Source organism: Lysobacter sp. Soil_C_15 (genome assembly GCF_057657315.1).
In genome coordinates, this window is the sequence record NZ_JBDGIR010000007.1 from 227257 (window position 1) to 284927 (window position 57671).

45 protein-coding genes and 1 pseudogene (1 of these 46 running past the window's edge) are annotated in these 57671 nt (G+C 70.7%); 13 read left to right on the forward strand and 33 right to left on the reverse strand.

Going from position 1 to position 57671, the window contains the following annotated elements:
* The first annotated feature begins 287 nt into the window (after positions 1-287).
* Positions 288-908 carry a HutD/Ves family protein gene (locus AC3A57_RS17260; RefSeq protein WP_487580048.1) on the forward strand — a complete coding sequence of 207 codons (621 nt, stop codon included), beginning with the start codon at positions 288-290 and terminating at the stop codon, positions 906-908.
* A 14-nt stretch (positions 909-922) separates the two neighbouring features.
* Here AC3A57_RS17260 and AC3A57_RS17265 read toward each other — a convergent pair whose 3' ends face one another.
* The 15 genes from AC3A57_RS17265 to AC3A57_RS17335 all read right to left on the reverse strand — a co-directional run bounded on the left by AC3A57_RS17265 (position 923) and on the right by AC3A57_RS17335 (position 16828).
* On the reverse strand, positions 923-2566 hold the full coding sequence (locus AC3A57_RS17265; RefSeq protein ID WP_487580049.1) for a sulfite reductase subunit alpha: 1644 nt from the start codon (positions 2564-2566) through the stop codon (positions 923-925).
* A complete protein-coding gene (locus AC3A57_RS17270; protein ID WP_487580096.1) occupies positions 2563-3477 on the reverse strand; it encodes an FAD:protein FMN transferase in 915 nt (304 codons plus the stop codon). The genes AC3A57_RS17265 and AC3A57_RS17270 overlap by 4 nt, the downstream gene beginning before the upstream one ends.
* A gap of 147 nt (positions 3478-3624) precedes the next feature.
* Positions 3625-4434 carry a DUF4198 domain-containing protein gene (locus tag AC3A57_RS17275; protein ID WP_487580050.1) on the reverse strand — a complete coding sequence of 270 codons (810 nt, stop codon included), beginning with the start codon at positions 4432-4434 and terminating at the stop codon, positions 3625-3627.
* Between the two features lie 105 nt (positions 4435-4539).
* The gene (locus tag AC3A57_RS17280) at positions 4540-5055 is read right to left on the reverse strand and encodes a DUF2271 domain-containing protein (protein ID WP_221669486.1); all 516 of its coding nucleotides are present in this window, start codon (positions 5053-5055) and stop codon (positions 4540-4542) included.
* A gap of 34 nt (positions 5056-5089) precedes the next feature.
* Complete coding sequence (locus AC3A57_RS17285; RefSeq protein WP_363800954.1) at positions 5090-5722, reverse strand: PepSY-associated TM helix domain-containing protein; 633 nt, start codon at positions 5720-5722, stop codon at positions 5090-5092.
* A gap of 71 nt (positions 5723-5793) precedes the next feature.
* The gene (locus AC3A57_RS17290) at positions 5794-6480 is read right to left on the reverse strand and encodes a Fe2+-dependent dioxygenase (RefSeq protein ID WP_487580051.1); all 687 of its coding nucleotides are present in this window, start codon (positions 6478-6480) and stop codon (positions 5794-5796) included.
* 136 nt (positions 6481-6616) lie between these two features.
* Complete coding sequence (locus tag AC3A57_RS17295; RefSeq protein ID WP_487580052.1) at positions 6617-8914, reverse strand: TonB-dependent receptor; 2298 nt, start codon at positions 8912-8914, stop codon at positions 6617-6619.
* A 677-nt stretch (positions 8915-9591) separates the two neighbouring features.
* The gene (locus tag AC3A57_RS17300; protein ID WP_221669483.1) at positions 9592-9915 is read right to left on the reverse strand and encodes a Rieske (2Fe-2S) protein; all 324 of its coding nucleotides are present in this window, start codon (positions 9913-9915) and stop codon (positions 9592-9594) included.
* Between the two features lie 190 nt (positions 9916-10105).
* A complete protein-coding gene (locus AC3A57_RS17305) occupies positions 10106-10654 on the reverse strand; it encodes a GNAT family N-acetyltransferase (protein WP_487580053.1) in 549 nt (182 codons plus the stop codon).
* Positions 10651-11886 (reverse strand): cysteine desulfurase, encoded by a 1236-nt coding sequence (locus AC3A57_RS17310; protein WP_487580054.1) that lies wholly within the window; start codon positions 11884-11886, stop codon positions 10651-10653. Before AC3A57_RS17310 ends, AC3A57_RS17305 begins: the two co-directional genes overlap by 4 nt.
* 110 nt (positions 11887-11996) lie before the next feature.
* Positions 11997-13331 carry a Fe-S cluster assembly protein SufD gene (gene sufD, locus AC3A57_RS17315; protein WP_487580055.1) on the reverse strand — a complete coding sequence of 445 codons (1335 nt, stop codon included), beginning with the start codon at positions 13329-13331 and terminating at the stop codon, positions 11997-11999.
* Positions 13328-14092 carry a Fe-S cluster assembly ATPase SufC gene (sufC, locus tag AC3A57_RS17320; protein ID WP_487580056.1) on the reverse strand — a complete coding sequence of 255 codons (765 nt, stop codon included), beginning with the start codon at positions 14090-14092 and terminating at the stop codon, positions 13328-13330. Before sufC ends, sufD begins: the two co-directional genes overlap by 4 nt.
* A 67-nt stretch (positions 14093-14159) precedes the next feature.
* Positions 14160-14852 (reverse strand): hypothetical protein, encoded by a 693-nt coding sequence (locus AC3A57_RS17325; RefSeq protein WP_487580057.1) that lies wholly within the window; start codon positions 14850-14852, stop codon positions 14160-14162.
* Positions 14849-16339 (reverse strand): Fe-S cluster assembly protein SufB, encoded by a 1491-nt coding sequence (gene sufB / locus AC3A57_RS17330; protein ID WP_487580058.1) that lies wholly within the window; start codon positions 16337-16339, stop codon positions 14849-14851. Before sufB ends, AC3A57_RS17325 begins: the two co-directional genes overlap by 4 nt.
* Positions 16340-16354: 15 nt before the next feature.
* On the reverse strand, positions 16355-16828 hold the full coding sequence (locus AC3A57_RS17335; RefSeq protein ID WP_221669476.1) for an SUF system Fe-S cluster assembly regulator: 474 nt from the start codon (positions 16826-16828) through the stop codon (positions 16355-16357).
* 217 nt (positions 16829-17045) lie between these two features.
* On the opposite strand from AC3A57_RS17335, the pseudogene AC3A57_RS17340 reads away from it, so the two are divergent.
* The 4 genes and pseudogenes from AC3A57_RS17340 to AC3A57_RS17355 all read left to right on the forward strand — a co-directional run.
* A pseudogene (locus AC3A57_RS17340) lies at positions 17046-17510 on the forward strand (SET domain-containing protein); the annotation flags it as partial.
* An 807-nt stretch (positions 17511-18317) separates the two neighbouring features.
* Complete coding sequence (locus AC3A57_RS17345; protein ID WP_487580059.1) at positions 18318-19118, forward strand: 3-hydroxybutyrate dehydrogenase; 801 nt, start codon at positions 18318-18320, stop codon at positions 19116-19118.
* A 521-nt stretch (positions 19119-19639) separates the two neighbouring features.
* Positions 19640-20809 (forward strand): DUF3734 domain-containing protein, encoded by a 1170-nt coding sequence (locus tag AC3A57_RS17350; RefSeq protein WP_487580060.1) that lies wholly within the window; start codon positions 19640-19642, stop codon positions 20807-20809.
* 189 nt (positions 20810-20998) lie between these two features.
* Positions 20999-23254: a DUF5916 domain-containing protein gene (locus AC3A57_RS17355; RefSeq protein ID WP_487580061.1), complete on the forward strand. Its 2256-nt coding sequence runs from the start codon at positions 20999-21001 to the stop codon at positions 23252-23254.
* 50 nt (positions 23255-23304) lie between these two features.
* On the opposite strand, the gene AC3A57_RS17360 is transcribed toward AC3A57_RS17355, so the two are convergent.
* The 14 genes from AC3A57_RS17360 to fusA all read right to left on the reverse strand — a co-directional run bounded on the left by AC3A57_RS17360 (position 23305) and on the right by fusA (position 37436).
* Positions 23305-23727 carry a DUF4288 domain-containing protein gene (locus AC3A57_RS17360; RefSeq protein WP_487580062.1) on the reverse strand — a complete coding sequence of 141 codons (423 nt, stop codon included), beginning with the start codon at positions 23725-23727 and terminating at the stop codon, positions 23305-23307.
* An 828-nt stretch (positions 23728-24555) separates the two neighbouring features.
* On the reverse strand, positions 24556-26610 hold the full coding sequence (locus tag AC3A57_RS17365; protein WP_487580063.1) for a TonB-dependent receptor family protein: 2055 nt from the start codon (positions 26608-26610) through the stop codon (positions 24556-24558).
* A gap of 115 nt (positions 26611-26725) precedes the next feature.
* Positions 26726-27694 (reverse strand): DMT family transporter, encoded by a 969-nt coding sequence (locus AC3A57_RS17370; RefSeq protein ID WP_487580064.1) that lies wholly within the window; start codon positions 27692-27694, stop codon positions 26726-26728.
* A 65-nt stretch (positions 27695-27759) separates the two neighbouring features.
* Positions 27760-28599, reverse strand: coding sequence for an AraC family transcriptional regulator (locus tag AC3A57_RS17375; protein ID WP_487580065.1), 840 nt, complete (start codon positions 28597-28599; stop codon positions 27760-27762).
* Between the two features lie 43 nt (positions 28600-28642).
* Positions 28643-29104, reverse strand: a complete 462-nt coding sequence (locus AC3A57_RS17380) for a putative toxin-antitoxin system toxin component, PIN family (protein ID WP_487580066.1) — start codon at positions 29102-29104, stop codon at positions 28643-28645.
* A 22-nt stretch (positions 29105-29126) separates the two neighbouring features.
* Positions 29127-29882, reverse strand: coding sequence for a hypothetical protein (locus AC3A57_RS17385; protein ID WP_487580067.1), 756 nt, complete (start codon positions 29880-29882; stop codon positions 29127-29129).
* Complete coding sequence (locus AC3A57_RS17390) at positions 29882-30592, reverse strand: hypothetical protein (RefSeq protein WP_487580068.1); 711 nt, start codon at positions 30590-30592, stop codon at positions 29882-29884. The genes AC3A57_RS17385 and AC3A57_RS17390 overlap by 1 nt, the downstream gene beginning before the upstream one ends.
* 137 nt (positions 30593-30729) lie before the next feature.
* Positions 30730-31284, reverse strand: coding sequence for a hypothetical protein (locus AC3A57_RS17395; RefSeq protein ID WP_487580069.1), 555 nt, complete (start codon positions 31282-31284; stop codon positions 30730-30732).
* Between the two features lie 211 nt (positions 31285-31495).
* Entirely contained in the window at positions 31496-32221 is a 726-nt protein-coding gene (locus AC3A57_RS17400) for a tellurite resistance TerB family protein (RefSeq protein ID WP_487580070.1), read from the reverse strand.
* Between the two features lie 118 nt (positions 32222-32339).
* Entirely contained in the window at positions 32340-32969 is a 630-nt protein-coding gene (locus tag AC3A57_RS17405) for a LysE family translocator (protein ID WP_487580071.1), read from the reverse strand.
* A gap of 95 nt (positions 32970-33064) precedes the next feature.
* Positions 33065-33445 (reverse strand): thioredoxin family protein, encoded by a 381-nt coding sequence (locus AC3A57_RS17410; protein ID WP_487580072.1) that lies wholly within the window; start codon positions 33443-33445, stop codon positions 33065-33067.
* A gap of 49 nt (positions 33446-33494) precedes the next feature.
* Positions 33495-34727, reverse strand: a complete 1233-nt coding sequence (locus AC3A57_RS17415; RefSeq protein ID WP_487580073.1) for a mechanosensitive ion channel family protein — start codon at positions 34725-34727, stop codon at positions 33495-33497.
* Entirely contained in the window at positions 34724-35143 is a 420-nt protein-coding gene (locus AC3A57_RS17420) for a DUF4087 domain-containing protein (protein WP_487580074.1), read from the reverse strand. The genes AC3A57_RS17415 and AC3A57_RS17420 overlap by 4 nt, the downstream gene beginning before the upstream one ends.
* A 229-nt stretch (positions 35144-35372) precedes the next feature.
* Positions 35373-37436 carry an elongation factor G gene (fusA, locus tag AC3A57_RS17425; protein ID WP_487580075.1) on the reverse strand — a complete coding sequence of 688 codons (2064 nt, stop codon included), beginning with the start codon at positions 37434-37436 and terminating at the stop codon, positions 35373-35375.
* A 346-nt stretch (positions 37437-37782) separates the two neighbouring features.
* On the opposite strand from fusA, the gene AC3A57_RS17430 reads away from it, so the two are divergent.
* The 3 genes from AC3A57_RS17430 (at position 37783) to AC3A57_RS17440 (ending at position 39718) form a co-directional block, all read left to right on the forward strand.
* Positions 37783-38214, forward strand: coding sequence for an OsmC family protein (locus AC3A57_RS17430; protein WP_487580076.1), 432 nt, complete (start codon positions 37783-37785; stop codon positions 38212-38214).
* A gap of 40 nt (positions 38215-38254) precedes the next feature.
* Complete coding sequence (locus AC3A57_RS17435) at positions 38255-38956, forward strand: alpha/beta fold hydrolase (protein ID WP_487580077.1); 702 nt, start codon at positions 38255-38257, stop codon at positions 38954-38956.
* A gap of 102 nt (positions 38957-39058) precedes the next feature.
* On the forward strand, positions 39059-39718 hold the full coding sequence (locus AC3A57_RS17440) for a glycine zipper 2TM domain-containing protein (RefSeq protein ID WP_221669455.1): 660 nt from the start codon (positions 39059-39061) through the stop codon (positions 39716-39718).
* A 195-nt stretch (positions 39719-39913) separates the two neighbouring features.
* Here AC3A57_RS17440 and AC3A57_RS17445 read toward each other — a convergent pair whose 3' ends face one another.
* On the reverse strand, positions 39914-40795 hold the full coding sequence (locus tag AC3A57_RS17445) for a PhzF family phenazine biosynthesis protein (protein WP_487580078.1): 882 nt from the start codon (positions 40793-40795) through the stop codon (positions 39914-39916).
* Between the two features lie 321 nt (positions 40796-41116).
* Between AC3A57_RS17445 and AC3A57_RS17450 the strand changes: the two genes are divergently transcribed.
* The 4 genes from AC3A57_RS17450 (at position 41117) to AC3A57_RS17465 (ending at position 47484) form a co-directional block, all read left to right on the forward strand.
* On the forward strand, positions 41117-43729 hold the full coding sequence (locus tag AC3A57_RS17450) for a bifunctional aspartate kinase/diaminopimelate decarboxylase (protein WP_487580079.1): 2613 nt from the start codon (positions 41117-41119) through the stop codon (positions 43727-43729).
* 57 nt (positions 43730-43786) lie between these two features.
* Positions 43787-45145 (forward strand): UDP-N-acetyl-alpha-D-muramoyl-L-alanyl-L-glutamate epimerase, encoded by a 1359-nt coding sequence (gene murL, locus AC3A57_RS17455; protein WP_487580080.1) that lies wholly within the window; start codon positions 43787-43789, stop codon positions 45143-45145.
* Positions 45126-46517, forward strand: coding sequence for a UDP-N-acetylmuramoyl-L-alanine--D-glutamate ligase (gene murD / locus AC3A57_RS17460; protein WP_487580081.1), 1392 nt, complete (start codon positions 45126-45128; stop codon positions 46515-46517). Before murL ends, murD begins: the two co-directional genes overlap by 20 nt.
* A 169-nt stretch (positions 46518-46686) precedes the next feature.
* Positions 46687-47484: a dienelactone hydrolase family protein gene (locus AC3A57_RS17465; RefSeq protein WP_487580082.1), complete on the forward strand. Its 798-nt coding sequence runs from the start codon at positions 46687-46689 to the stop codon at positions 47482-47484.
* Between the two features lie 621 nt (positions 47485-48105).
* Here AC3A57_RS17465 and AC3A57_RS17470 read toward each other — a convergent pair.
* On the reverse strand, positions 48106-49104 hold the full coding sequence (locus AC3A57_RS17470) for a polyprenyl synthetase family protein (RefSeq protein WP_487580083.1): 999 nt from the start codon (positions 49102-49104) through the stop codon (positions 48106-48108).
* Positions 49105-49412: 308 nt separating this feature from the next.
* Between AC3A57_RS17470 and ssb the strand changes: the two genes are divergently transcribed.
* Complete coding sequence (gene ssb / locus AC3A57_RS17475) at positions 49413-49985, forward strand: single-stranded DNA-binding protein (RefSeq protein WP_487580084.1); 573 nt, start codon at positions 49413-49415, stop codon at positions 49983-49985.
* 126 nt (positions 49986-50111) lie between these two features.
* On the opposite strand, the gene aqpZ is transcribed toward ssb, so the two are convergent.
* Positions 50112-50819 carry an aquaporin Z gene (gene aqpZ, locus AC3A57_RS17480; RefSeq protein ID WP_487580085.1) on the reverse strand — a complete coding sequence of 236 codons (708 nt, stop codon included), beginning with the start codon at positions 50817-50819 and terminating at the stop codon, positions 50112-50114.
* Between the two features lie 136 nt (positions 50820-50955).
* Positions 50956-57671, reverse strand: the 3' portion of a protein-coding gene (locus AC3A57_RS17485; RefSeq protein ID WP_487580086.1) for a carboxypeptidase regulatory-like domain-containing protein. 316 nt of this gene lie beyond the right edge of the window; the window shows 6716 of its 7032 coding nt (coding positions 317-7032); its start codon lies beyond the right edge, outside the window — the gene reads right to left on this strand; it ends in the stop codon at positions 50956-50958.

The following is a 57671-nucleotide window of genomic DNA, read 5'->3' on the forward strand; positions in this document are numbered from 1 at the left end:
CAGAACCTCGGATTGCCCTCGCCCCCTCGAAGCCGAATTCCCCAAGGGGGTAGGAGCGGCGCCAGCCGCGGCCCCGGAACGCGCAGAAAAAACCACCGCCACCGGGCGACCATCGAAGCCGGTCCTCGCCCGCACCGCGCCTCCAGACATCGCGCAGGTGCCCAGCGGTTCTGCTCCCGCCCGCCGTCGCACCGCTGCCCAGCCTCAGGCACCGACCGGCCGGCCCGCGCTTGGGCCGCGCCCGCCGCAGCGCCTAAACTGCGTCATCGTCCTCCGCCTGCGCACCCATGTCCGACAGCCTGTCCTGGTCCGTCCCCGCCAACGAATACCGGCGCGAGCGCTGGCGCAACCAGTTCGGCTGGACCCGCGAGATCGTGCGCATGCGCCGCGACGCCGCCGGGCTGGACCGTCCCTGCGAAGGCGAAGACTGGGACTGGCGCCTGTCGATCGCCGAGATCGAGCGCGACGCGCCGTTCTCCGCGTTTCCGGGCATCGATCGCGAACTGGTCCTGCTCAGCGGCAACGGCCTGCGCCTGCGCTTCGACGACGGCGAGAGCCACGAACTGCTGCCGCCGCACGACAAGTTGCGTTTCGCCGGCGAACGCACGGTACAGGGCGAGCTGCTCGACGGTCCGACCCACGACTTCAACCTGATGTGGCGCCGCGACCGGGTCCGCGCCGAGCTCTGGCACCGGCCGCTGGTCGGGCCGATGGTGTTGTTCGCCGAGCCGGGCCAGACCTGGGCCGTGCATCTGCTTGCCGGCCAGGCGCGCTTCGCCGACGACTCGTCGCTGCCGCCGCTGCAGATGGGCGACACCGCCTTCCTCGCCGCCGGCAGCGAACGCCTGCGCGGCGTGCTCGACGGCGGCGGCGAAGTGCTGCTGGTGCGGGTGGCCGCGCTCGACTGAGCGCGCGCGGCGGCTCAGTACACGTCGCGCCGATAGCGGCCCTGCGCCGCCAGGTCTTCCAGCGCCTCGACGCCGATCGCTTCGTGCAGCGCCGCCTCGACCGCCGGCGCCATGCCTTCCAGGCTGCCGCAGACGTAGATCGCCGCGCCGGCGGCGATCCATTCGCGCAACTGGGGCAATCGCTCGCGCAGCCGGTCCTGGACATACACCCGGGCCCCGTCGCGCGAGAACGCGTAGTCGGCGCGCTCGATCGCGCCGGCCGCCAGCCAGGCCTCGAGTTCGTCGCGGTAGTGCAGGTCGCAGGCGGCGTTGCGTTCGCCGAACAGCAGCCAGTTGCGGCGATGGCCGGCGGCGACGCGGGTCTTGAGCAGGGCGCGCAGTCCGGCCAGGCCGGTGCCGTTGCCGATCAGCACGATCGGCCGCGCGTCGTCCGGGGCGTGGAAGGAGGGATTGCTGCGGATGCGCAGGTCGATCTCGCCGCCGAGCGCGGCGTGTTCGGTCAGCCAACCGCTGCCGAGGCCGAGCCGGCCGTCGTCGCGGCGCATCTGCCGCACCAGCAATTGCAGCGAACCGTCCGCCGGCAGCGAGGCGATCGAGTACTCGCGATGCGGCAGCGGCTGCAGGGCGTCGGCGACCGCCTGTGCGCCCTGGCCGACGCAGCCGGCCGGATCGGGCAGGCGCGAGCCGGCCAGGACCTCGGCCAGCGGCGGCGAAGCCGCGCCGTGCCGCACCGCCTGCGCGCCGTCCAGCCCGGCCTGGGCCAGCCAGTGGGCGACGTCGGCGGCGGAGTTGCGCGGACCGATTTCGGCGATGTCGCCGGCGCGCCAGTCGGCGCCGCCGCCGTCGGCCGGGGTCAGGGCGATATGGAAGGCCGGCGCGCCGGCGCTGCCGGGGTTGGACACGCGGCGCTGTTGCAGGCGCCAGGCGGCGTAGGCCGGCGCGCTCCAGTCGGGCAGGTCGGTGCGGCCGGCGAGCAGGCCCAGGTGGTGCTGCCAATGGCGCAGAGCGCCGGCCTCGCCGTTGTCGACTTCGACCAGGTCGAACAGCGGCTGGGCGCCGGCATGGCGCAGCCAGTGATCGAGGCGATGGCCGAAGGCGCAGTACTCGCGGTACTCGCGGTCGCCGAGCGCGAGCACGCCGTAACCCAGGTGCGGCAGCGCCGCGGCCGCGCCCATGACCCGGCGCACGAAGGCGGCGGCGCTGTCGGGCGCGTCGCCTTCGCCGGTGGTGCTGACCACGAACAGGACGCGCCGGTACCGCGCCAGGCGCTCGACATCGAGGCTGCCGAGCACGGCCAAATCGGCGCGCAGCCCGGCCTCGCTCAACGCCGCATGGCTGCGCCGCGCCAGTTGTTCGGCGAAACCGGTCTGGCTGGCGAAGGCGATCAGCCAGTCGCCGGGCGCATCGGTGGAGGCCGCCGGCAAGGCTACGCGCCGCGCGCGTCGCGCACGCGACACCGCGACCGTCGCGACGAAGCCGGCATAGGCGGCGAGCAGGGCGGCGGCCAGCCACCAGCGGCCGCGCCCGGGCGAAATCCACTGCCAGGGTTCGGCCTGCCAACGCGCCAGCCCGTAGGCCAATGCGATCAGCGCGAGCAGGACCAGGGCGTTGCCGATCGTCCCCAACTCGAGACGGCGGCGCGGTGCGACGACGCTCATGCGGCGCGCTGCCGGGCGAGGAAGGCGGGCGTGCTGCGGGCGACGAAGCGTTCGCCTTCGCGCACTACGAACAACGCGGCCAGGTCGCGGCGATTGGCGTAGGCCAAGCCCGCGCGCGTGCCGAGCACGCCGAGCGCGGTGGCCAGGCCGTCGGCGTGCATGCACCGCGCATGCAGCACGGTGACCGAAGCCAATTCGCTATCGATCGGCGCACCGCTGCGTGGGTCCAGGGTGTGCGCGTAGCGGCGGCCGTCGGCGTCGAAGTAGCGCCGGTAGTCGCCCGAGGTGGCGATCGCATCGCCGTCGAGCGCGATCACCGCGGCGGCATCGCCGGCGCTGCCGCCGGGCTGTTCGATCGCCACCCGCCAGGCGCCGCCGTCGGGGCGGCGGCCGTGACCGCGCAGTTCGCCGCCGACTTCGACCAGGCAATGCTCGACGCCCTGCGCCAGCAGCCAGTCGGCGACGCGGTCGACGCCGTAGCCCTTGGCGATCGAGGACAGATCCAGATAAGCGCCGCCGGGTTGGCTCAGCTCGCGCGTGGCGGCGTCGTAGCCGAGCCGGCGCCAGTCGACCCGTGCGCGCGCGGCGGCCAGCGCATCGGCTGCGGGCGCCTGCGCGCGCGCGCCGGCGGGGCCGAAGCCCCACAGGTCGACCAGCGGGCCGACCGTGGGGTCGTACGCGCCGTCGCTGTCCGCGGCCAGGGCCAGGGCGGCCTGCAGGACCTCGCCGAACTCGGCCGGCAAAACGTGGCGGCTGCCGGCCTCGGCGCGGTTGTAGCGGCTGATGTCCGAGTCGCTTTCCCAGGTGCTCATCTGCGCGACCACCTGGTCGAGCCGGGCCTGGACGCCGCGTTCCAGCGCCGGCAGCGCCGATGCCGCGGCGACCAGCTTGACCGACCAGGTCGTGCCCATGGTCGCGCCGCTCAGGGTATGCAGCGCCGCGGCCGGGGCCGCGGCGAAACGCAGCCTCGCCGTCGCCGGCGCGCCGGCAGGCGCGTTCGCGATGCCGGCGACGGCACCCGACCAGCTCCAGCGCGGCGTCGACGAGGTCATCGGGGTTTACTGCGGCAGCACTTCGAACACGGCGACGTAGCTCAGCCGGCGCTGCTTGGCTTCGGCGAGCGTGGTCTTGGCGTCTTCGCTGGCGGTTTCCAGCCAGTACATGCCGGCCGCCGGCCATTTCACTTCGAACTTGCCGTCGGCGCCGGTGGTGAGGTGGATCTCGTTCTGCTGATCGCGGTAGCGGGTCGCGCCCGGCACGATCTCGACCTTCAGGCCAGAGGCCGGCTTGCCGTCGACCAGCAACTGGAAGCTCGCGCTTTCGCCGGCGAACAGATCGTTGGGGTGGGTCACCGGCACCAGCTCGATGCCCTTGCCGGTGGTCTTGAACGCGCCGGTGGTCGGCTGGCCGACGGTGGCGAAGGTCTCGACCCGGCCCAGGCTTTCCGAGGCGCTGACTTCGGTCGCGCCGGCCGGGATGCCGGCCTTGAACTCGCTGGCCTTGCCGCGCCAGCGCTTGGCTTCGCCGCCGAGCTTGTAGCTGGCGAACATGCCTTCGTTGTTCATCGCGATCTTGTAGGTGCCTTCCTGGCTCAGCTCGACGTCGAACACGCTGCGCAGCTTGCCGGTCGCGGGGTTCTGCGGCTGCACGGCGCTGCCGTCCGGCGCGGTGATCTGCAGCCGCTCCAGCGGCAGCGGCACGTGGTTGAAATAGAACAGGTCGTTGGACACCGCCGCGTCGACCGTGAGCCAGGCGCCCTTGGTCGAGAACACGGTCTGCGACGGTTGCAGCCAGGCCTTGTGCGCCTGCGCGGCGCCGGCGAAAGCGAACGTGGCGACGGCGGCTGCGGCGAGGAGTCTGAGTTTCATGGTTTTGGGTCCGGGAATGGGGAATGGGGAATCGTTAAAGCAGGAGCGGCGGGACGGGCGGAGACAGGGGGCGGAGTGGCTCGAACCATTCCCCATTCCCGGCTCTCAAGGCTTCACCGCTACCTTCACCTTGCCCAGTTCGGTCTTGCCCTGCGCGGACAGGTTCTGCGCCTTGCCGGGCCACTGGAAGGGAATGCTGACCATCTCGCGGCCGCCGACTTCGCGCGCGGCTTCGACCACCAGGATGTAGTTGCCCGGCGCGAGCGCGGCGAGCTGCTTGCCGTTGCCCTTGAACGAGAGCGCGTGCTGGCCGACCGGGCGGGTCGCGCCGCTGACGCCGTCGACCGGCATGCTCAGGCTGCGGCCGCTGCGCCGCCACCACTGGCGCATGTCCTTCAGCCACTTGGTGCCTTCGCCGTTCTTCATGTCGACGTCGTACCAGACCGCCAGATTGCTGGCGACGGTGTTGTCGGCCTTTTCGATCCAGGCCGCGACGTAGGGGCGGTGGTACTCGGCGGCGTTGATGCGCGGGATCTCGATGTTGAGTTCCAGGTCGGCCGCGAACGCCGGCATCGGCAGCGCCAGCGCCGGAATCAGGACTTTGAACGACGACAGCTTCATGGATCGGCTCCTAGCGGTGATACGGATTCGGATGTCAGTGCATGAACAGGACGACGATCAGCAGCGGCACGGCCAGGCCCAGCGCGACCAGCGGCCAGGTCTTGCCGCGCTGGCGCGCGTGCAACTGCAGCAGCCACAGCCCGGTCAGGGCGAACAGCAGGCAGGCCACCGCGAACAGGTCGATGAACCAGCGCCAGGCGGTGCCGGTGTTGCGGCCCTTGTGCAGATCGTTGAGCCAGGCGATCCAGCCGCGGTCGGTGCGTTCGTATTCGATCGCGCCGCTCTCGCGGTCGATGCTGAGCCAGGCGTCGCCGCCCGGACGCGGCAGCGAGACGTAGACGTCGGCATCGGACCACTCGCCCTTGCGTCCTTCGGTGCGCACGTCCAACGCATCGGCGAGCCAGTCGTTGACCGCGCCCGGCAACGGCGCGTCTTCGGCGCGCTCGGCTTTCAGGCTGCGCAGCAGGCTGGCCGGCAGGGTTTCCTTGAGATTGACCACCACCGGCTCGGATTCGATCTGCGCGGCGTGGTTGAGGGTGATGCCGGTGGCGGCGAACAGCAGCAACGCGATCAGGCTGACCGCGGCGCTGATCCAGTGCCAGCGGTGCAGGGTCTTGAGCCAATAGGAGCGACGATTGGGATCGATCGTGCCCGAAGTGGCCTTGATTGGGCCGGCTTTGATCGAGCCGGTCTCGATCGAGCCGGTCTTGAGCGCGCGGTCGTCGCTGCCGGCCGCACTCACGTCTGGCTCCAGCGTCGCAGCAGGTTGTGGTAGACGCCGGTCAGCTGGACCAGGGCCGGATGCTCGGGCACGTCGGCGCTCAGGCGCCGGATCGAGACGTCGAGTTCGAACATCAGCCGCCGCTGCGCATCTTCCGGCAACAGACTCTGGATCCAGAAGAACGAAGCCAGCCGCGCGCCGCGGGTCACCGGGGTGACCTTGTGCAGGCTGGTGCCGGGATAGAGCACCAGGTCGCCGGCCGCCAGCTTGACGCTGTGGCTGCCGTAGGTGTCTTCGATCACCAGTTCGCCGCCGTCGTATTCCTCCGGCGCGCTCAGGAACAAGGTCGCCGACAGGTCGGTGCGCACCGCGTCCATGCCGCCGCGGCTGCGGTCGTAGCGGATCGCGTTGTCGACGTGGAAGCCGAACGACTGGCCGCCGGCGTAGCGGTTGAACAGCGGCGGATACACCCGCTGCGGCAGCGCGGCGGAGAAGAAGGTCGGGTTCTTCGACAGCGCGTCGAGGATCAGCGCGCCGAGTTCGCGCGCGGCCGGATCGGTTTCGGGCAGCTGCGCGTTGTCCTTGGCCTTGGCCGACTGATGGCCGGCGGTGATGCGGCCGTCGGCCCAGCCGGCCTGGTCCAGGCGCGCCCGGCAATGGGCGACCTGTTCGGCGGTGAGCACCTTGGGAACGTGCAGCAGCATGGTTTTCCTCAATGCGCGCGCCCGGGAGGCCCCGGGCGGCGCGCTGGACCGTGGAGGCCCGATTAGAGCGTGAACCCGGCGGCGCGCGCCAGCCGGGCCGCCGCGCTACCGGCGCGGCCGGTAGCGGGCCCAGGGGTCAGAACGAGAAGTTCGCGCTCAGCACCACCTGGCGGCCGTCGCCCGGGGTCGCCCAACCGTTGTTGCGGATACGGGTGAAGTATTCCTCGTCGGTCAGGTTGTTGACGTTGAGCTGCAGCGAGGCCTGGCGGTTGATCTTGTAGTTGACCATCGCGCGGTGGGTCCAGTAGCTGCCGTAGGTGGTCAGCGGGCCGTTGAGGTTGGTCGCGCTGTGCTGGGTCAGCCAGATCTTGCCCTGGTAGGTCGCGCCGTAGCCGACCTGCCAGCGCGGGCTGAGGTCGTAGGTGGTCCACAGGCTGAAGGCGTGCTCCGGCACCTGGGTCAGGCGGTCGCCGCGGGTGTAGTCCAGACCCAGGTTGGCCTGGCGGTCGGACACGCCCTGCAGCACTTCGCTGTCGAGGAAGGCGTAGTTGGCGTACACCGCCCACTGGTCGGTCAGCAGGCCGGACAGGCCGAGCATCACGCCGTCGACGCGGGCGCGGCCGTCGAGCTGTTGCAGGCCGGTCAGGTTGGCCGGGTTGTCCAGGTCGGCGACCTTGTAGTTCTTGCGGTCGTTGCGGAACACCGAGCCGGTCAGCGCCAGGCGCCCGTCGAGGAAGTCCCACTTGGTGCCGATTTCGTAATTGACCGCGGTTTCCGGGTCGACCGAGCAGGTCTGCGCGGTGCACGAGCCGTTGACCGAGGCCTTGGACGGGGTCTTGGAGTTGCCGTAGGCGACGTAGATGCTGCCGTTCTCGACCGGCTTGTAGACCAGGCCGGCGCGGTAGGAGAACAGGTCGTCGTTGCTCTTGAACGGCACGCCGTAGCCGGTGACGGTGCCGATCGGCAGCGGCGGCAGCGGCTGGTTGGCTTGGGTCGGGGCCTGCACCACCACGGCGTTGGTGGTCTTGCCTTCGTTGCGCTCGTAGCGCGCGCCCAGGCTCAGCTGCCACTGTTCGTTGAACTTCAGCGTGTCGAACACGTAGATCGCGCGGTTGTCGAGCTCGCCTTCGGTGCGGCCGGTCAGGGTGCGGTTGAGCGGGCCGCGGTAGATGTGGTCCGGACGGGCGATGTCCATCTGCGGCAGGCCGGCGAGGAACGGGTTGCTGCCGTTGGGGTTGCGGAAGTCGCTGGTGACGTCGAGGTCGAATTCTTCGTGCAGCACCGAGAAGCCGGCGACCAAGTCGTGCTCGATCGCGCCGGTGTTGAACTGCACGGTCAGGTCGGTCTGGTTGTACAGCGAGGTGTTGCGGGTGTCGCGGCCGTAGCCGCGCGGGCCGCTCGGGCTGTAGTTGCCGGGGCGGGTGCTGCCGCAGGCGGCGCCGAGCGGAGTGCGGTTGTCGGCCAGGCACCAGGTGCCCTGCACGGCGTCGACCAGGGAGAACTGGTCGACCTGCTGCCAGCGGGTCAGGTTGCGGATCTTGAACGCGTCGCTGAAGTTGTGCTCGACGATCGAGGTCAGCGAGTCGAGATCGATGTCCTGCTTGTCGATGTTGCTGTAGCCGTAGTAGTTGCCGCGGTCGATGCCGGGCAGCACGTCGCCGTTGAAGAACGGCAGGCCGTACTGCGGGGTGTTCTGGTCTTCCTGATGGATGTAGTTCAGGGTCCAGGTGGTGTCGCTGCCGAGGCCGAAGGCGAGCGAGGCGGCCACGCCCCAGCGCTCGTTCTGTTCGACGTCGCGGCCCGGCACGTCGTTCTGGTGGGCCATCGCGTTCAGGCGCAGCGCGCTGCCTTCGCCGAGGACGAAGTTGCTGTCGGTGGTGACGCGCCCGTAGCTGTCGGTGCCGGCGGCGATCGAGGCCTTGTGGAACTCGTTGAGGCTGGCGCTCTTGGTCACCAGGTTGACCGTGCCGCCGACCGAGCCGGCGCCGGAGTAGACCGAGTTGGCGCCGTTGACGACTTCGACCGCTTCCAGGTTGAACGGATCGGTGCGGCTGTAGAGGCCGCTGTCGCGCACGCCGTCGACGGTGATGTCGTTGCTGGCGTCGAAGCCGCGCAGGTTGATCTTGTCGCCGAAGCCGCCGCCGCCTTCGCCGGCGCCGAAGGTGATGCCCGGCAGGGTGCTGAGGATGTCGGTCAGCGACAGCAGGTTCTGGCCGTCGATGGTGTTGCGGTCGATCACCGTGATCGTCTGCGGGGTGTCGCGCAGGTTCGCCGTGTACTTGCCGCTGCTGGCCTTCTCCACGCGATGGCCGTGGACGGCGACGCCGTCGAGATCCTTGGCCTGCGGTTCGGGCGCGGGGGCGGCCACGGCCGGAAGGGTGAAGGCGAGGGCGAGCGCAGCCGCGAGCGGCGACACGACGAACTTCGAAGTCATGGGAATCTCTGGGATTGCGGGTTGACGGCGCGGGGGCCGCGTCAGGGCGGGATCTTAATGAGATGAATTCTCATTTGCAACGAATTGTGAACAATTCGAGGGTCCTGTAACCGTTTCCGGTGTACGTCCGTGCGCGACTGGGCGGTTCGAGGGGCTCGGGTGGGGCAGGGACGCTCGCGACGGGCCGACTTCCGGGGTGGAGCGGCGCAAGCCGCGACCGCGCGGCCGCGGCCAAAGCAGTCGTAGGTGTCGGCGTCGCGAGCGCGATCGGCGGCCCCCTTTGACAAACGGGGCGAGCGCACGGCGCGAGAGCGAAGCGCGACGGATGTGGCGGCGCGGGGGATTTGCTTTGGCTTTGCGCAACGGCAACGGCAAATCCCCCTGGCCCCCCTTTTTTCAAGGGGGGAACAGCCAAGAAGGAGTCGAGGGTGCTGGGGCCGCGAGCGCGATAGGCGGCCCCTTTTGACAAAGGGAGCGAGCGCCCGGCGTGAGTGCGAAGTCCGACGGATGTGGCGGCGCGGGGGATTTGCTTTGGCTTTGCGCAACGGCAACGGCAAATCCCCCTGGCCCCCCTTTTCAAAGGGGGAGGCAGCCAAGGTGGAATATCGGCTGTCGGAACTGCCCGCGCGATCTGTGGCGCGGTCGCGAGAGGCGGCCGGAGGGCTGCGTCGGGGCGCTCAGTCGCGGTCGTCGCGAGTCCAGACCCCGCCGTCTTCGACCTTGACCGGGAATTTGGCTACCGGTTCGTAGGCCGGCGCGCACAGGGGGCGGCCGTCGCGGACGTCGAAGCGGGCGCCGTGCAGCACGCATTCGATGCTGGCTTGCTCGCCGTCGAAGGTGCCCGAAGACAGCTCGAAGTCCTCGTGCGAGCAGCGGTCTTCCAGCGCGTAGTAGTCGCCGTCGTAGTTGCAGACGAAGATCGGCGTGTCCCCGTCCCAGGCGACGGTGGATTCGCCGGGCAGCAGTTGCGAGGTGGCGCAGACGAATACCCAGTCGCCCATATGATGCTCTCTCCGTTTGGTTCGGTCGCTGATGATCTTCGGGACTCGGGACTCGGGACTCGCGGGAGGAACGCATGCCCCGAACGGCCACCGATGACGAGCCGCCAGTTGCAAACACCCGCCGCAGGCGATGCCAGCGCCGTTACGCTGTTGCGAGTCCCGAGTCCCGAGTCCCGAGTCCCGCCAAATCTCAGAACCGCTTCTCGAGCACTTCGAAGCTGAGGTCGTCGCGCTTGGGCAGGCCGAAACGCGCGTCGCCGTAAGGGAAGGGCTTGAATACGCCGGTGCGGACGTAACCGCGGCGCAGATAGAACTGGATCAGTTCCTCGCGCACATTGATCACGGTCATGCGGATCGACGGCAGCCGCCAATCCTCGCGCGCGATGCGTTCGGATTCTTCGATCATGCGCTTGCCGATGCCGCCGCCCTGCAGGGTCGGCTTGACCGAGAACATGCCGAAATAGCCGGCTCCGTCCTCGACCGCGACATGGGCGCAGGCCAGCAGTTCGACCTGGCCGTCCGCGTCGTCGCGCTCGCCGAGCAGGATCACGCTGTCGGGCTTGGCCAGGAAGGCGTGGATCTCGTCCGGACCGGTACGCCGGCCGTCGAGGAAGTCGGCCTCGGTGGTCCAGCCGACCCGGCTGGAGTCGCCGCGGTAGGCCGATTCGACCAGGGCGACGATGGCGTCGGTGTCGGCCACGGTGGCGTGGCGGAAGCGCAGGGAGTCGGGGTAAGTCATGCGAGCAGCTTGCGGACTTTGTGGAGGGCGGCGACGAAGGCGTCGATCTCGTCGCGGGTGTTGTAATAGGCGAGCGAGGCGCGGCAGGTCGCCGGCACGCCGAAGTGCTGCATCAGCGGATGCGCGCAGTGGTGGCCTGAGCGGATCGCCACGCCTTCCAGGTCGAGCAGGGTGGCCAGGTCGTGGGCGTGCGCGCCTTCGATCAGGAAGCTCACCACCGCCGCCTTCTCCGGCGCCTGGCCGAACACGCGCAGCCCCGGCACTTCGGCCAGGGCGGCGTTGAAGTGGGCCAGCAGTTCCTGTTCGCGCGCGTCGACCTCGGCCATGCCCAGCGCCGAGAGGTAATCCACCGCCGCGCCCAGGCCGACGAAGCCGGCGATGTTGGGGGTGCCGGCCTCGAACTTGCGCGGACCCTCGGCGAACACGGTGCCTTCGAATCGCACTTCCTTGATCATCTCGCCGCCGCCGACGAACGGCGGCATCGCGTCGAGATGTTCGCGCCGCGCCCACAGCGCGCCGGTGCCGGTCGGGCCGCTCATCTTGTGGCCGGTCACGGCGTAGAAGTCGCAGCCGATCGCGCTCACGTCGAGGGCGCGGTGCGGCGCCGCCTGCGAGCCGTCCACCAGCGTGACGATGCCGCGCTTGCGCGCCTCGCGGCAGATCTCGCGCACCGGGTTGACCGTGCCGAGCACATTGGAGACATGGGTCAGGGCGAGCAGCTTCACCTCGGGAGTGAGCAGACCGTAAAGCTGGGCCAGGTCGAGCTGGCCCAGTGGGTCGAGTTCGGCGACCTTGATCGTCGCGCCGGTACGCTGGGCGACCAACTGCCAGGGCACGATGTTGGCGTGGTGCTCCATCCGGGTCAGCACGATCGCGTCGCCCGGCTGCAGCCGCGGCAGGGCCCAGGAATAGGCGACCAGGTTGATCGCGAAAGTGGTGCCGCTGCACAGCACCAACTCGTCGGCGCGCACGTTGAGGAAGCGCGCCAGCTTGGCCCGCGCGCCTTCGTAGGCCTCGGTGGCCTCGGTGCCGAGCGCATGCACGGCGCGGCTGACGTTGGCGTTGTGGCGGCGGTAGAAGTCGTCCACCGCCTCGATCACCGCGGCCGGCTTCTGGCCGGTGTTGGCCGAGTCGAAATAGATCAGCGGCTTGCCGTGGACCTGGCGGGTCAGCACCGGGAAGTCGGCGCGGACGGCGGTCCAGTCGGGAGCGGCGGGGAGGGCGGCGGTCATTCGTGGTATTCCGGTGGTGCCAGAAACGGGTGGGGAGGAACGGGTCTAGGGAAAAGAGTGCCGGCGCCGAGGACTAGCCGTTACTCGTCCCTGTGCACTCGTTCCTCGGTTCAAACGATCTGCAAGCGCTCCAGCGCAAGGTTCAGCCGCACTTCCAGCATCGCGCGCACGTCCTGGTCTTCGATCACCGCCAGAGTCTCGCGGCAGAACGCGGCGGTCAGCAGGGCGCGGGCCTGTTCGGCCGGAACGCCGCGCGAACGCAGATAGAACAGGGAGTTGGCATCGATCTGGCCGACCGTGGCGCCGTGCGCGGCCTGGACTTCGTCGGCGTGGATCTCCAGCACCGGCTGGGTGTCGATCTCGGCGCCTTCGCTGAGCAGCAGGTTCTTGTTCGACAACGCGGCGTTGCTGCCGTCGGCGCCTTCGCGGATCAGGATCCCGCCGTGGAAGGCGGCGCGCGAGCGGCCGGCGCCGAGGCCGCGCCAGGTCAGCTCGCAGCGGCTGTCGCGGCCGGCGTGGTCGATCCCCAGGCGGGTGTCGAGGTGGCGGCGGCCGCTGGCGAGCAGCACGCCGTTGGCCAGCACCTGCGCGCCCTCGCCGTGCAGGGCGGCGTTGAGCTCGTGGCGCGACAGCGCCGCGCCGAGCTCGAGGTCGATCCGGCGGTACTGCGCCGAGCGCGCCAGCACCGCGTCGGTGCGGGCGATCGCGGTCGCACCGAGCGATTCGTCCTGGACCCGCGCGTGCACCAGGTTGGCCTCGGGGGCCAGGTGGACGTGGATCAGGGCGTTGGAGAAATGGCTGTGGCTGTCGACGGCGAGCTGGTGCTCGACCAGGGTCAGCGCCGCGCCTTCGCGCAGTTCGACCAGATGGCGCAGGTGCCAGGCCAGGTCCGGCCCGCCCTTGGCGCCGGAGTCGTGGTTCTCGCTCGGGCTGGCGACGCAGACCAGGTGCACCGAGCCCTGCGCCTGCACCCCAGCCTCCACCCGCAGCACCGCGCCGTCGTCGGCGAGGGCGGCGTTGAGGCGGGCGAACACTTCGTCGGCGCGCTCGTAGCGGCGGGCGAGGAAGTTGGCTTCGCGCACGTCGCCGCCGGCCAGCACCTGCGACAGTGGCTGCAGCGACACGCCGGCGGGCAGGCCGGCCAGGTCGGAGCGGGCGGCGTCGTAGCGGCCGTTGTGGAACACCGCGCGCGGCGCCGGGATGCCGGCGATGGCGGCGTCGAGCGCGGCGCCGTCGGCGGCCGGGGCGACGCTGGCGGCGGGCACGAAGCTGCGCCGCTCCAGCGCGCGCAGCGAAGTGTACTTCCAGGCCTCGGTGCGCGGGCCCGGCAGGCCGTCGCGCAGCGCTGCGTCGAGGGCGGCGCGGCGGGTCGCGCCTAGCCCGGCGGCGTCGCGCGCGGGCAGGGCGTCGAAGGCCGACGCGAAGGCGTCGAGCAGCGCGCTCACGCCGCGCTCTCCGGCGCCACGCGGTCCTTCAGCCAGGCGTAGCCGTGGGTTTCCAGTTCCAGCGCCAGTTCGGCGCCGCCGGTCTCGACGATGCGGCCGTCGGCCAGCACATGGACCACGTCGGGCTTGATGTAGTCGAGCAGGCGCTGGTAGTGGGTGATGACCAGGAACGCGCGCTCCGGCGAGCGCAGCGCGTTGACGCCGTCGGCGACCGCCTTGAGCGCGTCGATGTCCAGGCCGGAGTCGGTCTCGTCCAGGATCGCCAGCTTGGGTTCGAGCAGGGCCAGCTGGAAGATCTCGTTGCGCTTCTTCTCGCCGCCGCTGAAACCCTCGTTGACGCCGCGGTGCAGCAGCTCGTCCTTCAGGTGCAGCACGGCCAGCTTCTCGCGCACCAGCTTGAGGAACTGCATCGAGTCCAGCTCGGCCTCGCCGCGCGCCTTGCGCTGGGCGTTGAGCGCGGCGCGCAGGAAGTAGGTGTTGTTGACCCCGGGGATTTCGACCGGGTACTGGAAGGCCAGGAACACGCCGGCGGCGGCGCGCTCCTCCGGTTCCAGGGTCAGCAGGTCGCGGCCTTCGAATTCGACCGAGCCGGACACGACCTCATAGCCTTCGCGGCCGGCGAGCACGTTGCCCAGGGTCGACTTGCCGGCGCCGTTCGGGCCCATGATGGCGTGGACCTTGCCCGGCTTCAGCTCCAGGCTCAGGCCCTTGAGGATGTCCTTGCCGGCGACTTGGACGTGGAGGTCTTGGATCTTCAACATGAGAGGTTCCGGGAATCGGGGTGGCGCCTGCGGCGCCGGTATGGGGCGGTGACGGGCGGGGCCGCGCTCAGGTGCAGACGCCTTCGTAGGCCAGCTTGCGCTTGCCGCCGCCGGCGTCGACGTACTCGTAGCACTGCAGGTAGTCGGAATCTGCGAAGGCCTTCAAGCTCGGGCAATCGAGCAAGCGCGGTTCGGCCGCGACGGCGTTCTGCGCCGCGGCCAGGGCGCCGGCCGGGTCGGTCCACAGCACCTGTTCGGCGCCGTTGCCGTCGAGCACGCGCAGGCGCAGGCGTTCGCCGTCGATCGCGGTCACCTCGGCCTCGAACGGCTTGCTCCAGCGGCGCAGTTCCTTGCCGCCGTCGCCGAACTCGATCACGTCGTCGGCGAGCAGCAATCCGTCGTTCAGCGGCATCGCGCGCACCCGGGCGTACGGGGTCGCGCCGCAGGGGTGCTCGCTCCATTGCAGTACGCGCGGATCGCGGACGTTTTCGTGCTTGGGATCGATGGTGAACGGCAGCAGGTACTCGCCCGCGGCCAGGACGTGCTTGATCGAGCCCGGCGGCGCGATCGGCGCGATCGGCGCCTCGGCGGCCGCTCGCTCGTCGGCCGACGGCGCGGCCGCTTGCGCCGGCTTCGGCGGGGCCGAGGACTGGGCCGGCACCGGCTTCGCCGCGGGAGCGGCGGCTTCCGGCGCCGGGGCGCAGGCCGCCAGCGCCGCGGTCAGCAGGGCCGCCAGCGCGGTCAGGGCGGCGCGGCTCATCCGACCGACCCTTCCAGCGACACTTCCAGCAGCTTCTTGGCCTCGACCGCGAACTCCATCGGCAGCTCGCGGAACACGCTCTTGCAGAAGCCGTCGACGATCATCGACACCGCGTCTTCCTCGCCGATGCCGCGCGAGCGGCAGTAGAACAGCTGGTCCTCGCTGATCTTGGAGGTGGTGGCCTCGTGCTCGACGGTGGCGTCGGGGTGCTTGACCTCGATGTAGGGGAAGGTGTGCGCGCCGCACTTCTTGCCGATCAGCAGGCTGTCGCACTGGGTGTGGTTGCGCGCGCCGGCGGCGTGCTTCTCCACTCTCACCAGGCCGCGGTAGGTGTTCTGGCCGCGTCCGGCGCTGATGCCCTTGCTGATGATCTTCGACTTGGTGCGCTTGCCGATGTGGATCATCTTGGTGCCGGTATCGGCCTGCTGGCGGTGGTGGGTCAGCGCCACCGAGTAGAACTCGCCCACCGAATCGTCGCCGAGCAGCACGCAGCTGGGGTATTTCCAGGTGATCGCCGAACCGGTCTCGACCTGGGTCCAGCTGATCTTGCTGCGCGCGCCGCGGCATTCGCCGCGCTTGGTGACGAAGTTGTAGATGCCGCCGACGCCGTTCTCGTCGCCGGGGTACCAGTTCTGCACCGTCGAGTACTTGATTTCGGCGTCTTCCAGCGCGACCAGCTCGACCACCGCCGCGTGCAGCTGGTTCTCGTCGCGCATCGGCGCGGTGCAGCCTTCCAGGTAGGACACGTAGGCCTGGTCCTCGCACACGATCAGGGTGCGCTCGAACTGGCCGGTGTGGCCGGCGTTGATGCGGAAATAGGTGCTCAGCTCCATCGGGCAGCGCACGCCCTTGGGGATGAACACGAAGCTGCCGTCGGAGAACACCGCCGAATTGAGCGCGGCGAAGTAATTGTCGCCGACCGGCACGACGCTGCCGAGATACTTCTGCACCAGTTCGGGATGCTCGCGGATGGCCTCGGACATCGAGCAGAAGACGATGCCTTTTTCGGCCAGTTCCTTGCGGAAGGTGGTGCCGACCGAGACCGAGTCGAACACCGCGTCCACGGCGACGCCGGCCAGGCGCGCGCGCTCGTGCAGCGGCACGCCGAGCTTGTCGTAGGTCTCCAGCAGCTCTTCGGGCACCTCGTCCAGCGACTTGTACTTGGCCTTGGGCGCGCTGTAGTAGCTCAGCGCCTGGAAGTCGATCGGGGCGATGTTGAGCTTGGCCCAGTGCGGCATCGGCATGGTCAGCCAGTGCCGGTAGGCGGCCAGGCGCCACTGGGTCATCCACTCCGGCTCGTTCTTCTTCGCCGACAGGGCGCGGATGGTGTCCTCGTCCAGGCCCGGCGGCAGGCTGTCGGACTCGATGTCGGTGACGAAGCCGGCCTCGTAGCGACGGCCGAGCTGCTCGTGGATCGCTTCGTTCTGAAGCGGACGATTGGCGATGTCGCCCGCGGGAGCGGACGTGGAACGGATGTCGGTGGCCATGCGGCTGCCTACTGTCTATGCGCTGGCCAGGCGCAGATCGATGCGCCGGCCGGGGGTTGCGGATGAAAACGAAGCGTCCGGGGCCAGCATCTGGGCCAGGGTCACGTTGCGCAGCGCCTCGACGACCACGTCGTTGATGCGCCGCCAGTTGGCGCGCACGCCGCACTGCCGCTCCAGGCCGCAGTTGCCTTCGTGCACGCTGCACTCGGTCATGCCGAGCGGTCCTTCCATGGCCTCGACTATTTCGATCAGGCCGATCTCGTCGGCCGCGCGGGCCAGGCGGTAGCCGCCGTTGGCGCCGCGGAAGCCCTCGACCAGGCCGGCCTGGGCCAGCGGCTTGAGCAGCTTGCTGACCGTCGGCGCCTCCAGCCCGGAGCGCTCGGCCAGCTCGGCCGCGCTCAGCACGCGCTCCGGCCCGGTCTGGGACTGGGCCGCGAGCACGGTCAGGACGACCGTAGCGTAATCGGTGAGCTTGGTGACGCGGAGCATCGGTCTGGGCGCCGGGGGTAATTCGTACCGAAATTGTACGTTTTTATCCCGGCCGGGCCAAGCGGGCGGTTTTGCGCGATTCATGCCGTGGGCCGACGAGGCCGGCGCGGTGGGGCGGCCCGCCGGTGCGGGCTCCGGCGCGGAAGCCTGGCCGGCGGCGATGGCGGCCGCCCGCCGAGCTGGGTCAGAATGGCCGTTCGTCATTCTGGGATTCGCTATGCCGCGCAAGATCGCCGCCCGTCGTTCCGCCATCCACGGCAACGGCGTATTCGCCGTCGCCCCGATCGCCAAGGGCGAACGCGTCATCGAGTACAAGGGCCGCCGCCGCACCCACGAGGAAGCCGACGCCGGTGACACGGGCGATGCCGATTCCGGCCATACCTTCCTGTTCACGCTCAACGACGAGTACGTGATCGACGCCAACTACGAGGGCAATACGGCACGCTGGATCAACCACAGCTGCTCGCCCAACTGCGAGGCGGTGCTGGAAGAGGACGACGGCGACGACCGCCGCCAGGACAAGGTGTTCATCGAGGCGATCCGCGACATCGCCCCGGGCGAGGAGCTGGCCTACAACTACGGCATTACCCTGGCCGAAAAGCACACCAAGGAACTGAAGAAGATCTGGGAGTGCCGCTGCGGCTCGCCGGACTGCACCGGCACCATGCTGCAGCCGAAGAAGGACAAGAAAAAGAAGAAAGACAAGGACAAGAAGAAGGACAAGAAAAAGAAGAAGGACAAGAAGGGCAAGAAGAAGGATTGAGGCTTTCCCGGCCCGGTGCGGCACCGGGCCTCGCTCTGGCCCGCCGTCCCCTGCAGGCGCGGCGCCGGCCGCGGCCGCCATCCTTCACTCTCGCCGCGCTTTGTCCTGGGCCCCTTGTAGGAGCGGCGTAAGCCGCGACCGCGTCCTTTCGGCCTCGCGGCGTCTGTCGTTCGAAGGCCTCTGAAGCTCCAAAGCTCAAAGCTTCAAAGCAAAGCTTCCGTCCGCAAGCGGCCGGGTTACTTTCTTTGTCCAAGGCGACAAAGTCCCACGGGATTTCCTTCGGTCAAAAGTAACCAAAGAAAACGCCATTCCTGTTTCGAATCAAAAGCCACTATGGGACGCGGTTTGCGCGGGGCTGCTCCGCACAGGCCCTCCCTGGCCTGGCTGCGCACGGCCCGCCTCCCTGCGGGCCGCCCTTCGGGGCTTCAGGGCGTTCTCGCGAGGCCGAAACGGCGCCAAGCTCTTTCCGGCAACGGCAACGGCAACGGCAACGGCAACGGCAACGGCAACGGCGAGAGGCCGGAGCTCGGGCGGGCCGGATATCGGCGTGGCCGCCCGACCCGGCAAAGCCGGGCTGGGTACGAAGGTCCGATGGTTATTGGCCGGCTCCGGCGGAACACTGCGCTGCATCGGCCGCCACGCTGCGATCACTTGCGGCGGCGACAATGGCCCGGTTGCGCCGGCGCTGCGCCGACCTCTCCCTTTCCGTCTCGTCCAGGAGTCCCCATGAGCTCGATCCAAGGCAAAGTCGCCGTCGTCACCGGAGCCGCCAGCGGCATCGGCAAGGAAATCGCCCATGAGTTGGCGCGTGGGGGCGCCGCGATCGCGATCGCCGACCTCAACCAAGCCGGCGCCCAGGCGACCGCCGACGAGATCGTCGCCCAGGGCGGACGCGCGATCGGGGTGACCATGGACGTCACCGACGAGGCCGCGGTCAATGCCGGCATCGAGCGCGTGGCCGCCGAACTCGGCGGCATCGACATCCTGGTCTCCAATGCCGGCATCCAGATCGTCAACCCGATCGAGCACTACGCCTTCGGCGACTGGAAGAAGATGCTGGCGATCCACCTCGACGGCGCCTTCCTGACCACCAAGGCGGCGCTGCCGCACATGTACAAAGACAACGGTTCGGGCCAGAGCCGCGGCGGCACCGTGATCTACATGGGCTCGGTGCACTCGCACGAGGCCTCGCCGCTGAAGTCGGCCTACGTCACCGCCAAGCACGGCCTGCTCGGCCTGTCGCGGGTGCTGGCCAAGGAAGGCGCCAAGCATGGCGTGCGCAGCCACGTGGTCTGCCCGGGCTTCGTGTGCACCCCGCTGGTCGACAAGCAGATCCCCGAACAGGCCAAGGAGCTGGGGATCAGCGAGGACGAGGTGATCAAGAAGGTCATGCTCGGCAACACCGTCGACGGCGTATTCACCACCGTCGAGGACGTGGCCAAGACGGTGCGCTTCCTGGCCGAATTCCCCAGCGCGGCGCTGACCGGGCAGAGCATCGTGGTCAGCCACGGCTGGTACATGCAATAAGACCGTCGCCGCGGAGCCGCTCACGCTCGACCTGACCCGTCCTTTCCCCCTTCGAAAAAAGGGGGATTTGCCCTGGCCGTTGCTTTTGCGTTTCCGCCGGCCTTCACGGCGCAAGCGCAAGCGCCGCGCAAGATAGGCGGCGAACCGCAGCGACGCCGAAGAGACCGAACGAAATGCCCAGCAAGCGCTCCACCGGCCGCCCCCTTGCCCGCTCGCATCCCGCCTCCGCCAACCGAACGCCGCAGCGCGAACCCGAGCGCCGCGCGCCGGCCCAGCGCGATCCGAAACCGGCGAACCCGCCGAAACAGGATCCGCCGTCCCGCGAGCCAGCCCGCAAGGAGCCGTCCAAGGGGCGCGCGGCCGGTGCCGCGAATACCGGCGCATCCAGCGGCAAAACGGCCGGCACACCCGCCAGCGAGTCTGCTCGCCGCCCGGGCATCCGCCGCGGCGCCGCCCCAGAGCCGGCGACCCCGCGCCAGGCCCGCCGCGCCGAAGCCGCCGAGCGCACGACCCGGGCCGCGGTGCGCAGGCTGCGCGAGGCCGCGCCGGCGCTGCCGGAGAACGTGGCCCTGGTGCTGCAGGGCGGCGGCGCGCTCGGCGCCTACCAGGCCGGGGTCTACCAGGGCCTGCACGAGGCCGGCATCGCCCCGAACTGGATCGCCGGGATCTCCATCGGCGCCTTCAACACCGCGATCATCGCCGGCAATCCGCCGGAGAAGCGCCTGCAGGCCCTGCGCGAGTTCTGGGACACGGTCTCGCAGCCCAACCTGTTCCCGGCCACCACCTTGGGCCAGGAGGCGCGCTTCGCCGACCTCGACGCCGATACCCGCGCCTGGCTCGACACCTGGGAAGCCTGGCGCGCCCTGGTCGAGGGACAGCGCGGCTTCTACCGGCCGCGCGCCTGGCTCGGCGAAGACCCGACCGGCCTGTTCGGCGCCGCCTCCGGGGCCGGCCAGCCAAGCTGGTACGACACCTCGCCGATGATCGCCACCCTGGAGCGGCTGGTCGATTTCGACCGCCTCAACCACGACGGCATCCGGGTCTCGGTCGGCGCGGTCAACGTGCGCACCGGCAACCTGGAGTACTTCGACAGCAGCCGCACCCGCATCGACGCCCGCCACATCCTCGCCTCCGGCGCGCTGCCGCCGGCGTTTCCGGCGGTCGAGATCGACGGCGAGTTCTACTGGGACGGCGGCCTGGTCTCGAACACGCCGCTGTCGCACGTGCTGGCCTCGTCGCCGCGGCGCGACACCCTGGTGTTCCAGGTCGACCTGTGGAGCGCGCGCGGCGAGCTGCCGCAGAACCTGCTCGACGTGGCCGAGCGGCAGAAGGAAATCCAGTACTCCAGCCGCACCCGGCTGATCACCGACACCCAGCGCGTGTTCCAGCATTACCGCCGGTTGCTGCGCGAGCTGCTGGAGGAGATCCCCGAGGACGTGCGCGCGAGCAACCCCTGGGCCCAGCACGCCGCCGAACTGGCCTGCGACCGCCGCTACAGCGTGATCCACCTGATCTACCGCGACCGCGCCCGGATCGGCCACTTCAAGGACTACCAGTTCGGCCGGGTGGCGATGCGCGAGCACTGGCTCTCCGGGCAGGGCGACATCGCCCGCGCCCTGGCCCATCCGGACTGGCTGCAACTGCCGTCCGGCGAGGCCGCCTTCGTCGCCCACGACGCCACCGCGCCCTGAATCGGACGCCGCTGCAGGCTGGGATGCCGCAGCGTGAGCAAAGGTTGCCATGACTTACGCCATGCGGCGCAAAGCCGGGGCGCGGCTAGTCTGCGCGGCATCGCGGCGGGTTGCGCCGCGGTCCGCCATCGCCGGCGCCGCGCAACGCGCGTGCGGCGAGGCGGTCAGTCCGCTTTCCGGTACCGTCCCATGCGCATTCATCTGTTGCCCTCCCTGTTCGCGGCCGCCGCCGCCCTGGCCGCGCCCGCCGCGTGCGCTGTCGAAGTCGACGGCCGCATCGATCCGGAGGAATGGCGCGGCGCCCAGCGCATCGACGACTTCCGCCTGACCCAGCCGCTGTCGCGCCAGCCGGCCTCGCAGGCCACCCAGGCCTGGCTGCTGGCCACCCCCGAAGGCCTGGCGATCGGCTTCCGCAACCATCAGCCGGCCGGCGTGCCGCGCCTGCGCCAGCGCACCCAGCGCGACGGCAACGGCACCGTCGACCGGGTCAATCTGTACGTGGATTTCGACGGCGACGGCCGCGCCGGCTACAACTTCACCGTGACCCTGGCCAACAGCATCGTCGACGCCACCATCACCAGCGAGAACCAGTTCAACGACGACTGGGACGGCGACTGGCGCCACGCCACCAGCGAGGACGCCGAGGGCTGGTCGGCGGAGATGCTGATTCCCTGGCACATCGCGCCGATGCGCGAGGCCGGCGACGGCACCCGCAATCTCGGCATCCAGCTCGATCGTGTCATCGCCTCGACCGGCGAGCGCGCTTCCTGGCCGGCGGTGCACTACAACGAGGCGCGTTTCCTGTCGACCTTCAACCGGGTCGAGGTGCCGGCGTACAAGCAGTCGCTGCTGGCGATCACGCCCTACGTGGTCGGCGTCGGCGATTTCGTCGGCCGCGACAGCGATTTCGACGCCGGCGCCGACCTGTTCTGGAAGCCGAGCGGCAAGTTCCAGCTCAGCGCCACCCTGAACCCGGATTTCGGCCAGGTCGAAAGCGACGAGCTGACGGTCAACTTCAGCGCCACCGAGACCTTCTTCAGCGACAAGCGGCCGTTCTTCACCGAGAACCAGAGCTTCTTCGACGTCCAGTTCGGCTCCTACAACTCCAACAGCCGGCTGATCTACACCCGCCGGGTCGGCGCGCGCGCCGACGACGGCAACGGCTCGGGCGACGTGACCGCGGCGATCAAGCTCAACGGCAGCGCCGGCGGCTTCAACTACGGCCTGTTCGCGGCCAGCGAGGGCGACGAGGTCGGGCGCGACTTCTATGCCCTGCGCGCGACCCGCGATTTCGAGCGCTTCGGCTTCGGCGCGATGGCGACCCGGGTGGTGCGGCCGTTCCAGGACCGCAGCGCCAACGTCTACGAGTTCGACCAGCGCTGGAACCCGAATCCGCGATGGGCGATCCGCAGCGCGGTGGTCGCTTCCGATGTCGAGCACAACGGCCGCAACGCACGCGACAGCGGCGGGCAGATCCGGATCGACTACGACATGGGCGGCGGCTGGCGCCAGCAGCTTTACGGCCTGCACCTGGGCAAGCGCTTGGAGCTCAACGACTTCGGCTATCTGGAGCGCAACAACTTCAACTACTTGCGCTACGACCTCGGCCGGCGCGTGACCGACTTGCCGGCGAGCTCGTCCTATGCCTCGCACGACTGGCACTACGCCGCATCGCGCCGCTACAGCGACGATGGCGTGCACATCGCCGACGCGGTCGCGGTCAACCGCCGCAGCGAACTGCGCGACGGCGGCAACGAGTTCGTCGAGCTGGGGCTGTGGAGCTCCGGTTACGACGATCTGATCACCCGCGGCAACGGCGTGCTGCGCCTGCCCGAGCGGTTGTACTTCAGCTACGAGCGCCTGCGTCCGCGCCGCGGCGACAGCCCTTGGTCGCTGAGCGCCGAGCTGAACTACAGCGCCGAGAGCCTGGGCGGCATCGACGAGGGCCAGACCCGGATCTACCTGGAACCGAACTACCAGGTCAGCGACCGGCTGCTGCTGTTCGCCGGCATGGAGTACAGCCACAACCCCGACTGGCTGCTGTGGCGCGGCGGCAACCGGCTCGGCGCGTTCCGCTCCGATGCGCTCAATCTCAACGCCGGCCTGCAGTGGTTCATCGACGACAAGCAGGAGCTGCGCGTGCGCCTGGAAGCGATCGGCATGGACGCCAGGCTCAAGCAGGCGTATCGGGTCGACCCGCGCGGGCGGCCGCTGGCGGTGGACGAGGAGATTCCGGATTTCAGCCTGAGCAATCTGGGCTTCCAGGTCCGCTATCGCTACGAGTTGGCGCCGCTGTCCTACCTGTACGTGGCTTACGTGCGCGGCGGCGAGCTGTTCGAGGAAGGTCCGCGTTCGACCCGGGTCGGACGTGAGTTCTCCGATGCGTTCGGGCTGCGCGACGACGAGCAGTTCCTGGTCAAGCTGTCGTACCGGTTCGAGATCTGACCGCGGCCGTCGCCCCGATCGCGCCGGGCGGCGGAGGCGATGGCCGGCGTTTACGAGGCCAGCGGCGGCTCGCCGTCGCCGAGGTCGTCGAACGCTTCCAGCTCGTGCTTGCGGCGCAGTCTGGCGCGCAGCGCCGCATAGGGCTGGCCGCGGTGTTCGGTCCACATCAGTTCGGCGCCGTCGCGCAGTTCGTCGTACACCGGCAACAGGCGCGACAGGCCTTCGAACACCCAGCGGCCGCGGCGGCCGTCTTCGGCATCGGCGAACTCGTTGCCCTTGCCGCGGCCGTAGGCCAGAGCCTTGGCGTAGGCGTCCTCGCGATCGCCGGCGCGGATCAGCAAGGTGTTCTCCCAGACCAGGCAACGGGTGTCGTCGACCGGCGCCGGTTCGTCGTCCCAGGCCGCGCGTTCGAGGTAGGTGGCGACCCACCAGCCGTGCGGCGAACGGTTACGTTGCGGAACCTCGGCGTTCATGGCGGCATCCATCGCCCGGAATGCCCCGATCATCGGCGCCGGCCGGCGCGGCCGCAACGACGGCGGTCTTGGTTCGGGCGCGGCCGCAGTCGCAGATACGACAATCCAGCGCCATGTTTCGTCCTCGCCTCGCCGCCGCCTCCTGTAGGAGCGGCGTCCCACAGGGATTTGCTTCGGTCATGAGCCGCGACCACGGGACGCGCAGAGAACCCAAGACCGTCGTCAGCGATCGAAGCTCGAAGCTATCGTCTGTAGGAGCGGCGTCCCACAGGGATTTCCTTCGGTCACAAGCCGCGACCACGGGACGCGCAGGGAACCCAAGACCGTCGTCAGCGATCGAAGCTAGAAGCTATCGTCTGTAGGAGCGGCGCCCCACAGGGATTTCCTCCGGTCACAAGCCGCGACCGCGTTCTTGCGGCCTCGCGCCGTTTGCCGTTCGAAGGCTACAAGAGCTCTAAAGCTCCAAAGCAAAGCTTCCGTCCGCAAGCGGCCGGGTCACTTTCTTTGTCCAAGGCGACAAAGTCCCAAGGGATTTCCTTCGGTCAAAAGTAACCAAAGAAAGCGCCATTCCTGTTTCGAATCAAAAGCCACTATGGGACGGAGCTGGCGCGGGGCTGCTCCGCACAGGCCCTCCCTGGCCTGGCTGCGCACGGCCCGCATCCCTGCGGGCCGCCCTCCGGGGCTTCAGGGCGTTCTCGCGAGATCGAGGCGGCGCCAAGCCGTTCACGGCAACAGCAACAGTGGTGGCAGCGGCAGCAGGCATCGCGTCGCGCCTACAAGCGCGGGCGCAAACTGCTTTTGCGATTCCCGATTCCCCATTCCCGACCCTCAATCCCGCCACTCCAACCCCACATACACCGCCCGTCCATCGCCCGGCAGGAAATTGCGCCCGTCCTGGCCGCGTGCGTCGGCGATCACGTTGCTGCTGGCGATCCAGCGGCGATCGCCGAGGTTGCGTGCGTCGGCGAACCAGGACCAGCGCGGCGCCGCACGTCCGCCGAGGCGCAGGCCGACGATGCGATAGCCCGGGGCGCGATAGCTGTTGGCGTGATCGACCCAGGTGTCCTGCGGGGTCCATTCCAGGTTCGGCGCGATGTACCAACGCGGGTCCGGCGACCAACGCAGTTCGGCGCGCAGCAGTTGCGGGGCGACGCCGGCAAGGTCGTTGTCGCCGTAGACGCGGTCGCCGTCGAAGCGGAAGTCGTTGTAGAGATAGTTCGCCGACACGGTCCAGGCCTCGCCGATGCGCCAGCCCAGGCCGAGCTCGACGCCCTGGTGCAGGGTGCGCCCAGCGTTGACCGTGCCCAGCGGATTGCCCTGGCCGTCGCTGAGCGACAGCAGTTCGCCGCGCAGGCGGGCCCGGTACAGGGCCAGGTCCAGCGACAGCGCGGCGCGGTTCAGGCGCAGGCCCAGTTCGGCGCTGTCGGCGCTTTGCTTGCCGACCGGGCTGATCCCGGGGCCGCCGCTGAGTTCGCCGAAGCTGGGCGGTTCCAGGCTGCGGCTGAGGTTGGCGTAGAGCTGGGCGCGGTCGTCGATGAGGTAGCGCAGGCCGAGCTTGGGGCTGACGCCGGAGTAGCCGGCAGCGAAGCTTTCGTCGCGGCCGCCGACGATCAGCCGGTCGCGCGAACGGCGTTTCGCGTCCAGCGCCTGCGCGCCCAGCGACAGGACCCAGGCCGGCGTCAGCCAGGTCTGATTTTCGAGGTACAGCTTGCGGTTGACCGCGCGCTGGTCGAAGCGGTTGCTCGGCGCGCCGGCCCGGCCGGCGAGGTTGGAGTAGCGCCGGTCGTCGATCTCGCCCTGCGCCCAGGCCAGCCCGGCGACGAGCACGTTGCGGCGCCCGAACCAGCTGCCATCGCTGCGCCAGCGCAGATCGAAGCCGAGATCGCGGCTGTCCTGGCGCAGCACCTGGAAGATCGGATGATCGAGCGACTTGTCGGCGTAGTAGGCCGACAGATTCAACGTGCCGGTGGCGGACGGCGTCCAGCTCAGGCGCGCGGCGAGACGGTCGAGGCGGTAGTCGCGACGCTGGTTCTGGCTCAGCGCGGTCGGCGCGGCCAGGGCCGGATCGCGTCGCGCTTCGGCCAGGGTCAGGCTGCCGGGCAGGGCGGAGCGGGTGTCGACGTGGGTCAGGTAGACGCGGCCGTCGAGGCGCTCGCCGAAGCGATAGCCGGCGTTGCCGAACAAGCGGCCATTCTCCTGCGCGGCGTGATCGCGGAAACCGTCCTGGCGCGAACCGCCCAGGCTCAGATAGCCGTCGGCGCGGCCGGACACGCCGGCCAGGGCGAGCTGGCCGCGTCGATGGCCGAACGCGCCGGCTTCCGCGCGCAGGGTCAGCGGCGCGGCGTCGTAGCCGGTCGGCGAAACGAAGTCGATCGCGCCGCCGAGCGTAGCGGCGCCGTACTCCAGCGCGTTGGCGCCGCGATAGACCTCGATGTAGCGGGCCGCCAGCGGGTCCACCGATTGGAAGTCGAAGCCGCCGTCGGCGAGATTGAGCGGGCTGCCGTCCTGCAGCAGTTCCAGGCCGCGGCCGTGGAAGGTGCGTTGCAGGCCGGAGCCGCGGATCGACAGGCGCGCTTCTTCGGCGCCGAAGCGCGGCTGCACGAACACGCCGGGCGCATAACCCAGCGCATCGGCGAGCGTGCCGACGCGGCGGTCGCGGTAGGACCCGCCGTCGACCAGCGCGGTGGCGCCGGCGCGCTGGTCCAGGCGCGCGCGCGCGGCCTCGAGGCTGTCGACGGTGCGCGGCCGGTCCGGGCCGCGCACGCGCACCGTCGCCAACGTGGCCGGCTCGCCGGCGGGCGCATCCTGGGTTTGCGCGGCCGCGTCGAATGCGATCGCGATCGCGATGGCGAGCAGGGGCAAACGCAACGAACGCTGGCGCATGAGCGCATTCCGGCAGACGCGGGGCGGCCAGCTTAGGCAGCGCCCGCCGCGGCTCGGCTGCGGCATAACGCCGCAGGAATGCCGCGCTTGAGCGTATCTCCGGCGCCGGTCGCGCTCAGTTCGCGACGGCGGTCTGGGTCGCGGCGACCGGCTTGATCCGCAACGCCCAGAGCACGCCGGCGATCAGCAGGGCGATGCCGAACAGGGTCAGCGGCGGCGGCCATTGCTGGCGCAGCACGAAGGCGTAGCTCAGCGCGGCCAGGGTCTCGAACACGATCAACTGGCCGGCGAGCGCGGTCGGCAGGCGTTGGCTGGCTTCGTTCCAGCACAGGGTGCCGACCCAGGACGCGAGCAGGCCGATCGCCGCCATCAGGCCGACGAAGAACAGCGGCCGCGGCCCGAACGGCATGGCGAAATCGTCGCCGCGCGCGCTCATCCACAGCCACAGCGCGGCGTAGCCGCACAACGCCAGCGGCAGGGTCGCCACGCCCTGGGCGGTGGCCCAACTGCGCGGGCTGCGATCGGGATGCGCGCGCAACCAGTCGGCGTTGCGCAGCGGGTACCAGGTCCAGCACACCACCGCGCCCACCGCCAGCAGGCCGCCCAAGGCATAGCGGTGCAGGTCGGCCTGCGGATCGGCGCGCAAGGCCTGCAGCTCGGCGCGGTTGACGCAGGCGATGCCCAGCGCGATCAGCGACAGCGAGGGCAGCAGGCGCAGCCAGGGCAGGCGGCCGTCGCGGCGCGCGTTGCGCAGGTTGGCGCAGACCGCGATCACCACCGGCAAGGTGCCGATGATCATGGTCGGCAAGGGACCGCCGGCGCGCTGGATCGCGCTGGCCAGGAACAGGTAATAGAGCAGGTTGCCGATCGCGACCAGCTTGAGCGCCTCGAGCCAGTCTTGGCGGCGCAACTGGCGCAGCGCGCCGCGGTCCATCCAGGCCAGCGGCAAGGCGATCAGGCCGAAAGCGAGGTAGCGGCCGAAGGACTGCAGCGCCGGCGAATACTCCGGCAGCAACAGCGGTCCGACGAAGACCAGGCCCCAGATCAGGCCGGCGGCGAGCGCGTAGAGGGTTCCGAGCAACATGCGCCCAGCCTGGCCGAGGCGGCCGGCGCCGGTCTTGTCTCAGATTGCGCCCGCCCCGGCGCGGCTCAGCCGGGGCGGCGGCCGGCCAGGATCTGGCGCTGGTAGCGCGCCGGGGTGATGCCGTAGCGGCGCGAGAAGGCGCGGGTCAGGTGGGCCTGGTCGGCCAGGCCGCTGTCGAGCGCGACCTGGGCCGGCGCCGCGCCCGCGGCGAGCAGGCGCTTGGCCCGGTACAGGCGCAAGGCCATCAGCATCTGCTGCGGGGTGACGTGGTACTGGCGGCGGAACTGGCGCAGGAAATGGAACGGGCTCAGCCCGGCGACCGCGGCCAGTTGTTCCAGGCCGATGCGGTCGGCCAGATGCGCGTGCAGGTAGTCGATCACCGGCGCGAAGCGCACCGGCGCCTGTTCGCGCAGCGGCCGGGCGACGCGGGCGTGGTCGCGGAACTCGGCCAGCAGGGCGTACAACTGGCTGTCGAAATCCAGCTCGTCGCGCGCCAGCCACAGCGCGTCCAGGCGCGCGGTGATGCGTTGCGCGCGCGCCGGGTCGTGGCGCACCGCCTGCTCGAACCACCAGCCGCGCTCGCCGGTGATCTCTTCGGCGACCCCCGGGTCGACATAGACCATGCGGTAACGCCAACCGCCTTCGGTTTCGGCGCGGCCGGTGTGCAGCACGTCGGGGTTCATCAGCACCAGCGAATCCGGCGGCGCCAGGTGGTCGCTGCCGCGATAGCGGAAGCGTTCGACTCCGGATTCGATCGCGCCCAGGCCGTAGGCCTCGTGGGTGTGCGGCTCGAACGCGTGGCGGACGATGTGGGCGCGATACAGCTCGATGCCGGCGCGGTGCGCCGGCTGGCGGAACTCGGCCGCGTCCTGGGCGTCGACGAAGTGGGCGGGCACGCCTTGCATGAGCCGAGTATGGCACGGGCCGCGAGAGCGGCCGATCCAGGCTTCAGGGCGTGGCGGCGCGCAGCAGTTGCAGGGCGACCCAGGCGCGCGGAGTCAGGATCTCGAACAGGCCGGCGCGGGCGGTGCGCCGGCCCAGCACCAACAGCGCGTGGTCGCGGCTGAGCAGCCAGCGCGCCTGCGCGGCCTGGGCCAGTTCGAGGAATTTCTGGTCGTCGGGATCGGCGCAGCGCGGCAGGGCGACCGCGGGTGTCGCGGCATCGGCCGTGTGCGGCTCGAACAAGGCCTCGTAATCGCGCCGGCAGGCCTCGCGCACGGCGGCGTCGAGACCGAGTTTGGGATATTCGATCACCCGCAGCCATTCGTCGCGGCAGGCCGGATCGGCGACCGCCTGGATCCTGCCCTCGCGCAGCGCCCGCAGCAGCGGCGCGACGGCCGGGTCCTTGAAAGCGAACAGGTCCAGGCAGACGTTGCTGTCGAGGACGATGCGCGGCGCGGTACCGCTCATGCGCGCAGGCCGCGGCGGCGGATCACAGATCGTCTTCGCCGGGGAAGGACACGCCGATCTCGGTCACGCGCAGCAGCTCGCCCTGGCGCGGGTACTTGGGATCGTCGCTGGCGTATTCGCTGTCGCTGGACGGCACCGCCTCGGCGTCGACGCCTTCGCCGCGTCCCGGCTGCGGTCGCAAGTCCAGCCGCGCATGACGCATCGCCGCATCGCCTTCGCCCGAGCCGAGCTTGCCGCCGTTCCAGTCGGTGACGGTGCCGCCGTAGTCCCAGCCCAGGCCGCTGAAGCGGATCGGCTTGCCGTTGCGGCGCTCCAGTTCGGCCAGCGACTGGCCGATGGCGACGCCGTTGTCCAGGCGCCAGCGGGTGGTCGGCTCGCGCACTTCGACCAGGGCCAGGCCGCGCAATGTCCGTTCGTCCTGGTAATGCAGCACCGCTCGCCGGGTCGGATCGCCGTCGAACAGGACCACTCCGCGGAAGGATTCGCCTTCCGGCCCGGGCAGCGTGTCGTCGATCTTGACGTTGGCGGCGCCGAACAACCGGCACAGTTGTTCGGGGCCAACGTCGGGCGCCAGCGCGCCGGGCAGGACGTAGTCGAGTCCGGCCGGTTCGGCCGAGGCGGTCGGCGGGGCGGCGGTCGGCGCCGGTGCGGTCGCCGTCGTGGCCGGCGCGGCCGGCGCGGCGTTCGGCGGATCGTTGCGGCCGCAGGCGACCAGCAGCAGGACGACCGCCGCCAGCGCGAAGGCCGCCACCACCGACGGCACCAGCCAACGCCGCATCACGGGCGCACCTCGCGGATGTCGGCGCTGCCGATGCGCCAGGCGCGCTGTTCGTCGCTGGCGCCGTCGACCACGGTCCGGCGCAGGACATAGGCGCCGACGTACTTGCGCTGGCTGCCGTCGCGCTGGGTCGCGGTGATCGCCACCGGCACCTCGATATGGCGCTGGCCGGCGCCGGCGTCGACCGGGCCGGGCGCCAGCAGTTCCACCGATACGCCGGTGGTGTCGGCGAAACCGGCGGCGAACTGCTGCGCGCTCTGGCCGCTGGCGCGGCCGCCGTCGGACCACAAGGCATAGGCCTGGTCGAACTGGCCCTGGTTGATCGCGGCGTAGTAGTCGCGCACCACCGCGAGCGCGTCGTCGGGGCCCGGTTCGGCCGCGACCGCGCTGCCGTCGGACGGCAGCGGCAGGGTGCCATCGACGCCTTCGGCCGGCGCCTCGGTGCCGGGCAGGGGATTGCCGTTCTCGTCGTACAGCGGCGTCGCCGCGGCGTCGGCCGGCGGCCCGACCTGGCCCGGGCCCGGCGTGGCCGGCATGCCGGTCACGCCGCCGCGTCCGGCGCCTTCCGGCGCCGGCAATGCCTCCGCCGAGCCGTCCGCGCTGCCGCTGCCATCGGCCGCGGTCTTGTCGCCGCAGGCGCTGGTCAGGATGGCGCCGGCCAGGGCCAGGCCGAGGGCGAGAGCGGAAACGCGGGAACGATGACGGCGCATGACGGGGTCCAAGAGGCGGAGCGACGGCCATTGCCGTGCCGTCGCGAGGGCCACCAGTGTATAAGCCCGCCTGCGTGCACGGGCTGTGCCGAAAGCCGCGGCGGTGGGCCCGCCGCGCGGCGCCGAACCCGGGCCGATCAGCGCAAGGCCACGCTGAGCGAGGTCGCGGTGAGTTTCCAACTGCGATCGACCGGATCGCGTCGCATCCGGTACCAGCCGGTATAGCGGCGGTTCTCGCCGCCGGGCAGGCTGACCCGCAACTCGACCGGAATCTGCAGCGATTCGGGCACGATTTCCTGATCCAGCGGCTCGGGCGTTTCGTTCTGGATCCGCATCGCGCTGAACTGCTCGATCTGGCGCAGTCCGGCCTCCTCGTTGCCGCGCGGCTGGCGTTCGTAAGCCCAGTGCTTCTCGGCCAGCTCGCGCTTGCCGCTGCTGAGCTGCTGCAGGTACAGATGCAAGGTGTTGACCGCCTCGGTCATGGCGTCGGCGCGTTGCTGGTTCTGCGCCTGCGCACGCCGTGCCGCCTCGGCGGCCGCACGCGCCGCAGCGTCGTCGCGCGGCGGGGCCGGCGCGGTCGCGGTCGCGGTGGCGCGGTCGTCGGCCTGGCGTTGGCAGGAGCAGCCGACGAAGCACAGCGCGAGCAGGGCGGGGACGAGCGAACGTTTCGGCAAACCCATCGGCAAACCCATCGGCGAGACTCCACGGCAGCGAACCGCCCGGCCGGCGGCGCAGCGATGCTAGCGGCTGCGCCGCCGGACCGGGCGCGAACGCCGACCGGCGGCGCGATCGGCGGTATGGACGCGGCGATGTCGCGCCAGGATGTGACCCGGGTCAAACCAGCCCGGGCACGGAATGACCCCGTGCCGGTCCGCCAACCCTGCGAGCCGGCGCCGCCCCGCCTCAGCCCTGCGCGTCGCGCAACTGCTGTTCCAGCCGCGCCTTCAGCGCATCGTCGATCTTGAGCTGGCGCGCCAGTTCGTCGAGGTAGGCGCGTTCCATGAAGCTCTGCTCGTCGGCGGCGAGCAGGCTGGCCAGGTACATTTCCGCGGCGACTTCCGGCCCGCTCGCGGCGCGCGCGACTTCGGCCGGGTCGAGCGGCTTTTCCAGTTCCTCGTGCAACCAGCGGCGCAGTTCCGGATCGCCGTCGATGCGCACGAACTCGCCTTCGATGACTTCGCGTTCGCGCGCGTCGATATGGCCGTCGGCCTTGGACGCGGCGACCAGGGCCTTGAGAATGGCCTGGCTGTGCTGTTCGGCCAGCGGCGGCGGCAGGCGGTCGACGGTCTGCGGCTCGACCCCGGTCTCGCCCTGCTGGCGCTTGTAGTCGCCGTAGGCCTTGTAGGCCAGCACGCCGAGCGCGGCGACGCCGCCGTACAGGGCGATCTTGCCGGCGTGCTTGCGCAGCTTCTTGTGCCCCAGCAGCAGGCCGAGCGCGCCGCCGGTCAGCGCGCCCTTGCCGAAGTCCGCGTTGAGCAGACCGCGCTTGTCGTCGCGGGCTTCGCCGCGTTGTTGTTCGTAGCGCGCCGGCGGCTTGCCGCCGCCGAGCAGGCCGTCGAGGCCGCCGGCGCCGCCGAGGCTGTTCTGCGCGGTCTTGAGCAACTGATCGAGAAAGCCCTGGGTTTTCATGCGCGGCGCTCCGTGACTGAGGTCGTGACTACTCGACCTATGGGCGCGAAGGCGCGCTTCAAGCCGGACGCGACCGGCGTACAGGCGCGGTTGCGCGGCGACGGCGCCGCGCGGCGGCTCAGCCGCGCTGCTGCGCGGCCAGGCGCAGGCCGAGCAGGATGAACACGCTGCCGGTCAGGCGCTCTTTCCAACGCCCGCCGCGGCCGGCGAAACGGCGGCCGAAGCGGCCGACGGCGAAGCTGAGGAACAGGCTGTTGAGCAGGCCGATCATCGACAGCAGCGCGCCCAGGATCAGGAACTGCAGCCAGACCATGCCGCGCTCGGGATGCACGAACTGAGGCAGGAAGGCGAGGAAGAACAGCGCCACCTTCGGGTTCAGCACTCCGGTCAGGACCGAGCGCAGATAGACCCCGCGCGCCGACACCGGCCCCGCGGCGGCGGCCGGCTCGGCGGCGCTCGCCGCGCCGCTGCGCCAGGCCTTGATGCCGAGCCAGATCAGGTAGGCGGCGCCGGCGTACTTGAGCACTTCGAAGGCCAGCGCCGAGGTCGCCAGCACGGCCGACAGACCCAGGCCGGCGGCCAGGGCATGGATCAGGGTCGCCGTCTCCAGGCCGAATGCGGCCTGCACTCCGCGCGCGGTGCCGCCGGCGGCGCTCTGGGCGACGATCCAGGCCGTGCCCGGCCCCGGGATCAACACCAGCACGGCGGCGGCGACCAGATAGGCGGCGAGGGTGGCGGCGTCGAACATGGCGGCGGCGGGGGTGCGAGCGGAGGGCCAGTCTGCGCCCGGCCACGCGCCGCCGCCAAGCGCCGCGGCGCGATGGACTGTTGCGGCGGCCGCGTTCAGGCCGCGCTGGGCGCGGGCAGGCGCAGTTTCTCGATCGCGGCGACGAAGGCCTCGGTGCCGGGCCATTGGCCGATACGGCCGAGCTTCTTGCCGCCGCGGAACACGAAGAAGGCCGGGATGCCGTGCAGGCCGAAGCGCGTGGCCATGCCCGGGTCTTCGTAGACGTTGTCGTGCAGCCACTCCACGTCGGGCCAGCTGAAGCGGTCCTGGGTCAGCAGCATCTGGCCCTTGGCGATGTCGCAGTTCGGGCAGTCCTTGCCCCACAGGAACAGGATCCGCAGGCGGCCGTCGTCGGGCAGGAACTCGGCCAGCCGCGCCTCGCGCACCAGCCGCATCGGGAACTGCCAGAAAAAACGCGGGTGGGCGGTCTCGGTCACGCCGCCATCCTAGCGCCGCGGGCGCGCCGCGGCGCGCCGTTCGTCGCCTTCATTGCGCGACCAGTTGCACCCCGTTGCGGCGGAACCCGGCCAGCATCGCGTCGTAGACGTCCGAGGCGACGTTGTGCTGGCCGTTCTCGGGATCGTTGATCCAGAAATGACCGTCGAGCTGGATGCCCTTGTCGTTGATCGCGGTGATGTACATATGCGGCGGCGGCTGTTCCAGCACCCGTTCCTGGGCCCGCATCGCCTCGACGAACAGGTTGCGGGCCAGGCCGATGTCGGTATCGCCCTTGACCAGCACGCCGCAGACCAGGCGCAGATTGCGGTCGGACCAGGACTGGTTGACGATCACGTTGCCGGTCAGGCTGTCGTTGGGAACGATCGCCTCGACCCCGTCGCGGGTGCGGATCATGGTGTAGCGCACGGTCATCCGGGTGACCCGGCCGACGACGCCGTTGCTGGCGATGTTGTCGCCGACCCGCACCGACTGCTCGAACAGCACGATCAGGCCGCTGATGTAGCTGGCGGCCAGCTTCTGCAGGCCCAGGCCCAGGCCGATGCCGAGCGCGCCGCTGAACGCCGCCAGCGCGGTCAGGTTGATGCCGCTGGCGCTGAAGATCACCGCGGTGGCGACGACCCAGATCGCGACGCTGAAGATCCGCGACAGCGCCAGGACGAAATTCGGCTGCAGGGTGCGGCTGCGGCGCAGCAAAGCGGCCACGGTCTTGTCGCCCCACAGGGCGACGATCGCCACCACCACGCCGACCACCAGGCCGCTGAGCACGCCCTGGCTGGACAGCGAGATGCCGCCGAACTTGACGTTGGCGCCGTAGATCTTGGCGATGGTGGCGCTGCGGTCGGCGAACAGGGCGAACACCGCCGCCAGCCACGAGACCACGGTAATCAGGCGCAGCATCAGCCGCAGCGGCAGGGTCGGGCGGAACAGCAGTTCCAGCAACGCGGCCAGCGCGCGGATCGCCAGGAACAGCACCAGCAAGGTCGCGCTGAGACCGATCAGCGGGTTGCCGAGGACCTGCAACGCCGCCAGCGCCAGGGTGGCCAGCAGCGGCGTGCACAGATAGTCGGTCAGGGTCGACGCCACCCGGCGATGGTGGCCGAGCCGGCGATGCAGCCAGCGCGTGGCCAGCACCCCGGCGGTCAGCGCGGCGGCGACCGCGATCAGCGCCACGATCAGGTCGGTCGGGCTCGACACCGCGGTCATGGCGTCGGAGACGATCTCGTGCAGCTCCGGGTCGGTGGGCGGGGCGGTGGACATCATTCGCCGCGCAGTTCTTGCAGCGGTTCGGTCAGTGCCGGGTCGCGCCGGCACTGCTCGAGCTTGAGCCCGCGCGCGGACACGATGCGCTGCACTTCCTTGGTCCGTTCGTCGGCGATCACCCGCAGGCAGGCGCAGCCATAGCCGTAATGGCGGTTGGTTTCGACCCACTGGTCCTGCGCGATCGCCGGCCAGTCGCCTTCGGCCTGACGGCCGCCCTGCAGGCCGATGGTCCACTCGGCATCGCGGTCGTACAGCCAGGCGTTGCCCGGGGTCGGATTGATGAACCAGCCGCAGCGGTTCTGCACGGCCGGCTTGGACGCCGCCGGCTTGCGCGCATCGGCCCGGTGCGGCGGCGCCAAGGCGAGCGCGGCCAGCACGGCCGCGACGGACAGCGATGGGATGCGAAACGAAGGCATCGGCGACTCCTGGGCGATCCGGCCCGGCTGATGAAAGAACGCATGCTTGCGCTCGGCGTGAACCGATGGGGCATCATAATCCGGGCCGCGCATCGGCGCGCTCGACCGCATCGCCCGACGGCGGGCGATACGGGCCGATGCGGGCCGGTTTTGCGGACCTGCGCTGCGCACCGCCGGCGCGGCGCGCGCCGGCAGTGCCGTGGGCCGCAGCCGGGCGGGCCGGCGCGGCTCAGTCCTCTTCGTGCCGCGGCTTGTAGGCCTCGACCAGCTTCTGCTGCACGTTGCCGGGCACCGGCTCGTAGTGGCTGAAGTCCAGCGAGTAGCGGCCGCGGCCGGCGGTCACCGACTTGAGCTCGGCGGCATAGCCTTCCAGTTCCGACAGCGGCACCTGGGCGCGGACCACGATCTCGCCGCCGCGCACGCTGTCGGTGCCGTTGATCCGCGCGCGCTTGCTGGCCAGGCCGCCGCTGATGTCGCCCATGTGCTGCTCGGGCGCGGCGACCTCCAGGTCGACGATCGGCTCCAGCACCTGCGGCCGGGCCTTGCCGATCGCATCCAGGAAGGCTTTCTTGCCGGCGGCGACGAAGGCGACTTCCTTGCTGTCGACGCTGTGGTACTTGCCGTCGTAGACGATCACCCGCACGTCCTGGATCGGATAGCCGGCGAGCGCGCCGTCGTGCAGCACCTGGCGCACGCCTTTCTCCACCGCCGGCAGGAATTGGCCGGGAATGGTGCCGCCCTTGACCTCGTCGACGAACTCGAAGCCGCCGCCGCGCGGCAGCGGTTCGATGCGCAGGAACACCTCGCCGAACTGGCCGGCGCCGCCGGTCTGCTTCTTGTGCCGGTGGTGGCCTTCGGCCTTGGCCGCGACGGTCTCGCGATAGGCGATGCGCGGCGGCCGCGAGGTCACTTCGACCCCGTAGCGGTCCTTGAGCCGGTCCAGGTTGATCCGCAGGTGCAGGTCCGACAGGCCGCGGATCACGGTCTCGTTGGTCTCGGTCTCGCGTTCGACCTGGAAGCAGGGATCCTCCTCGGCCAGCTTGTGCAGGGCGGTGGCGAGCTTCTGCTCCTGGCCCTTGCTGGCCGCGTCGACCGCCAGGCCGAACATCGGCCGGGGGAAATTCAGCGGCGCCAGGTGGATCTGGTCTTCGTCGTGGCTGTCGTGCAGCACCGCGTCGAAATGCAGTTCGTCGACCTTGGCCACCGCGGCGATGTCGCCGGGAATGGCCTGCTCGACCTCGACGTGGTCCTTGCCCTTGAGCTTGAACAGATGGCCGACCTTGAACGGTTTCTTGCCGTCGTCGACGAACAACTGGGTGTCCTTGCGCACCGTGCCCTGGTAGACCCGGAACACGCCGAGCTTGCCGACGAAGGGATCGTTGACGATCTTGAACACGTCGGCGATCACGTGCGCCTTGGGATCGGGTCGGGCCTCGATGGCCAGGGCGTCCTCGCCGGCGCCCTTGACGAACGGCGGCGGGTTGGCCTCGCCCGGATGCGGGAACAGACGCTCGGCGACGTCGAGCAGTTCCTTGATCCCGACCCCGCTGCGCGCCGAGCAGAACAGCACCGGCACCAGGTGGCCCTCGCGCAGGCATTGTTCGAAGGCGTCGTGCAACTCGGCGCCGGACAGGCCGCCCTCGCCGAGGTCGAGGTAATGCTCCATCACCGTTTCGTTGATCTCGACCACCTGGTCGATGATCTTCTGGTGCCAGTCGGCGACCGCGCCGAGGTCGCTGTCGCCCTCGCTGCTGCCGAAGCAGTCGACCACCCGGCTGCCGCCGTCGGCCGGCAGGTTCAGCGGCAGGCATTCGGGGCCGAAGCTGTCGCGGATGTCGTCGAGCACGCGCGCCGCGCTGGCGTTCTCGTGGTCGATCTTGTTGACCACGATCGCCCGGCACAGGCGCCGGGTCTTGGCGTGCTCCATCATCCGCCGGGTGCCGTACTCGACCCCGCGGTCGGCGTCGACGATCACCACCGCGGTTTCGACCGCGGCCAGCGCCGAGAGGGTGGGGCCGCGGAAATCGGGATAGCCGGGGGTGTCGATCAGGTTGACGTGGACAAGCCGTCCGGAAGCGTCCGAATGGTCGATGCTGGCGATCGCCGCGTCGATGGAATGGCCGCGTTGTTTTTCGATCGGGTCGAAATCGGACACCGTGTTGCCGCGTTCGATGCTGCCTGCCGTCTGGACTGCGCCGCCGGCCTGCAGCAGGGCTTCGAACAGGGTGGTTTTGCCGGCGCCGGGGTGGCCTGCCAAGGCCACGTTGCGGATCGATTCTGTGCTGTAGGACATGAGCGGACTTCTCCCTGGGACAAGGGTGGGAAGGCCGTCATGGCTGTCCGCGCTGCGCGCCCGAGCGTGGGCGCTCGGCGGGCGGTCATGGCGGTGCCGGCGCGCGCGCCGGGACCACAGACTCCCGCAGGCGGCAAGGCGGGTCAAGCCCGGAACGGCGCCCGGAGTCGCGATTGGGCGTGCTGCATCGCGGCAAGGCGAGCAACGAGCGGAGAGGAACGAGCGAAGAGAAGCGAGGAGCGAGCACGGCAAGCGGCGCTGCTCACTCCTCACTTCTCTCCACTCTTTGCTCGCTTGTAACGTTCCACCCGCTACGCTGTCCGCCCCTCAACGAAGGAGCGGCACCATGGGCATTTCGCGTCACGCCACCGCGCACTGGGAAGGCGATCTCAAGAGCGGCCAGGGTCGGTTGAGCACGCCGCAGAGCGGAGTGCTGAGCGATACCCGCTACGCCTTCAACAGCCGCTTCGGCGAGGAGAAGGGCACCAATCCGGAGGAGCTGATCGCCGCCGCCCACGCCGGCTGCTTCACCATGGCCCTGTCGGCCAAGCTGACCGAAGCCGGGCACCCGCCGGCGCGGCTGGACACCCGCGCCGAAGTCGACCTGTCGATGGAAGGCGGGCCGAGCCTGTCGCAGATCCGGCTCAAGGTCAGCGCCGACGTGCCGGGCATCGACGCGGCCAAGTTCCAGGCCATCGCCGAGGACGCCAAGGCCAACTGCCCGGTGTCCAAGGCGCTGAGCGCGGTGCCGATCAGCCTGGAGGCGCAACTGGGCTGAGCGTTTGGGCTGAACGGCGGCGGGCGGCGACAATGGCGCCATGCCGCCGACCGTTCCGCACTCGCCGCCGCGCCACGTCCTGCTGATCCATGGCGCGGGCGGCGGCGGCTGGGAATGGAATCTGTGGGCGCCGGTCCTCCAGGCGCGCGGCTTAGCCGTCGCCGCGCCTGACCTGCAGCCGGCGCCGGCCGGGTTGGAGGGCACCGAATGGGCCGACTACCTGGGCCAGGTGCGCGCGGCCCTGGAGGCCTTGCCGCGGCCGCGCGCGGTGGTCGGCGCCAGCCTCGGCGGCCTGCTGGCCTGGGCCGCGGCCGACCGCGCCGACGCCGCGGTGCTGGTGAACCCGCTGCCGCCGGCGCCTTGGGCGCGGCGGTTGCCGGCGCGCGACTGGCCGGCGCGGGTGGCCTGGCACGGCCAGGCGCGGCTGGCCTCGACCCGGCGCGCGCTGGGCGAAGCCGACGAAGCCGCGGCGCTGTACGCCTTCCGCCATTGGCGCGACGAATCCGGCGCGGTGCTGCGCGCCGCCCACGCCGGCATCGAGGCGCCGGCGCCGGCCTGCCCGGTGCTGTGCCTGAACTCGAGCGCCGACGAGGATCTGCCGCCGGCGCTGTCGGCCGAGTTCGCCGCTGCGGTCGGGGCGCTGCAGCGGACCGTGGCCTCGGCCGAGCACGTCGGCCCCTTGCTCGGCCGCCGCGCCGCCGCGATCGCGACCGAAGTCGCAGACTGGCTAACGGCGAGGTAAATATCGCCGTCGCCCGGCTCCGGCGGGCGCTCGCATTCAGCCGGTGTTGACCGCCCGGGCCCGACGATCCTCAGCGCGCCCTGTCGGCGCCTGGGAGTCCACATGAACCGCTCGCTCGTCACCGTCCTGGGCCTGGCCTTGGCCGCCGCCACCGGCGTCGCCTCGGCGCAGTCGTACGGCTATTCCGACAACAACAACGGCTACAACGCCGGCTACGCTTCGCAGGTCGATTACGCGCGGGTGATCCGGGTCGATCCGGTGTTCGACAACTACCGCTCGCAGCCGGCCAGCGGCACGCGCTGCTACGAGCGCCCGACCTATGTCGAGGGCGATTCCTACTACGGCGACGACTACACCCGCCGCGACGAGTACTACGACCCCTACGGCAACCAGCGCCGCAGCGCCGGCACCGAGGGCGGCCGCACCGCCGCGACCGTGGTCGGCGGCATCGTCGGCGCGGTGCTCGGCAGCAAGGTCGGCGGCGGCAGCGCGCGCTACGCGACGTCGGCGATCGGCTCGATGGTCGGCGGCATGGCCGGCCGCAGCATCTACGAGCAGAGCAAGCGCACCCAAGCGCCGCGCACCGGCTCGGTGCGGGTCTGCGATCCGGAGCCGGCCGGCGGCAATTACTACTCCGGCGGCGAGCGTTCGGTCAGCGCCTACGACGTGACCTACGAATACGCCGGCAAGACCTACCACACCCGCACCAACCATCACCCCGGCGACCGCATGCGGGTGCGGGTGGACGTGCGTCCGGACTGAACCTGCGGACCGGGGCGGCGCGCGGAACGGGGGCGCCGTCCACCCCGGCAGCGATGCCGGGCCGGTGGAACGCCGGGACCGCGAGGTCCCGGCGTCTCTATTCGTAGCGTTTCTATTGGCCGCGCTTCTGTTCGCGGCGTTTCTGTTTGTAGCTTTGGCGCGCGCCGCGGGCCTGGGTCGAGGCCCGCGCGCCGCTCAGCGCCAGTCGATGTGGCCGCGCACCACGTTGCTGACCCGGCCGCCGGACCAGACTTCGCCGTCGCCGTCCACGCGCAACTGCAGGCGCGCGTCGAAGCCGACTTCGCGGCCCTGGCTGACCGTGTAGCGGCCGTCGCGGCCGGGCAGGGCGCCGTTGTGGTTGAGCCAGGCGGCTAGGGTGGCGTTGGCGGCGCCGGAGGCGGCGTCCTCGAACTGCGCCGGGGCGCCGACGAAGGCGCGCACCACCAGGTCGTAGTCGCGGCCGGCGTCGGCGCGGGCGAAGGCGCACAGGCCCATGCTCTCGGTGGCTTCGGCCAGGCGGCCGATCGCGGCCCAGTCCGGGGTCGCGGCGCGCAGCGCGGCCTCGTCGCGCAATTCGGCCAGCCACCAGCGGCGGCCGCCGTCCATCAGCGCCGGCGGCAGCGCGCCCAGCGGCAGCTCGCGCAAGGTGTCGGCCAGGCGCGGATCGGCCGCGTCGGCGACTTCGACCACCCGCGCGCGCGGCGTGCGCACCGCGATCGTGCGGGCGTCGCCGTCGCCGTTCACCGCCAGCGGCAGCAGCCCGGCCACGCCTTCCTGGACCAGGCGGCCGTCGACCGGTGCGGCCAGTCCGGCCTCCAGCACCACGCAGGCGGTGCCGACGCTGGGATGGCCGGCGAACGGCACTTCGCGGCGCGGGCTGAACATGCGGATGCGGTAGCTGGCGCCGGGCTGGGTCGGCGGGAACACGAAGGTGGTCTCGGGCAGGCGGGTCCAGCGGGCGATGGCCTGCATGTCGCGGTCGTCCAGGCCCTCGGCGTCGAGGACCACGGCCAGCGGGTTGCCGGCGCCGGGCCGGTCGGCGAACACGTCCAGTTGCAGATAGCGGCGTTGCGTCATTTCGAAAGGGGATCCGTAGGGCCCGTGCAGGTGGCGGTACACAGGGGGTGTGCGGAAGGCGGGGCCTGGGAAAAAACAGCGTCGGTGAGGGCGGAGCGGCGCTCGGGAGCGGGCAGGTTTGGACTAGAATCGTCGCTTCGTGCCCGGGCCCCCGGGCGAGCGCGTGATTCTAAGGGCGCCCGCCGACGGGTGCACGCCCGGCGCGCACGAGCGGCAAGTGTGCAATCCCGTCGCGGCCATCGATGGCCCGCGGCGGGCGGATCGACCTGCCCCGGCGCCTGCCGGGCCCGAATCAGTGGAACGACAACCGAGGAAACAGTGGTGGCGCAACAGACAGGCTGGGTGGTGCTCAAGTTCGGCGGTACTTCGGTATCTCGCCGCAACCGTTGGGACACGATCGGACGCCTGGCCTCGAAACGCTTGCACGAGGACGGCCGCCGGGTCTTGGTGGTGGTCTCGGCGCTGTCGGGCGTCACCAACGAACTGCAGGCGATCGCCTACGCTCCGGTCGGCAGCGACGAGGGCCTGGCGGCGCGTTTCGCCGGCCTGGTCGAGCGCCACCGCAGCTTCTGCGCCGAACTCGACCTGGATCCGGATGCGGTGCTCGGCGAGCGCCTGGCGAAACTGGTTGCGCTGGAAACCGATCCGCGCGCGGCCAGCCGCGCGCTGGACTGGCAGGCCGAAGTGCTGGGCCAGGGCGAGCTACTGTCGTCGACCCTGGGCGCGGCCTACCTGCGCTCGCAGGGCCACGATTTCGGCTGGAGCGACGCGCGCGACTGGCTGGATGCGGTGTCGCTGCCGAATGCCAGCGAGTGGGCGCAGCGGTTGTCGGTGAACTGCCGGCACCAGGCCGAGCCCGGTTTCGTCGAGCGCTTCAGCGCCCAGCCGACCGCGATGCTGATCACCCAGGGCTTCATCGCCCGCCACGGCGACGGCGGCACCGCGATCCTCGGCCGCGGCGGTTCGGACACGTCGGCGGCGTATTTCGGCGCTCTGCTCAAGGCGCAGCGGGTCGAGATCTGGACCGACGTGCCGGGCATGTTCAGCGCCAACCCGCGCGAAGTGCCGGAAGCGCGCCTGCTGGCGCGCCTGGACTACGCCGAAGCGCAGGAAATCGCCACCACCGGCGCCAAGGTGCTGCACCCGCGTTCGATCGCGCCGTGCCGCGACGCCGGCGTGCCGATGGCGATCCTCGACACCGAACGCTTCGACCTGCCGGGCACCCGCATCGACGCCAGCGCGGCGACGGTGCCGGGGGTCAAGGCGATCAGCCGCCGCAACGGCATCGTCCTGGTGTCGATGGAAAGCATCGGCATGTGGCAGCAGGTCGGCTTCCTCGCCGACGTGTTCGAGCGCTTCAAGCGCCACGGCCTGTCGATCGACCTGATCGGCTCGTCGGAAACCAACGTCACCGTCTCGCTCGACCCGAGCGAGAACCTGGTCAACAGCAACGTGCTCGAAGCGCTGTCGGCCGACCTGGCCGAGGTCTGCCGGGTCAAGGTGATCGCGCCGTGCGCGGCGATCACCCTGGTCGGCCGCGGCATGCGTTCGCTGCTGCACCGACTGTCCGACATCTGGGCCGCGTTCGGCCGCGAGCGCGTGCACCTGATCTCGCAGTCGTCGAACGACCTCAACCTGACCTTCGTCATCGACGAGGCCGACGCCGACGGCCTGCTGCCGCATCTGCACCACGAACTGATCCGCGGCGGCGCCATGCCGGTGCGCGACGACAGCGTGTTCGGCCCGAGCTGGCGCAGCATCCAAGAGGAGAGCAGCGCGCACGGCAAGCCGCAGCGCGCGCCGGCCTGGTGGCAGGGCAAGCGCGAGCGGCTGCTGGCGCTGGCCCAGGCCGGCACGCCGCGCTACGTCTACGACCTGGCCACGGTGCGCGAACGCGCGCGTTCGCTGATCGGCACCGAATCGATCGACCGCTGCTTCTATGCGATGAAGGCCAATTCGCATCCGGCGGTGCTCAAGGCCATCGTCGGCGAAGGCTTCGGCCTGGAGTGCGTGTCGCTGGCCGAGATCGAGCGCGTGTTCGAGGCGTTGCCGCACATGGCGCCCGAGCGGGTGCTGTTCACCCCCAGCTTCGCGCCGCGGCGCGAGTACGAAGCGGCCTTGCGGCGTGGGGTGATCGTCACCCTGGACAACATCGAGGCCCTGCAGCGCTGGCCGGAGACCTTCCGCGGCCGCACCCTGTGGCTGCGCCTGGACCTGGGCCACGGCGAGGGCCATCACGAGAAGGTCCGCACAGGCGGCGTCGCGGCCAAGTTCGGCCTGCCGCTGGCGCGCTTCGACGCCTTCGTCGAGGAGGCGCGCAAGCTCGGCGTGCGGATCAGCGGCCTGCACGCGCACCTGGGCAGCGGCATCGACGACCCGCAGCACTGGCGCGGCGTCTACGCCAGCCTGGCCGGACTGGCCGACAGCGTCGGCACCATCGAGACCATCGACATCGGCGGCGGCCTGCCGGTCGCCTACACCCCGGAAGCGCCGCAGTTCGACCTCGGCCAGTGGCGCGCCGGCCTGGCCGAGATCAAGGCCGCGTACCCGCGCTACGGCCTGATCGTCGAGCCGGGCCGCTACTTAGTCGCCGAAAGCGGCGTGCTGCTGCTGCACGCGACCCAGGTGGTGGAGAAGGACGGCGTGCGCCGGGTCGGCTGCGACGCCGGCATGAACGCGCTGATGCGGCCGGCGATGTACGAGGCCTACCACGGCATCCACAACCTCAGCCGCTACGACGACGCCGACACCGCGACCTTCGACGTGGTCGGTCCGGTGTGCGAGAGCAGCGACGTGCTCGGCCGCGCCCGGCCGTTGCCGGCGGCGACCGCCGAGGGCGACACGATCCTGGTCGCCGACGCCGGCGCCTACGGCATGGCGATGGCCAACACCTACAACCTGCGCGCGCTGCCGGTCGAGGAGGTCGTCGAATGACCTCCAGGCCGAAGAAAAAACCGCAGCGCGCGTCCGATTCGATTCGAGAGTGAACCCGTGAGCGATCAATTCCAACGCGACGCCGTGCGCGCCTTCCGTTTCGTCCGCTGCGGCCTGGACGCGGGCACCGGCGTGGCCGAACTGGTCTACGCCTTCGACGACGGCGCGGAGCTGGTCGAAACCATCACCGTCCCGGGCGCGCCCTTCGTCCTCGACGATGCGCGCCGCACGGCGGTGGAGCGCCTGCTGCGCCTGCTGCACCTGATCGCCGGCGTGAGCTACTACAAGGCGGCGGTGCCGCCGGAGATCCGCATCGACGGCTACGCCATCGACTCGGACACCGCGCAGTTGCTGGAGCTGATCTACGTCAACGGCCTGGGCGAGTTCGCCTACCGCAACGGCCTGGACCTGCACGGCAAGATCCGCTTCCCGGTCGGCGCCGACGCGCAGCCGCAGGCGCCGGCGCTGGGCCTGCGCGAGCACGCCCTGGTCGCGATCGGCGGCGGCAAGGATTCGCTGGTCAGCATCGAAGCCCTGCGCCGGCTCGGCGTCGAGCAGACCGTGACCTGGGTCGGCGGCTCGCAGCTGATCGCCGCCTGCGCCCAGCGCACCGAACTGCCGACCCTCAATCTCGGCCGCGCGCTGGCGCCGCAACTGTTCGAACTCAACCGCCAGGGCGCCTACAACGGCCATATCCCGGTCACGGTGGTGAACTCGGCGATCATGGCCCTGGCCGCGCTGTTGCACGGCGCCGACCAGGTGGTGTTCTCCAACGAGCGCTCGGCCAGCTACGGCAGCCTGATCGAGGGCACCGGCGAGGTGAACCACCAGTGGTCCAAGGGCTGGGCCTGCGAGCAGGCCTTCGGCGACTACCTGCAGCGGCATGTCGCCGCGGACCTGCGCTACTACTCGCTGCTGCGCCCGCTCAGCGAACTCGCGGTGGCGCGCCAGTTCGCCCGCAGCGACCGCTACGACGCCCATTTCAGCAGCTGCAACCGCAACTTCCACATCCTCGGCGAGCGTCCGGCCAGCCGCTGGTGCGGCGTGTGCCCGAAATGCCACTTCGTGTTCCTGGCGCTGGCGCCGTTCATGACCAAGCCGCGCCTGGTCGGCATCTTCGGCCGCAATCTGCTCGACGACCCGGCCCAGACCGGGGGCTACGACGCGCTGCTCGAGTACCGCGACCACAAGCCGTTCGAATGCGTCGGCGAAGGCCGCGAGTCGCGCGCGGCGATGGCCGCGCTGAGCGGGCAGGCGCAGTGGCGCGAGGACGCGCTGGTCGAGCGCTTCGCGCGCGAGATCCGGCCGCAGCTGCAGGACGAGGATCTGAGCATCGAGTCGCTGCTGGCGCTCGACGTCCAGCACCGCATCCCGGCCGCGCTGTGGGAACGCCTGCGTGCGCATTTCGCAGCTTGACGGCCGCCGGGTCGCACTGTGGGGCTGGGGGCGCGAAGGCCGCGCCGCCTACCAGGCGATCCGCTCGCGCCTGCCACGGCTGGCGCTGACCCTGTTCTGCAGCGTCGAGGAAGCCGCCGACGCGCGCGGCCTCGGCGACCCGCTGCTGGCGATCGAGACCGCCGCCAGCGCCGAGCGGCTGGCCGCGTTCGAGTTCGTGATCAAATCGCCCGGAATCAGCCCGTACCGCGCCGAGGCCCAGGCCGCGGCCGGGCAGGGCACGCGTTTTCTCGGCGGTACCGCGCTGTGGTTCGGCGAGCATCCGGACCTGCGCACCGTCTGCGTGACCGGCACCAAGGGCAAGAGCACCACCACCTCGCTGCTGGCGCACCTGCTGCGCGCCGGCGGCCACCGCACCGCCCTGGTCGGCAATATCGGCATGCCCTTGCTGGAGGCGCTGGACCCGCAGCCGATGCCCGAGTTCTGGGCGATCGAGCTGTCCAGCTACCAGACCGGCGACGTCGGCGCCAGCGGCGCCCGGCCGGAGGTCGCGGTGGCCTTGAATCTGTACCCCGAACACCTGGACTGGCACGGTTCGCAGGCGCGCTACGTCGAGGACAAGCTGCGCCTGCTGACCGAAGGCAAGCCGCGCATCGCCGTGCTCAACGCCAACGACGCGGTGCTGGCCGGGTTGCATCTGCCCGACAGCGAAGTGCGCTGGTTCGGCGATGAGCGCGGCTGGCATCTGCGCGGCGACGCGCTGTGGCGCGGCGAGCGCGAAATCATGGACACTGCCGGCCTGCCGCTGCCCGGCCGGCACAACCGCGGCAACCTGTGCGCGGTGCTGACCGCGATCGAAGCGTTGGGCCTGGACGCCGCGCCGTTGGCGCCGGCGGCGGCGAGCTTCCGTCCGCTGCCGAACCGGCTGCAGCCGATCGGGCGCAAGGACGGCATCGACTACGTCAACGATTCGATCAGCACCACCCCGCACGCGACCCTGGCCGCGCTCGACGTCTATGCCGGCCGCCGCATCGCGGTGCTGGTCGGCGGCCACGACCGCGGCCTGGACTGGCAGGCTTTCGCCGACGCGATGCGCCGGCAGGCGCCGGTGGCGATCGTGACCATGGGCCAGAACGGCCCGCGCATCCACGAGCTGCTGGCGCCGATCGCGGCCCAGTCCGACGTCCGCCTGTCGGCGGCGCGCGACCTGGGCGAGGCGATGCAGCAAGCCCGCGCCGCGCTCGGCGCGCAGGGCGGGGTGATCCTGCTGTCGCCGGGCGCGCCCAGCTACGGCCCGTACAAGGACTACGTCGCCCGCGGCCGCCACTTCGCCGAACTGGCCGGGTTCGACCCGGAAGCGATCAGCGCGATCGCGGGGCTGGGAATCGGGTGAGGGGAGAGGAACGAGTGGAGAGGAGCGAGGAGTGAGTAAAGGCCGCAGCAGAGCTGTTGTTTTTCTCACTCCTCGCTCCTCTCCGCTCACTCCCCGCTCAATCGCCGTCACGACGCTGGCGCCGGGAACGCGTTAGTCTCGCCGGATTCCCAACCCCCGGAGTCCCGCCATGCGCCGTCTCGCCGCTGCTGTGTCGCTACTGCTGTGCGCCTCGCCCGCGTTCGCGGCGACCAAGACCCAGCCGGTGGAATGGAGCGTCGGCGAGGAGCGCTTTCGCGGGACGCTGGTCTACGACGACGTCAACGCGATCAAGCGGCCCGGCCTGGTGATGGTGCCGAACTGGATGGGCGTGACCGACCACGCCGTCCGCCTGGCCGGCGAGATCGCCGGCGACGACTACGTGGTCCTGGTCGCCGACGTGTACGGCCGGGACGTGCGGCCGAAGGACAAGACCGAGGCCAAGGCGGCGGTCGGCAAGGTCTATAGCGATGGCGGCGCGACCTTGCGCAAGCGCGTCGCCGCGGCGGTCGCGGCCCTGGAAGGCCAGGCCAAGACCGCGCCGCTGGACGCGCAGCGGATCGGCGCGCTGGGCTTCTGCTTCGGCGGTTCGGCAGTGCTGGAACTGGCGCGCACCGGCGCCAACCTGGCCGGCGCGGTCAGCTTCCACGGCGGCCTGAAGTCGTATCTGCCCGGCAACGGGGTCAAGGTGAACACCCCGGTGCTGGTGCTCAACGGCGCCGCCGACAAGTCGGTGCCGCAGGCCGACATCGTCGCCTTCGAACAGGAAATGAACGAGGCCGGCGCCGACTGGCAGTTGGTCAACTACGGCGGCGCGGTGCACTGCTTCTCGCAGATCGAGGACGCGGCCAACCCGGCCGGCGACAACTGCCGCTACGACGAGCGCGCCGCCAAGCGTTCCTTCGCCGCCATGCGCGCCTTCTTCGGCGAGCGTTTCGGCCAGCGCTGAGCCGCTCGGCGCCGCCCCGTCCCAAAAGGGTAGGAGCGGCGCGAGCCGCGACCGCGCAGCCTCACCCTCGCGGCGCAGGCGGCGCCCTTGTAGGAGCGGCGTCCCACGGGGATTTCCTGCGGTCATAAGCCGCGACCACGGAAGCGGTGTACGCAAGCGGACCCGCGAAGCCGGGATGCCCATTCGCTGCGCAGATCGCCGAACGCGGAATCGGCTGCGGAAACCTGCGTGGTATCACATCGCTTCGGCTGTCGCGGCTTACGCCGCTCCTACAGGAAGCGATGCGCCGCCCTTGTAGGAGCGGCGCGAGCCGCGACCGCGAAGCCTCACCCTCGCGGCGCAGGCGGCGCCCTTGTAGGAGCGGCGTCCCACGGGGATTTCCTGCGGTCATAAGCCGCGACCACAGAAGCGGTGCAAGCAAGCGGGCTCGCAAAGAGCCCGGATGCCCATTCGCTGCGCAGATCGCCGAACGCGAAATCGGCTGCGGAAACCTGCGTGGTACCACATCGCTTCGGCTGTCGCGGCTTACGCCGCTCCTACAGAAAGCGATGCGGCGCCCTTGTGGGAGCGGCGCGAGCCGCGACCGCGAAGCCTCAGTCGCGGCGCAGCCGTCTGCGCCGATCAGTGATCCCGGCTCACCGCGTACCGCGCCAAGCCGCGCAGCGCGGCGGTGTAGTCGTTGTCCTCGATCGCGTCCAGCGCCGCTTCGGCGGCCTGGGCGTAATCGCGGGCGCGTTTGCGGCTGTAGTCCAGGCCGCCGGTGGCGTGGATCGCGGCCAGCACCTCGGGCATGGCGTCGGTGTCGCCGTGCTCGACCGCGGCGCGCAGGCGCGCGCGGGTGGCGTCGTCGCTGTGGGCGATGGCGTGGATCAGCGGCAGGGTGGCCTTGCCCTCGGCCAGGTCGTCGCCGAGGTTCTTGCCCAGGGTCTGCGCGTCGGAGGCGTAGTCGAGCACGTCGTCGGCGATCTGGAAGGCATAGCCCAGGGCCAGGCCGTAGTCGTGCAGGCGCTGCTGGACGCTCGGCGAGGCGCCGGCCAGGACCGCGCCCAGGCGGGTCGCGGCGGCGAACAGCACCGCGGTCTTGCGCTCGATCACCCGCAGGTAGGCGGTCTCGTCGGTGTCCGGGTTGCGCACGTGCAGCAGCTGCAGCACCTCGCCCTCGGCGATCTGGTTGGTGGTGTCGGCGAGGATCTTCATCACCTCCAGCCGGTCCAGTTCGACCATCAGCTGGAAACTGCGCGAATACAGGAAGTCGCCGACCAGCACGCTGGCGGCGTTGCCCCAGACGGCGTTGGCGGTCTTGCGCCCGCGGCGCAGGTCGGACTCGTCGACCACGTCGTCGTGGAGCAGGGTCGCGGTGTGGATGAATTCGACCACCGCGGCCAGCTGGTGGGCGTCGGGACCGCGGTGGTTCAGCGCGCCGGCCGCCAGCAGCAGCAGCATCGGCCGCAGGCGCTTGCCGCCGGCGCCGACGATGTACTCGGCGACCTGGTTGATCAGCACCACATCGGAAGCCAGGCGGCGCCGGATCAGCGCATCGACCGCGGCCATGTCGTCGCGGGCCAGGGATTGGATGCTCGCCAGGTCGGCGGCGGACAAGGTCGTGGCGCTGGAGGGCATGGGCAGGTCGGCTCGTAGGAAACGAAATTATAAGGGTTGCGTCACGTTTGACAGGCCGGTTGCGGCAAAGTGCGGCAGCGGTCCGTTCGCAGGGCCGGGCCGGTCTCGCCGGGGCCTGCCGGCCGGGTCCCGGGCGGGGCGCGGGCCGGTGCGGCACCGGTTGCGGGCGCCGGCCGGGACCCGCGGCAAGCCCCGACGGCGGTTTCGGACCTGTCCTACCCCCGGGCGCGGCGGCCGCCGGTGGACCGGGCCGCGGCTATAATCCATCGTCTAGCCATACCCCTGGCACCTAGAAGGACACGCAATCCATGGCACGCGGCATCAACAAGGTCATCCTGGTCGGCAACCTCGGCAACGATCCTGAGACCAAATACACCCAGGGCGGCATGGCCGTGACCACGATCAGCCTGGCGACGACCAGCGTCCGCAAGGATCGCGACGGCAACAACCAGGAACGCACCGAATGGCACCGGGTCAAGCTGTTCGGCAAGCTCGGCGAGATCGCCGGCGAGTACCTGCGCAAGGGCCGCCAGGTCTACATCGAAGGCTCGATCCGCTACGACAAGTTCACCGGCCAGGACGGGGTCGAGAAGTACTTCACCGACATCATCGCCGATGAGATGCAGATGCTCGGCGGCGGCGAAGGCGGTGGCGGCGGTGGCGGCGGCCGTTCCGAAGGCGGCGGTCGCGGCGAGTTCCGCGGCGGCGGCGGTGGCGGTGGCGGCGGCGACCGCCCGGCACGCCAGTACGGCGGCGGTGGCGGTGGTGGCGGCGGCGGCTACGGCGGCGGCCGTCAGGAATCCGCTCCGCGCCGCGAAGCGCCCCCGGCCAAGTCGAACGACTTCGGCGACGATTTCGCCGACGACGATATTCCGTTCTAAAGCCCGGCCAGCCGGGTTTTCGGAACAAAACAAAGCCCTCCGCATGGAGGGCTTTTTGTTGGCTGTCACCGGCTGCCAGCGGCCGCCAGCGTCGCCAGCGGTCGCGCCGGCGGCGCGGCCCGGGTCTCAGGCCGAATCGGCGGACCGGCTTTGCGCGCCCAGATAGCGCCACAACCCGCCGGCCAGGACCGCGCCCAGCAAGGGCGCGAGCCAGAACAGCCACAGTTGCGACACGGCCCAGCCGCCGACCAGCAAGGCCGGGCCGGTGCTGCGGGCCGGATTGACCGAGGTGTTGGTGACCGGAATGCTGACCAGGTGGATCAGGGTCAGGGCCAGGCCGATCGCGATCGGGGCGAAGCCGGCCGGCGCGCGCGTCGAAGTGGCGCCGAGGATGATCAGCAGGAACATCGCCGTCATCGTCGTCTCGCATACCAGCGCCGCGAGCATCGAATAGCCGCCCGGCGAACGTTCCGCATAACCGTTCGACGCCAGTCCGTTGGCCAGGTCGAAGCCGACCTTGCCGCTGGCGATCAGGTACAGCAGCGCCGCGCCGGCCACGGCGCCGAGCAACTGCGCCAGTACGTACAGCGGCGCCTGTCTGGCCGGGAAGCGCCCGGCGACCGTCAAGCCGACGGTGACCGCCGGGTTGAAGTGGGCGCCGGAGATCGGGCCGAGCGCGTAGGCGGCGGTGAGCACGCTCAAGCCGAACGCCAGCGACACGCCGAGCAGGCCGATGCCCACGTCGGGAAAGCCCAGCGCCAGCACCGCGCTGCCGCAGCCGCCGAGCACCAGCCACATCGTGCCCACGCCTTCCGCCAACAGTTTTCTCAACATGCGCCTGGAGTCCTTTGTGCTTGCGCCGGCGAACCGTTCGCCGCGTCCGTCGGCCGCGCCTGCGGCGACGGCCGGTTCGATCATGCCAGCATCGCCGGCGGCCTCGCGAGCCCGGCGGCGCCGGGCCCGCGAGCGTTCACGGCAGCGCCGCGACCCGCGCTGCCTTGACCAGCGCCGCCAGTTGCACGCGGCAGTCGGCGGTGGCGACCGAGCGGATCTTCGCCAACTCGTCGATCGCCTTGAGCAGGGCGTCCACCGCGCTGTCGCGCCGGCCGGCCTGCAAGTCGGTCCCTGCCTGGCTCAGGTACGACTTCACCCGGTTGCGCGCATTGCGGTCGGGCGGGCTGGTCAGCGGCAGGGCATCCAGATCGCGCTGCAGCAGCGCGACCAGGTCGGCCGGGCGCGCGACCACGATGCCGAGCCGGTTGCTGGCCAGCGCCTGCTGGCCGCTGGCGGTGCGCAGCAGCGAATCGAGCGTGTAGCTGCCCGAGGCCGCAGGCAGGCGCAGGCCGACGCGGAACTCGCGGGTCTGCGCCAGCGCCAGCGGGAAGCGCCACAGCGCCAGCGCGGACGACAGGGTCTGCGGTTGCGGCGTTGCGTCTTCGACCCGCAACGGCGCCAGCGCCTGGTTGAGCAATTCCAGCTCGACCGGCTTGGCCAGGTTGCGCACCTGGGTGCGCACCGACAGATAGCCGCCGGCCAGGCCGTAAGCCGGCGTCTGCGGCATCACATGGGCCAGCGTGCGCCGCAGCAGTTCGCGCGCCTGGGCGGCGGAATCGGCGTCGATCAGGGCCTGGGCGAAGTCGAAGCCGGCCAGGGCGGAGCGGCCGGTGCCGTAGGCGTTGACGAAGAACGCCGGGGTGCCGGTGGCGCTGTCGTAGCGTCCCTTCACCTGCGCGCTGGAAGCGACGTAGCGCAAGGCGTCGCCGCCGGCGTCGAAGCGGCCGACGTCGAATTCGCCGCTCATCACCGCTGCGTGCCGGTTGCCCGACAGCTGGCCCTGGAACTTCACGCCCAGGGCGTCGTTGACGATCTGGTTGCGCGAGTCGTGGCTGCCTTCGACGAACAGGCCGTCGCCCTGCTGCACCGCCTCGCGCAGTTCCTGGGCGAAGCGGTTGGCCAGCTTCTCGGCGCCGCCGCTGATCCAGTAGGTGTCGTAGCGGCCGGTGGCGTACTCGCGGGCGAAGGCGCTGCCCTCGGTGACCACCTTGTGCTCGATGCCCATCTGGGTGAGCAGGGCGTCGATGAAGGCGGCGCGGTCGCGCGCGCACTGGTCGCGGCCGCCGCCGCCATGGCCGCCGCCGCTGGCGACGATCGCGGTCGGCTCCGGCGCCGGCGACTGCCGTGCCGGTTGCGCGTCGCCTGCGTGGTCCAGGGCGTGATCGTGATAGGCGTCGTAGCCGTGGCAGCCGCCGCCGTCCTTGCAGCTGACCAGCACCAGCACCCGGCCGGTGGCGACGATCGCCTGGCTCATCTCGGCCTTGACCGGCCGCTCGATCACCCGCACCGGCGCGTGCGCCAGAGTGACCAGGCGGTCGCCGACGCGTGCCTGCAAGACCGCCTGGTACTGGCCCGGCGCGACGCCGGCCGTGTTCCAGGGCTGGGCATAGGACAACTGGGCGCCGACCGCCAGCTCGCGATGCTCGGTCCAGCTCGCCAACACGTTCTCGCCCTGCGGGTCGATCACGCTGACGGTCACCGGCAGACCGGCGAAGTCGGCATTGCCCTGGTTGCGCAGGCCGACGGTGAGGCTGCTGGTCGAGCCGGCTTCGACTTCTTCCGGTATCGCCGCGATCGTGCCCGACAAGCCGGCGCCGCCGACCGAGCTGGAGCGCACCTGGAAGCCGGCGGTACGGGTGTCGAGCACCGTGCCGTCGGCGGCCGAGACCACCTGGGTCACGGTGTAGGCGCCGGCCGGCGCCGCCACCAGGTTGAGCTGGAAGTGGGCCGGCAGGGTGGTGCTGGGGTTGAGCGCCTCGATCGCCAGCGAGCCGGTCCACAACGTGGTTCCGGCCGGCGTGGTCACGGTCTCGCTGACGGTCAGCTGCTCATAGCGGCTGTTGAGGGTCAGGTTGCGGACCTTGCCGAGCACCTGCACGACCTCGAACGGGTCGTAGACCGGCTTGTCGGTGGCCACGGCCGAGCTCAGCTGCGGCCCGGTCGAGGTGGTCTGGATCGAGAACGGCTGCACGGCCTCGCCCAGCGTTTGTCCGTCCGGGCTCAGCAGCAGCACCCGCGCGCGGTAGTCGCCGGCGCGCGAAACTCCGGTGTTCCAAGGCTGGGGCAGGGTGCGCTGGTCGCCGATCGCCAGATCGGCGAAGCCCACCACCGGCAGTTCCGCGACCGGCGCGCCTTCGGCGGTTTCGATGAAGTAGCGCAGGCTGCCGCTGGTGTGGCTGGAGCCGCCGTTGCGCACCGTGGGCTGCACCAGCACGTCCTCGTTGGCGCGGAACAGCGCCGCGTTGAGGGCCAGGCTGAGCTGGTACTTGCTCGCGGCGTGCACGCTCGGAATCGCGATCGGCGCTTCCACGGTCTCGCCGTTGAAGCTGTTGACGAAGCGCAGGAACGCGCGCTGGGCGATGCGCCGCCATTCGTCGATGCGCATCGCCACCAGTTCCAGGCTGAACACGAAGCGCGCGCCGGACGAGTCGATCCGGCCCAGCGTGAAGCCATAGGCCGAAGAACCGTCGGGATGGACGGTGCTGCTGTCCGGGGTCACCGACGAGCCGAGCAGGCGCACATCGGGCCCGAATTCCAGGCCCAGGCCGACGTCGATGCCGCCCAGCCGCGCGACCGCCTTGGGCAGGTAGGCCATGACGTAGCTGGTCGCGCCCAGATGGGTGGAGAAGTACTGGCCGTACCAGGAGCCGTCGGGGTTCTGCTTGGTCAGCAGGTACTGGACGGTCTTGCGCAGCACCGGATCGGTCGGCAGCGGGTTGTTGTAATCCAGCGCGGTGCCGACGATCGCGGTGACCAGCGGATCGCTGGGCTGGCCCGCGCCGGCGTAGCGGCTCCAGCCGCCGTCGGCGCGCTGCGCGCTGCGCAACTCCTGCACCAGCTCGGCCACGCGCGCGTCGACTTTCCCGGCCAGCGCCGCGTCGGCGATGTAGGGGCGCGCCTCGGCCAGGATCATCAGCCGGAACGCCTGCGAGGACACGCCGTTGTTGGCGTAGGTCTCGAAGTACTTGGCCGATTGTTCGACCGCCTCGCGCATTTGCGCCAGCCGCGGCGCGATCTGGGTAAACACCGGCTCGTGCTCGTAGATCGTCCAGTTGCCGGTGCTGCTCAGGCCGTAGACCTTGCCCGCGGCGACCGCCATGCGGTATCGGCCGCCGGCGACGGCATGGCTTTCCATCAGGCCGTCGGCGCTGATTTCGGTGATCGCGTAAGCGCCGCCGGCGAAGGCGCGGCCGTCGCCGGCGTAGGCCAGGTCGCGCAGCGCCGTCATGCTGCCTTCGTAGGCGCGGCTCTGGGCGCCGTCGCGCGCGACCCGCACCGCGCCGAACGCGCTGTCGCTGGTCACCATCAAGGCGCCGTCGGCGGCGGCGGTCACGTTCGAGGGCGAAACGATCAGCCCGCCGATCGCGATGCGCTGCTGGGTGCCGGCGGCGAGATCGACCAGGTACAGCGATCGTTCGCCGTAGTTCAGCGTGGCGATCTTTCCGTCCGGGGTGAAGTCGATCGCATCGGCAGCCACCGGCAGGGTCGCCACCGTCGCGCTGGAGGCGGCGTCGGGGCTGATCCGTTCGATCACCGGCGCCTTGCCGGCTTGCGGGCGCGAGGACACGTAGACCGCGCCGTCGCCGCCGACCGCGACGCCGGTATAGACGGCGCCCACGGCGGTGCGGAAGAACGGAACGACGGTATTGGCGGCCGGATCGTAGACCAGCACCGCGCCGCTGCGCTGCAGGGCGAACACGCGGCCGTCCGGCGCGCCGGCCAGATCGACGAACTCCGACGGGCCGTTGTGCTGCACCGGGCGGTATTCGCGCATCTGGGCGATGCCGAAGCGCTCGGCATCGCTCAACACGCTGACCATGCCTTCCACTACGGTCGCGCTCGCGGCCGGGCCTTCCACCAGCCAGCCGGTATCGTGGTCGCGGTTCCAGTACGCGCCGTTGGCCGCGCGGACGGTGCGGTCGAGCAGATAGTCGGCGACGCGGTAGCGCGCGTTGAAGGTGGCGCGGCGGTCCGGCCAGGCGGCCATGCTCCACAGGCCGAGCATCGAGGAGGTATTGCGGAAACCCGGATGGGCGTTGTGGATCGAGCGATCGCTCTGCACGGTCGCGCTCTGCGAGTTCTGCAGATACAAGGCCGCGGCCTTGTCGACATCGGCCTTGTCGATCGAGCTGCCCAGGCCGTACAGGCTCTGGGTCTGGATGTGGCAGCCCAGGCACTGGTTGCTGCGCTGCCAGTTCAGCGCGTTGACCGAGGTGTAGCCGCCGCCGCGCTGGACCGCCGCGCGCACCAGGGCGAACAGCGGGTCGCTGCCCTGGCCGGTGCGGTTGTCGACGCCCTTGACCGTCAGCACCGCTTCCACGCGCTGATTGCCGTCGCCGGTTTGGGTCGGGGTGACCTGGAACTCGGCGGTGGCGGCGTCGCCGACGAAGAACTCGCCGAGCGCCGTGCCGCCGACCCGGGGATCGGTGGAGACCACGCGCAGGTCGTATTCGGCGCCGGCGGCCGGCGGCTGCCAGCGGCCGAAGCCGAGTTCGGCGATGGCGTTGGGCAGCAACTCCGGCAGGGCCACGGTGGCGCTGTGGGCGAGCGCCCCGTCGCTGCGCCGGGTCACGGTCAGGCGCGCTTCGCCGGCTTCGATCAGGGCGTTGCCCTTGTTTTGCAGGGTCGCGCTGAAGTCCACGCCGGACGGCGAGTTGGGGATCATCACCGGCGGCGAGGGCGTTACCGAACCCTGCAGGCCGAGCAGGACGGCGATCTCGATCTCGCGGCTGTCCATGCCGTAGACCAGCCCCAGCGGTGTGGCCTGAGTGACGCTGCCCGGCGCGACCACGTGCAGGGCCAGGGTGTAGCGCCCGGCCGGCAGGTTGGTGGCGGTCCAGTCGAGCACGAAGGACTTGGTCTGGCGCGGGTCGAAGGCGTACTCGCATTGCGGCGGCAGGCCGGGGCTTTCGGCGCCGCACAACTGCGCGACCTTGTCGCCGGCGCTGTCGAGCAAGCGCACCAGCACCAGGGCCGGCTTGGCTTCGTCGTTGAGGTTGGCGATGTCGGCGCTGATCCGCATCGTTTCGCCCGGCTTCAATGCGGCCGGCGCGGCGCGCAGGTTCAGCACCTGGAAGCTGCCCTCGCGCAGGTCGTCGAGCTGGGCGTCGATGCGGTAGACGCCCGGATTCTCCAGGCGCGTGGTGGCCGTGCGCGATTGATATCCGACCGCGTCGAAGCGCAGTTCGACCTGGGCGCTGCCGGTGTCCTCGATCCGGTATTGGCCGGCGGCGTCGGTCTGGCCTGCGGCGGCGCCGTTGAGGGTCAGCGAGACGCCGGCGAGCGGCGCGCCGGTGGCGCTGGAGGTCACCGCGCCGATCAGGCTGCGGCGGGTTTGCGCCGTGGCCAGCGGAATGCGTCCGAGGTCGTTGCTGCCGTTGACCAGCACGCCGCTGAAACTGACGCTGTCGTAGCCGCCGGCCTGGGCGCTGCCGGTGAATGCGCCGGCGGCGAGCGGTTCGATCGAGAAGCGGCCATCGGCGCCGGTCAGCGCGCTCTGGCCGGCCAGCTCGACCCGCGCGCCGGCGATCGGCGCGCCGTCGTCGGCCTTGACCACGATGCCGCGGGCCAGGGCGGTGGTCGGCGGCGTATCGCCGTCGGGCGTCAGCGCGGGCGAGAACGACACCGCGGTGCGCGCCGGCAACTGCGCGCTTTGGCTCAGCGACTGATAGCCGCTGCGGCCGACCTGGATGGTGTATTGGCCGGCGGGCAGGCCGATCAGTTCGTAGCGGCCCTGGGCGTCGGTCTGGGTCTGGGTGTCGAGCGGGCCGCTGACCTGCACGCTGGCGCCGGCCAGCGGCTGCGCGCTGCGCGAATCGCTGACGGTGCCGCGCAAGGCGGCGGTCTGGTCGGCCAGGCGCAGCAGGATGCGGCCGAGCTGCGAAGTGCTGCCGCCTTCCACCACCACTTGGCCGACGTGATCGGCGTAGCCGACATGCGAGACGGTGACCGCATAGCTGCCCGCGGCGACGTTCTCGAGCACGAAACCGCCGTCGGCGCCGCTGACGCCGGCGTTCGCGGCGCCGGCCAGGGCGATCTGCGCCTGCGCCACCGGCAGGCCGGAGTCGGCGTCGAACACGGCGCCGGCGATCTGCCCGGCCTGCATCGACGGCGCGTCGCTGGCGACCAGCAGGGCGCGCAGCGCCAACGCGGTGACATAGGGGTCGCCGCCCCAACTGCCGTCGCCGCCCTGCGCGGCGCGCAACGCGGACACCGCCGCCGCGGTGTCGATCAGCGGTCCGGATTGGGCCAGCGCGATCGTCGCCACCGCGTTGGACACGCTGTCGCCGTAGGCGCCGCCGCTCTGTTGCGCGACCAAGGCCGCGCGGGTGCGCGCGATCGCCGGGTTCAGGCTGTAGTCGTTGCGATAGCGCACGAATGCCTGCAGGGCGTAGGCGGTGGTATAGGTCGCGTGGGCGAGGTGGTAGCTGCCGTCGGCGTTGGCGTTGGCCGCCAGATAACCGAGCGCCGCCTCGACCCGCGCGCTGCGGGTCATGCCGCCCGAGCGCATCGCCAACAGCGCCAGCGAGGTGTCCAGGGCGTTGCTGGGCTGCGCGCTGGCGCCGCCGAAGCCGCCGTCGCGGTTGGCCCGGCCGACCAGGCTGTTGAGCGTCTCGGCGGCGTCCTGCACCC

Bases quoted from the DNA above. Each gene is read 5' to 3' on its own strand.
- AC3A57_RS17260 (WP_487580048.1), top strand. From the start codon at position 288: ATGTCCGACAGCCTGTCCTGGTCCGTCCCCGCCAACGAATACCGGCGC.
- AC3A57_RS17265 (WP_487580049.1), bottom strand. From the start codon at position 2,566: ATGAGCGTCGTCGCACCGCGCCGCCGTCTCGAGTTGGGGACGATCGGC.
- AC3A57_RS17270 (WP_487580096.1), bottom strand. From the start codon at position 3,477: ATGGGCACGACCTGGTCGGTCAAGCTGGTCGCCGCGGCATCGGCGCTG.
- AC3A57_RS17275 (WP_487580050.1), bottom strand. From the start codon at position 4,434: ATGAAACTCAGACTCCTCGCCGCAGCCGCCGTCGCCACGTTCGCTTTC.
- AC3A57_RS17280 (WP_221669486.1), bottom strand. From the start codon at position 5,055: ATGAAGCTGTCGTCGTTCAAAGTCCTGATTCCGGCGCTGGCGCTGCCG.
- AC3A57_RS17290 (WP_487580051.1), bottom strand. From the start codon at position 6,480: ATGCTGCTGCACGTTCCCAAGGTGCTCACCGCCGAACAGGTCGCCCAT.
- AC3A57_RS17295 (WP_487580052.1), bottom strand. From the start codon at position 8,914: ATGACTTCGAAGTTCGTCGTGTCGCCGCTCGCGGCTGCGCTCGCCCTC.
- AC3A57_RS17300 (WP_221669483.1), bottom strand. From the start codon at position 9,915: ATGGGCGACTGGGTATTCGTCTGCGCCACCTCGCAACTGCTGCCCGGC.
- AC3A57_RS17305 (WP_487580053.1), bottom strand. From the start codon at position 10,654: ATGACTTACCCCGACTCCCTGCGCTTCCGCCACGCCACCGTGGCCGAC.
- AC3A57_RS17310 (WP_487580054.1), bottom strand. From the start codon at position 11,886: ATGACCGCCGCCCTCCCCGCCGCTCCCGACTGGACCGCCGTCCGCGCC.
- sufC (WP_487580056.1), bottom strand. From the start codon at position 14,092: ATGTTGAAGATCCAAGACCTCCACGTCCAAGTCGCCGGCAAGGACATC.
- AC3A57_RS17325 (WP_487580057.1), bottom strand. From the start codon at position 14,852: ATGAGCCGCGCCGCCCTGACCGCGCTGGCGGCCCTGCTGACCGCGGCG.
- sufB (WP_487580058.1), bottom strand. From the start codon at position 16,339: ATGGCCACCGACATCCGTTCCACGTCCGCTCCCGCGGGCGACATCGCC.
- AC3A57_RS17335 (WP_221669476.1), bottom strand. From the start codon at position 16,828: ATGCTCCGCGTCACCAAGCTCACCGATTACGCTACGGTCGTCCTGACC.
- AC3A57_RS17345 (WP_487580059.1), top strand. From the start codon at position 18,318: ATGAGCTCGATCCAAGGCAAAGTCGCCGTCGTCACCGGAGCCGCCAGC.
- AC3A57_RS17355 (WP_487580061.1), top strand. From the start codon at position 20,999: ATGCGCATTCATCTGTTGCCCTCCCTGTTCGCGGCCGCCGCCGCCCTG.
- AC3A57_RS17360 (WP_487580062.1), bottom strand. From the start codon at position 23,727: ATGAACGCCGAGGTTCCGCAACGTAACCGTTCGCCGCACGGCTGGTGG.
- AC3A57_RS17365 (WP_487580063.1), bottom strand. From the start codon at position 26,610: ATGCGCCAGCGTTCGTTGCGTTTGCCCCTGCTCGCCATCGCGATCGCG.
- AC3A57_RS17370 (WP_487580064.1), bottom strand. From the start codon at position 27,694: ATGTTGCTCGGAACCCTCTACGCGCTCGCCGCCGGCCTGATCTGGGGC.
- AC3A57_RS17375 (WP_487580065.1), bottom strand. From the start codon at position 28,599: ATGCAAGGCGTGCCCGCCCACTTCGTCGACGCCCAGGACGCGGCCGAG.
- AC3A57_RS17380 (WP_487580066.1), bottom strand. From the start codon at position 29,104: ATGAGCGGTACCGCGCCGCGCATCGTCCTCGACAGCAACGTCTGCCTG.
- AC3A57_RS17385 (WP_487580067.1), bottom strand. From the start codon at position 29,882: ATGCGGCGTTGGCTGGTGCCGTCGGTGGTGGCGGCCTTCGCGCTGGCG.
- AC3A57_RS17390 (WP_487580068.1), bottom strand. From the start codon at position 30,592: ATGCGCCGTCATCGTTCCCGCGTTTCCGCTCTCGCCCTCGGCCTGGCC.
- AC3A57_RS17395 (WP_487580069.1), bottom strand. From the start codon at position 31,284: ATGGGTTTGCCGATGGGTTTGCCGAAACGTTCGCTCGTCCCCGCCCTG.
- AC3A57_RS17400 (WP_487580070.1), bottom strand. From the start codon at position 32,221: ATGAAAACCCAGGGCTTTCTCGATCAGTTGCTCAAGACCGCGCAGAAC.
- AC3A57_RS17405 (WP_487580071.1), bottom strand. From the start codon at position 32,969: ATGTTCGACGCCGCCACCCTCGCCGCCTATCTGGTCGCCGCCGCCGTG.
- AC3A57_RS17415 (WP_487580073.1), bottom strand. From the start codon at position 34,727: ATGATGTCCACCGCCCCGCCCACCGACCCGGAGCTGCACGAGATCGTC.
- AC3A57_RS17420 (WP_487580074.1), bottom strand. From the start codon at position 35,143: ATGCCTTCGTTTCGCATCCCATCGCTGTCCGTCGCGGCCGTGCTGGCC.
- fusA (WP_487580075.1), bottom strand. From the start codon at position 37,436: ATGTCCTACAGCACAGAATCGATCCGCAACGTGGCCTTGGCAGGCCAC.
- AC3A57_RS17430 (WP_487580076.1), top strand. From the start codon at position 37,783: ATGGGCATTTCGCGTCACGCCACCGCGCACTGGGAAGGCGATCTCAAG.
- AC3A57_RS17435 (WP_487580077.1), top strand. From the start codon at position 38,255: ATGCCGCCGACCGTTCCGCACTCGCCGCCGCGCCACGTCCTGCTGATC.
- AC3A57_RS17440 (WP_221669455.1), top strand. From the start codon at position 39,059: ATGAACCGCTCGCTCGTCACCGTCCTGGGCCTGGCCTTGGCCGCCGCC.
- AC3A57_RS17445 (WP_487580078.1), bottom strand. From the start codon at position 40,795: ATGACGCAACGCCGCTATCTGCAACTGGACGTGTTCGCCGACCGGCCC.
- AC3A57_RS17465 (WP_487580082.1), top strand. From the start codon at position 46,687: ATGCGCCGTCTCGCCGCTGCTGTGTCGCTACTGCTGTGCGCCTCGCCC.
- AC3A57_RS17470 (WP_487580083.1), bottom strand. From the start codon at position 49,104: ATGCCCTCCAGCGCCACGACCTTGTCCGCCGCCGACCTGGCGAGCATC.
- ssb (WP_487580084.1), top strand. From the start codon at position 49,413: ATGGCACGCGGCATCAACAAGGTCATCCTGGTCGGCAACCTCGGCAAC.
- aqpZ (WP_487580085.1), bottom strand. From the start codon at position 50,819: ATGTTGAGAAAACTGTTGGCGGAAGGCGTGGGCACGATGTGGCTGGTG.